The following is a 57671-nucleotide window of genomic DNA, read 5'->3' as shown; positions in this document are numbered from 1 at the left end:
GATCTGCGCCGTCGGCCACACCAGGTTGATGTCCGCGCCCAGGTTCTTCGAGCCCATTACGGCATAGCCACCGCCGAAGGCCTTTCGCACTACCACGGTTACCTTAGGAACCGTCGCCTCCACGGTGGCGAAGCCCAGCTTCGCTCCACGGTGAATCAGGCCGGCCTTCTCTTGCTCCACGCCGGGCATGTACCCGGGTGTGTCCACGACCCAGACGAGGGGGACATTGTAGGCGTCACAAATACGGATAAAACGCGCGGCCTTATCCGCAGCGTCGGCGTCCAGGCAACCGGCCAGCTCCATCGGCTGGTTGGCCACCACGCCCACCGCATGGCCGTCGATGCGTGCGAAGGCGGTGACGACGTTGGAGCCGTAGTCGCCCTGCACCTCCAGCACGTTGTCGTCGTCGAAGATACGGGTGAGCACCTCCATGATGTCGTAGCCCGCGTTCGGATCGTCCGGGATGATGTCGTTCAGCTCGAAGTCGCGTTCGGTGAGCTCGTCGTTCGGCGCCCAGAACTCCGGGGTCTCGTCGAAAGAGCTGGAAGGTAGGAAGTCCAGCAGGTCCTTGACGTAGTTGAAAGCGTCTTCCTCGCTGGTTGCGACGTAGGAGACGTTGCCGTTGCGGGCTTGCTGACGCGCCCCACCGAGCTCTTCCATCGAAATCTTCTCGCCCGTCACCGATTCGATAACCGCCGGGCCCGTCACGAACATCTGCGTGCGGCCTTCGACTGCCACCACAAAGTCGGTGGTCACGGGGGCGTACACGGCACCGCCGGCGGACGGGCCGAGCAGGATAGAGATCTGCGGGGACTGGCCGCTCAGCGGCAACTGACGGCGGGAGATCTCGGAATACATCGCCAGGGACATCACGGCATCCTGAATGCGGGCGCCGCCGGAATCGTTAATGCCGATGACCGGGCAGCCGATGCGGATGGCCATGTCCATGACCTCGCAGACCTTCTTACCGAAGGTCTCGCCCACCGAGCCGCCGTACACCGTCTTATCGTGGGCGTACACTGCCACGGTGCGGCCACCGACCCGACCGTAGCCGGTGACCACGCCGTCACCGTAGGGGGCATCCTCCTCGCCGGGGGTGCGCCCCAGCGCGCCGATCTCCACAAACGTGCCCTCGTCCAGCAGCGCGTCGATGCGCTGGCGGGGCGTGGTCAACCCAGCCTCGTCGCGCCTGGCCTTGGCCTTCTCGGAGCCCGGGTCCTGCGCCTGTTCCAACCTCCGGTGCAGCTCCGCCAGCTTCTCGGCGGTGGCGCCGGTGGCTTCGGTGCCGTTGGCGGCGGTTGCTCCCTCATCGGCAGCAGTCACAGTGAAAGTCCCTTCGTATTCGACAAACCCCTTCTACTAAGGGGCTATCTATTTAGTCGCCGTGTGTGTTTCAGCTAGGCGCCATCCGCAATGTGCTTGGCGATCACACGTCCCACTTTAGAGATCTCTGGCTCGTCCACAATAGCCAGGTGGTCGCCGCGCAGCTGGACGATCTCCAGATCCTTGACGATTTCGCCCCAACCACCGTCCGGAGCCACCTCGGCGTAGGCAGGTTCCAGCTCGATCGCGCCGTCGTGCATCCGCTCCGCGCGGAACAGCGTGACGGGTGCCTTCACGTCCGCCCAGGCCCGGAAGTCGAGGGATTCCAGGATGCGGTTGTCCACGAAACTGGCGCGCTGGTGTTCCAGCACGCCCGCGGGCAGCCCCATTCCCTTCGCCTCCGGGGAGGTCAAGAACTGCTGGAACATCTGCATCATCACGCCCTCGCCCTGCTGGTCCAGCAGCTCGTGCGGAACCTCTAGCGGCAGGCCGTAGGTCTTCTGCGCGAACGCCGCGTAGCGATCCCAGCGCGCGTGCATTTCCTCCTTCGTATCCGGGGCGGGGTTCTTCGGCTGCACGGTGTCCAGCAGTACGATGCGCTCGACCTCCGCGCTCGTTTCGCCAGCCGCGGCGCGCTTGCCCAGCTGGTGGGCAACTTCGTACGCCAGGGCGCCACCGAAGCTCCAGCCTCCCAGCAGAATCGGGCGGTCGTCGGCCAGCTCGATGATCTCCTCGAGGTAGGCCGAAGCGCGGTCAGCCAGCTCACCTTCCAGCCGCTCTACGCCGTAGACCGGCACGTCCTCCGGCAGGCGGCGCATGAGTGGCGCGTACACCACCGAGGAGCCACCTGCCGGGTGGAACAGGAACACCGCAGGCTGAGTGCTGCCCTCTGGGCGTGCCCGCAGCACGCGGATGTTGCCCTCCACTTCGCTTTCGAGGCTGCTGCGCACCTTCTCGCTCAGCGGCTCGAGGGTTTCGGCGGCCAGCACATCCTCGGCGCTGACCTCCGCCCCGGAGCGCTCGGACAGACGCTCCGCAATGCCCCGCGCCTGCTCCTCATCGATGCTCGGCAGCTGGCTCGTCACGCCCTGGGCGGCCTTGCCGGTAACCTTTGCCCAGGTCGCAAACACCAGGCGCTCGCTCGCGTCGCGTGGTGCCACGCCGCCGCCGGTCGCGGTGTAGTCGGTCGCAGCACCGTCTTCTGCGCCATCTTCTTCGCTACCGTCTTGTTTAGTGACGCCACCTTCTCCCCCGGCAGCGGCCTCAGCACCGTCGGCAGCATCGGCGCCGTCAGCGCTTGTGTGACGCTCTGCAATCATCTGCTCCACGAGCGCGATCACGTCATCCACCGAGCCATCGCGGAGTGCCTGAACCTGCAGCGGCGGCAGGTCGAAGTCGTACTCCACGCGGTTCTTGATGCGCATGCCCATCAAGGAATCCAGGCCCAAGTCGATCAGCGGCAACTCGCCCGGCAGATCCTCGATGTCGTAGCCCATGGATTCGGAGACGATGGCGCGCAAGCGATCCCCGGCGGACTCGCCGGAGTTCGGATCCCAGCGGTCAGCAGACTCGTCTACCTCGGGCAGTGCGTTGCCCGCGCTCTCCTTTGTGGAAGCGTCAGCGGCGGAGGCGTTCGGCGCCTCGCTGGCCTTCGCGGAGGCAGAGGCCGCGGCGGCGTCAGTACCCCCAGCGCCAAGAGCCCCAACCGCACCACCGAGAGTGGCGACGAAGGCCTCCGCGACCAGCGGCATCGACTGTGCACCGGGCGCATCGGCGGCGTAGACGGACAGGGACCAGCCGCCGAGGGAACCGGCGGCGATGGTCGTCAGCTGGCCCGCCGTCGGCAGCGGGGCGTGGTCGCGGGTGGCGGCCACCGTGGCGCCGTCGGCCAGCACCTCCGCCGCAGCTTCGGCCAGCAGCTCGATGCTCGGCACATCCTCGGCCGGCACGCTGAAGACAACGCGGCCGTCGGGCAGATCCACGCGCGTGCCCGGCAGATCCACGGCAGAGCCGGAAGACGGGCGGGCGCTCGTCCAGTGGCGCTGCAGGTTCCACTGCGTGCCCGGCACCTTCGGCAGGGTGGCGCGCTGGCCACCGGCCAGGGCCTTCAGATCCAGGTCCGCGCCCTGCACGTACAGCTCCGCGAGGGTGGACAGCAGGGTCTGGGCAACCGGCTCCTTGCGCTTGAGCAGGAACATCAGCTTGGAATCGCTGGCGTTGTGCGCGAAGGAGTTGTTCATCAGCGGCATCAAAGCCACCGGGTTCGGGGAGAACTCGATGAACGTGCGGTAACCATCGTCGAACTGCTTGCCCGTCGCCTCGGAGAACCAGACAGGCTGGCGGGTGCAGCGCAGGAAGTACTCGGCATCGTGAACGACCTCACCTGGCTGGTACACGCGGCCACGGTCCACGGTGGAGTACAGCGGGGTGTGGATCGGCTGCGGATCCAGGTCGCTGATCTCGTAGTGCAGCTCGCCCAGAATCGGATCCAGCATCGAGGTGTGGCCTGCGCCCTTGACCTTCAGCAGGCGGGCGAACTTGCCCTCGCCCTCCAGGTATTCCACCAGCTTCTGCACCGGCTCTGCCGGGCCGCCGACGGTGGTCATGCCCGGCGCGGCGTACACGGCGGGCTCCACCTGGGCGTATTCGGGGTGCTCGGAGGTGAAGGTAGCGAGCTCTTCCACACCGAACTCGACCACAGCCATGGCGCCCTGTTTGTCCTCTGGCAACAGGCGCTCGCCCTCGCCCATCAGGCGGGCGCGGTGGCAGGCGGTGCGCACGGCTTCCTCGGCGGTGATGCCGCCCACGGCGTAGGCCGCCGCGATCTCGCCCATGGACTGGCCGACGACGGCGGCGGGCTTGGCCCCCAGGGCACGCATGAGGTCGTTCAGCGCAATCTGCACGCAGGTGATGCCCACCTGGGCGCGCTCCGTGTCGTAGTTCTGCTCGTCGTCCAGCACCATGTCAACGAAGGACCAGCCGGATTCCGCCAGCACAACCTGGTCCAGTTCGTCCAGGCGGGCGGCGAAGAACTCGGAGAGCTCGTAAAGGTCCTTGGCCATCTTGCGGTGCTGCGAGCCGAAGCCGGAGAACACCCATACCGGACCATTTGCCGAGGGCGAGTCGGCAGTCTTCACCGTCGCGCCCTGCTTGCCAGCGGCGATGCGCTGCAACCCGGCGATGGCTTCGTCGAAGGTGGCGGCGGAAACCACGCCGCGGGAACGGCCGTGGTTGTGGCCAGCCAACGCGAGGGCTACACCGCGCAGTTGGTCGGCCTCATCGCCTGCCTTGGTGAAGGATTCCTTGTTCTGCTCCAGGTACGCGGCCAGTGTTTCCGCGGCCTGGCGGCGGCGGGAAGGCAGCAGCCCGCTGACGGGCAGCAGCACGCGCGGGGCCTCGCCCGCAGAGTCCTCGCGGTCCAGGCCGATGGGGGCTGCGGAGTTTGCGCCGGCCGCCCCGATGCCCGCCGCGGCTTCTTCTTCCAGGTCCGGCGCCGCGATGACCACGTGCGCGTTCGTGCCACCGATGCCGAAACCGGACACGCCGGCGATGGCGCGGCCGGAGTACTCCGGCCATTCGCGCGGATCCTCCACGACCTCCAGGTGCTCACGGTCGAAATCGATGTACGGGTTCGGACCGGTGTAGTTCAAGCTCGGCGGCAGCACGCCCTCGCGCATCGCCAGCACGACCTTCATCACGCCCGCGACACCTGCGGCAGCCTCGGTGTGGCCAAAGTTCGTCTTCGCGCTGCCCAGCAGCAGCGGCTCGGCCACGTCGCGCTGGCGGCCCAGAACAGTACCCAGCGCCGTAGCCTCAATCGGGTCACCCAGGATGGTGCCGGTGCCGTGCGCCTCCACGTAGTCCACGGCCTGCGGATCGATCCGCGCGTCGGCGTAGGCGCTGCGCAACACGTCCACCTGCGCATCCGGATTCGGGGCGGTCAGGCCGTTCGAACGGCCATCGGAGTTCACCGCCGAGCCCTTGATCACGGCCAGCACGTTGTCGCCGTCGCGGCGCGCATCCTCCAGGCGCTTCAACACAACCACGCCCGCGCCGTCGGAACGCACGATGCCGTCGGCATCATCGCTGAAGGCACGAATGCCGCCCGTCGGGCTGAGCACGCCGAGCTCGGAAAACGCCACGGCTGCAAAGGGGCTGCATAGGAGGTTGACGCCACCCGCCACAGCGACCTCAGAATCACCATCGCGCAAGGAGCGCACCGCCTGGTGAATTGCCACCAGCGACGAAGAGCAGGCCGTATCCATCGCCACGGACGGGCCGCGGAAGTCGAAGGCATAGGAAACGCGGTTAGCGATGATGGAGCTGGAGTTACCCGTCAGCGCGTAGGGGTGCGCCTCCGCCGGGTCGGCGGAGATCAACATGCCGTAGTCATTGTTGGTGTTGCCCATAAACACGCCAACGGGCTTGCCGCGCAGCTGGTTGGCGGGGATGTGCGCATCCTCCAGCGCCTCCCACGTCAGCTGCAGGATGATGCGCTGTTGCGGGTCCATGTTCGCAGCTTCCAGCGGGGAGAGTCCGAAGAATTCCGCGTCGAAAGAGGCGATGTCCTCGATGTAACCGCCCGTCAACTGGGCCTGCTCCATACGGCGGGTCATCTCCGGGTCGCGGGAGTACTCCGACCAGCGTCCCGCTGGCAGTTCACCCACGCCGGAGCGGTAGTTGGAGAACAGCTCCCACATCTCATCCGCATTGTCGGCCCCGGGGTAACGCCCCGCCATGCCGACCACAGCAATGTCGCGCTGGCCCAGTGGAAGCGGGCCACCTGCGCTGGACGCCGCTCCGGCGGAGGCGGTGGCGTCACTACCAAAAGCAGCACCGGAACCACGGCCCTGCATCAGGTGCTCGGCCAGGGCGGCGATGGTGTTGAACTCGTAGGCAATCGTCGCGTCGAGGGTGGTGCCCAGCAGGCGCTCCAGGTCGCCGGAAAGGACCACGACGTCGCGGGAAGACAGGCCGAAGTCCTGCATCGAGCGTTCGTCGGAGATCTCCGCGACATCCAAACCGGTGGTGTTCGCCACCCAGGTGCGTAACCACTCCCGCATCTGCTGAATCGTGGCGGGGCGGGATTGCTGGTCAGCCGTGGGGGCGCCCTGCTGGTTGTCTGCCATGGAAGGTCGCGTTTCCTTTCGTGCCGGGATGCCTTAGAGAAGGCGTGAGTGAGTCACCGTAGCGCTATATTTTAACGCGCCCAGGTCGCTTTATGGATTAAGCGCCCAGCGTGCCCTCCAGATACGCTTTCGCAGCCACGCGGCGGGCGATCTTGTTGGCGGAGGAACGCGGCAGGGTGCCCGGCGCGATGATGCGCACATCGGAAGGCTGCACACCATGGGTGGCGGTGACGGCCGCGCGCATGGCCTCGATGGCCTCCGCGTCTCCGTCCTCGCTGGCGTCCGGGTCGCGCTCGGCAACAATGATGAGCCCCTCGACGGACTCACCATCAGCGGCACCGTTTGCGGAACCACCGGCCTCCACAGCGAAGGCTGCGATGACGGCCGGGGCGGTCTGCTTAGTAGCCTCGTCGGCGGTGGCCTCGATGTCCTGCGGGTAGTGGTTACGACCAGCGACGATGATGAGGTCTTTCAGGCGGCCGGTAATGAACAGGTGGCCATCCACGATGACGGCCAGGTCGCCGGTGCGCATCCAATTGTCCTCCGGCGCGTCACCCGCGCGGCTGTCGGAATCCAGGCGGTTGGCAGCCGGCAGGGAGTTGCGGAACGTTTCCTGAGTCTCCTCCGGGCGGTTCAGGTAGCCCGCGGCCATGTTGTCGCCGTGGACCCAGATCTCGCCGACGTTGCCGTCGGTCAGTTCCTTGCTGGTCTCCGGGTCAACAATTGCGAGGGTCTGTGGGAGGCACACCTGACCCAGGGAGACCAGGGAGAGGCTGTCTGCGTCGTCCGCGCTGCCTTCCACGGCGGTGCCGTCGGAAAGCTCATCGCGCTTGAACCACTTCGTCAGCGGACGCTCATCGGTCTGCGGGGTGGTGACGATCAGCGTGGCCTCGGCCAGGCCGTAGGACGGGCGCATGGCTTCCTTCTTGAAGCCGTAGGGCTCGAAGGTATCCAGGAACTTCTGCACCGAACTGTGGTGCACCGGCTCAGAACCGTTGATGATTCCGTCGACGGCAGATAGGTCCAGTTCAGCCAGCTCCGCGACCTTCGCCGGGTCGGCGTAGCGCACGGCCAGCTCCAGGGCGAAGTTAGGCACGACGGTGTAGACGTTCTCGTCTTCGCTCTGGCGGTTCAGCTGACGGATCCAGCGAGTCGGGTCCTGGATGAAGTCACGCGGGGACATCAGGTCGAAAGGCAGGCCCAGGATGATCACAAAAGCGGACAGGATCACGCCCATGTCGTGGTGCAGTGGCAGCCAGGTGCTCAGACGCAGTGGGGACTGCAGGTTCGCCGCCTTGAAAATCTGCAGCACGTTGGTGACGATCGACTTGTGGGTGAGCACCACGCCCGCCGGGGTGCGGGTGGAGCCGGAGGTGTACTGCAGGAACGCCTCCTCGCTGGACTTCGGCGCCAGCGAAGGGTCCGCCATGATGGCGGCCATGGGGTTCTGCCAGTCATCAGCCAGCGCATCCGGCAGCGCGTCCACCGTCAGCACGCGGGGGCGCTCGGTGGTGGGAGTAGAGGCGAAGTGCTTGCGCACGGCCGTGGCGGAGCGCTTGTTCGTCAGCACAACCGTCGGCTCGGAGGAGCCCAGCACGGCGGTCAGGTGGCCGGTGTGGCCCGGCTCGTTCGGGTCATACAGCGGAACGGGCACCATGCGGGCGTACATCGCGCCCAGGAAGGCGTACATGTACTCCGGGGAGTTATTAGCCAGGATGGCCACGCGGTCGCCAGGCTTGGCGACCTGCTGCAGGCGGACGCACACGGCCTTGATGCGGGTGTTTACCTGCGCGCGGGTGATCTCGTGCACCGTACCCTCGCGGGACTCGCTGAAGTCCCAGTGGCGGATCAGCACGTTATCTACCGTGCCCTCCATCTGCGCCATGGTGTAAAGCATTTCGCACATGCCGGAAAGGGTGAGCTGATCGGGAACATTGATGTCGCCCTGCTCATCGTAAAACTGGCCCATTGCTGCAGTGATGTCCACGCAGGTCTCCTCTACTTATCCACTCGGTTCAAACGGTATCGGGTTAGCTACATAGCCCTAACGCCATAGCTCTAACGCCATAAACATTTAGTTTCACTTGTGAAACACATCGTACCGGGGAGCTCTGCTGTTACCCGGCAATTTCGCATTCCCGTGTGCCGTGTGCCCCCATCGCTCGAGCACACGGCACACAATAACCTCAATATGAGCCCGCCGAAGCGACTGCAGCTACTGCACGCGCTCGTTAATCAGATCCCGCGCCCATCCAACGATGTACTCCGGAACGGTCTGGCCCTCCACGACCTTCCCGTTTGTCGCATACTCCGCATGCACAGCGTTGGCGGCCACCAGGTCCTTGGCTCGCACAAGAGCGTTGCCCAGATCCGCTGGGGCGTCACAAATAAGATCCGCAGGGGCGCAGTAGTTATTCACTCGATCGTTCAGTTCGCCGAACCCATCCGGGCGCGGACCGCGCATCGTAGCGCCCGGCACGATCGTCTGAATCAGCCCACTGACCGGGTTTAGCGCGATCTCCGCTCCGGTGCCGCGGATGCCCTGCGCACCAACGAGCTTGCCCTTGTCCAGCTCCTGCCTACCGTCGGCGATCAGCGATACTCCCAGCACCCGGTCGGCGGGCACGGGGCCGCGCCCATTGCCGATCTCTCCCGCCAGGTCGCCGGTAATCACCGCGCCCTGGCTAAAGCCGGTCAGGATGAAGGACGTTGCTGGGCACTTCTCGTGCGTAGCCCGCAGCTCCTCCTTCATCCGCTCGAAGCCCTGGTTGCGGGAGTCGTCATAGCTCATCTCGTGCTTCGCGTTCATGTTGCGGAACTGCGCGGTGTACGGCAGGGTCCACACCTTCACCTTGTCCGGGGAAAACTCGTCGGCCAGCGGGCGGGTGACGTTCAACATCAGCGAGTGAGGGTTGGCGTGCGGCGCCAACGGATCGTCGTCGGCCTTGGATTCCCACGTGCCCGGCGCGGCCAGCACCTCCACGTCCACGCATCCGGGCGGGTTCTGCGCCTCCGGGGCGGGCGGAGGGGTGGGCTTGCCCGGCCCCGGACCATCAACGTCGCCGGTGAGCAGCCAATTGCCCACGCCCACCACAATGAGCGCAAGCAGTACCAGCACGGCCAGGATGGTCAAAACCTTCTTCATAGCTTCTTTCTAGACCTTCCTCTAGGGTTTCTAGAGCTTCTAAAGCAAAACCAGGCTGCCCTCGCCACCTATGGCGGACAACCTGGTTATTGGAAACGAGTGACCACTAACAATACGCGGATTTCGCAGCCTCGCGAATAGCGTCCTCGGCCTTCTTCGGATCGCCGTCGATCACACCGTTGGCCTCCAGCTGGCCTGCAGCCAACGGGGTGTACACATCGGCCTGCCCACCGCCCTCGGCGGTGCAGTGCGCGTGACCAGCCGCGATGAGCTGATCTTCCAAGCCACCGATCTCCGCTGCATCGTTGGCCTTCGCCAGGTCGATGCCGCCATCCTTCAGGCGCTTCAGGAAGTCCTTGTCCTGATCGCTGCGCTGCGCGCCAGAGGGAATGTCGTCGACCTCGTCCACAGTCCCATCGCTTGCCGGGACACCACCACGGTCGCCGGCGGGCTCTGGGGCGTCATTACCTTCCGAAGAACCAGACTCGCCGTCCTTGTCGTCGGCCCCGTCCTTGCCGTCCTTGTCGTCGGACTTCTCGGTCGCAGACTCCGTCACCGAAGGCACCGTCGTGGACTCCGCCGAATTGTCGACCGTCTCATCACCGCCGCATGCCGTCAGCGTGGCCAGCGAGAGCAGCGCCGCACACGCGGCACCGGCGGCCACACGAAACTGCCTATTCTTTGTGACGCCCACAGTTAGAGCACCTCAACGCGTCCGTTGACCTCGCGGATCTCGCCGTGCTGGAACTTGATCCGGGTTCCGCCCGCCGGGATGTCCTCGTGGTCGCTGGTCGGGTAGCCGAGCTTGCCCTGCTCCCAGCCGCGCTTACCCCACTCGTCGAACACGTTGCCGTAGTAGATCACGTGCGCGCCGGTGGACGGGGACCAGTAGATGTTGCCGTGCTCGAACTCGGAGAAGCGGCCGCCCTTGATGACCTTCTCGCCACTCTTCGGGTTGCCCAGCTTGGAGGTCACGCCGCCCAGCTGCAGGTACTTCTCAGCGATCTTGCCCTGGACGTAGTTGGTCTTGTTGTCCTTATCGCGGATGATCACGCCGTTCTGGTACTTCTGCACGTAGCTATCGCCGACCTTCTCCAGCTCAGAGATCGGGTAGCCCAGCGGGCCGTTCTCCCAGCCGGTCTTGCCCCACTCATCCATGAAGTCCTTAGGCACAGCGTGGGCGCCGGTCTCGTGGGTCCAGTAGATCGCACCGTTCTCGAAGGTGGTGTAGCGGCCGCGACCGTTGGAGATGACATTCTCCTCGGAGGTCGGGTAGCCCAGCCAGGAGTCCGGACCGTTCACGGAGGCGTAGTGGGCGCCGATGCGACCCCACACGTAGTGGGCGCCGGTCTTCGGGGACCAGTAGGCGCGGCCGCCACGGAAGTCCTGAACCTTGCCGCCGTCCTTGGCGTCGTACTCATTGGAGATGCAGGCGCCCAGGGTCTCCGGGGCGTTCTTCATGTTCTCCGCGATGGCACCGCCAATCTTGCACTTCGCACCGCGGTCAGCTTCCGGGACACCCAGGGCGTCCGCGATGTGCGGCCATGCCTGGATCATCTCGTACTGCCAGTACGGCCAGTCGTGGGTTCCGGAGGGGCGGAAGGCCGTGATCGGCTTCACGCCGGCCTTCTTCGCGTACTTGACGAAGGTCTCGGTGGTCATGCGGGACATAGCCTCCAGGCCGAAGCCGGCCATGTTGGAGGGCATGCCCGGAATGGTGCCCGGCTTGTCGTACTTGCCCGCGTTGCCGTTACCTGCGGAGACGTAGACGGTCATGTCCTTCAGCGCATCCACGCCCAGCTTCGGGTCGTGGTCGATCCAGTCCTGGGAGCCGAACTCGCCCCACATCTTCTTGGCGTCGTAGCCGTTGCCGTCGTTGGTGGCGTAGGCGATGGCTTCCGGCATGCCGTAGGAGGTCGTGTCCAGGTAGCCGGAGAAGGAGCCGACGAACTTCCACATCTCCGGGAAGCGCTCGGCCAGGTTCATTGCGGCGGTACCACCCATGGACAGGCCGGTGATCGCGCGATCCTCGTTGGCGCGCCAGCCCTCGCGCAGGACGGGCGGCAGCTCCTTGGTCAGGAAGGTCTCCCACTTGTAGTGCTTGCCGTTCTCCGGCTCGTTCCAGTCCGTGTAGAAGGAGGACTCGCCGCCGACGGGCAGAATCACGTTGACGTTGCGGTCTGCGTACTGGTTGGCGATGTTGGTGGACAGGGTCCAGCCGGACTCATCCTCGCGGGCGCGCAGGCCGTCCAGGGCCCATACGGTCGGGAACTTGCGGTCGGGCTGGGAGTACCAGTCGCGGGCCAGCAGGATCTGCACCTTGATGGGCTTGCCAGGCATGGCGGCGGAGTTGATGAAGACGTTGGCCCAGCGCTCGGTGATCCACTCGACGCGGTCCACGCTCACGCCCTCCGGCAGGCCGTCCAGGTGCTGCTCGGTCACCTCGCGCGGGGTGCGCTTCGGAACGCTGTCCGGGTCCAGGTAGCTGGTGCCGGAGCCTGGGCCCATGGAGCCACCGAGGGAGCTCTGCGCGGTGGCGGCCGGCATCATTGGCATTGCCAGCGCAACGGAAAGCGGCAGAGCCAGGATCGCCGCGCTCTTACGGCGGAGGCTGCTGGCGGAGCGAGTGCGACGGGAGAGGTTCGCTGCTAGGCGCATAGTCTTCATTCTTTCTGTTGCTCTTTGGTTGTATGTGTAGCTTTGTCTAGTGCGTGTCTAAGCGCCGGTTCTTGCGGCCGAAGCAGGTTCCCCTCCTGCTTCGAACACCACCGGGCGCTTCGTCAAGCCATTCACTATTCACGTTTACGTCTATCGCGACCTGGATCTTCTCAAGCTTTTCGCGCTTGTATCGCAGGTGCGCTTCTAGCACGTGAGCAATTATGGCAAGCAAAAGCGCTTTCACATGGACAACACGCGGAACATTTAAAGTTTTACTTGAGGGTTAGCCTACCATGTTGCCAGTGTTACTTATGTGATTCTTGATGTTCTTTCTTATTGACGCCCCTACACCCCGTTCGTAATAAGCCTCAATACCCCACCAGCGCCACCCGCACCCCAGCCCCTCACGCGCAGCGCCAACCCCAGGCAAGCAAAAGCCACCGCCCCAGGCAGCACCTAGGGCAGTGGCTTTAAGAGTTTAGGAAATCGCTAGAGCGTCCTAAGTTTAGGCACCCAGCGCGCGCAGGATGTGCGGGCGAGCCTTGCTCAGCTCCGCATCCCAGTACGGCCATGCGTGCAGGCCGTTGATTGGGTAGCTCACAACCGGTCGAGCGCCAGCTGCGCGGGCAGCCATCTCGAACTTCGCGGTGGAGGTACGCGCCATCCACTCCAGACCAATACCAGCAGCGACGCCCCTCGGATTCTCCAGGAACTTCTCGCCGCGGGAAGGAACGCCACCGGAGGCGGCCAGGTACAGCGGCATGCCACGGAAGCGGCCAGCCTGAACGGTCGGGTCATTACGGAAGCGGCGCGGATCGACCGGGCTGCCCCACATATCCCAGATGTTTGCACCCTGGTCAGCGTCAGACATCGCGTACTGGATTCCGGCATACATACCCGGCCAGGTCGGGTTCAGGTAACCAGACAGGGAGGTCGCCTGCTTGAACTGGTTGCGGTGCCATGCGGCCAGGTTCATTGCGGCAGTACCGCCCATGGAAAGACCGACGATGGAGTTGCGGGTCGGGCTCACGCCGAAGTTGCGCTGCAGGTAGCCCGGCAGCTCGCGGGTCAGGAAGGTCTCCCAACGCGGCTTCTTCGGGCCACCCTTACCGCCGTACGGGCCCATCCAGTCCGTGTAGAACTGAGCCTGCCCGCCAACCGGCATAACCAGGGTCACGTCGTCGTTGACGAACTTCTTCACAGCGTTGCCCGACCAAACCCAGGCGTTCCAGTCCTGGCGTGCACGCAGACCGTCCAGCATGTAGACGCCAGCGTTACCGCCGCGGGAAGAGGGCTTGATCTGCACCTGGATCTTCTGCCCCATCGCCGGGGAGTAAACCCAGCAGTTCTGCAGGTAGTACTTGTGCTTGCTCCAGTGGCAGCCCGGGCGCAGGTGGCCACGGTTGTCAGCAGCAGCGGTGGGTGCAGTGACAACGGCCATACCCAGCGCAGTGGCAATAGCTACCAGGAACGCAGTGAGCTTGGAGCCCAGACCCTTGGTCTTCTTAGTCGTGTTCATGTAGTCCTAAATGTCTTGAAACGTTCTGACGAGAGACGCGCCGAAGGCTCATCTCGAAACACAGGATGCGTGTACGTTACCAAATCTTTACGATCGCACTCAAAGTATTGATCGAATCTCTTTCACGAAACGCTACATCCCTAGAACCTTCTCAGCGAATCCTTAGAGGCGCCTAATCACACGCCTCCCTCGCTCCACTCACGCCACTGCAACCCCATCACTAGCAAGCTAGAAATCCAGCGCACCCCCGAAAGTGCAGAACGCCGACTCCCCCGCAAAGGAGAAGTCGGCGTCACAAAGAAAGAACAGAGAGTTAAACCTAGAACAGTGGCACGATGTACACCGCCATCGCCACACAGAACAGCCAGGCCAGAGCCAGCAGCTGCAGGGTGCGATCCTCGAGGGCGATCTCGTCGGGCGCGCCGCCCTCACCGCGGTCAACGTCCGCGGCGTAACGCAGAATCGCGATGGTAAACGGCACCATCGAGACCTGGTACCACACGGCGGCCACACCAGACTCGACCGTCTGCGCCAGGCCAAAGCCCCACAGTGCGTAGCTCAGCACCACGGCGGTGGCGGCCAGAGTCCAAACAAAGCGCAGGTAGGTCGGGGTGTAGCTCTCCAGGGACTTACGGATCTTCGCGCCCGAGCGCAGCGAAAGCTTCAGCTCCGCGTAGCGCTTACCTGCCGCCATGAACAGCGAGCCGAACGCCGCGACCAGCAGGAACCACTGCGAAAGCAGGATAGAGGCAGCCACACCGCCGGCCATCGCACGCAGCATGAAACCGGAGCTCACCAGCGCAATGTCGATCACCGGCTGGTGCTTCCAGCCGAAGCAGTAGCCCAGCTGCAGCGCGATATACACAGCCACAACAATCGCCAGGTTCGTGCCCGACGAGGCCAACAGCGAGCCACCGATCGCCGCAATGATCAGCACCACCGACATCGCATACGCCAGCCCCACCGGCAGCACACCCGCTGCGATCGGGCGGAAGCGCTTAGTCGGGTGCGCACGGTCGGCCTCCACATCGCGGGCATCGTTGATCAGGTAGATCGAGCTGGCCGCCAGGCAGAAGGCAACGAATGCGATCAGCACGTCCAGTAGTACGCGGCTGTGGAAGAGCAGCTCCCCGCCAGCAGCCGCAGGAGCCGCGATGACCAGCACGTTCTTGACCCACTGCTTCGGACGCAGCGCCTTGATCATCGCCTCCGGCAGGTTGCGCGGCGGGCGCAGCTTCTTCGTTTCGGTGGCGGTGCTGGTCGCCTGGTTGGGATCTTCCAGCCCGGACGTGTGCGGCTCCGTGCCGATCAACGGCTCCGGCCGGCCGTTGCTAGGCTGTTCGCTCACTGACTCTTCTCCTCACTGTTTTTCTTTGTGACGCCCCCACGTCCCCCATCGACAACCCTGCGCACGGCGATGGCCGTGGCAGCGCCGATGCAGCTTCCGAGGGCGACGTCAGAGGGATAGTGTACGCCCAACACCATGCGCGACAGCGCCATCGCCGGGATGCCCACGAGGGGCAGCGCCCCGGTGCGGTTGTTCGCCGACTGGGCAAAGGCCACGAGGGCGGCGGTGGAGCTGGTTGCGTGCGAAGACGGGAAGCTGAGCTTCGAGGGAGTACCGACGCCGATCTTAATGCGCGGATCGTGCGGACGGGGGCGGCGGATGATGCGCTTGAGCACCACACTGGCGGCGTGCGCCAGGAAGGCGCTGACGCCCACGGTCAGCCATCCGCGGCGTTCCGGCCCGTCGGCAGGCTTGCCTTGCGCGGCGGCCAGGCCGTAGCCCAGGGCGGCGGATCCCATCCAGCCGAGGGCATGCTCGCCGAAGTGGCTCATGCCCCGGGCGGTGGGCAGCACTCCCGGCTTGTCGGTCAGCTGCTTTTGCAGTGCGACCAGCAGGTCGGATTCGCCCAGCGGGTCGCCGCTTACGCTTGTGGCGCTCATTGTTTCTGCGTTGTCCTTAACTTCAGTAGCTTCGGTCTGGAACTTCAGTAGCTTCGGTCTGGCTCGGTTTCAGTATGGGGCGTTAGTTTTCAGCCGCGCGCTCGGGCTCGAAGATCTGCGCCCAGCCTTCCCGGCTGGTCAGGTACGGGTGAGCGGCCCGGTAGGCATCGCGGAGCTCGTCGAAGCGGTCCGCGACCTGCTTCTGCAGGCGCATGGACTCCTGCGCCAACGCGAGCATTTGGCCGCGGTCGCGCTTGCGGTACACCACTCCCTTGCCATCGGCGGTGGTCACGGTCGCCCCGTCCACGCGGGAGAGGCTGAACCAGCGGGCTTCGATGGGCGGGAGGTTCACCTGCGGGGCGTGGTGATGGCGGGCGTCGGCAGGCTTGGCGTTGTTCAGCAGACCCTTGGCAAGCGTGACAATCTTGGCCTTCTTGCTCAGCGGAATGCGCGTGAGGTCGGCCGGTCCGCCCGTCGCGGCGGGCACGTCGGTGGCCGACGGGATAACGACCGCGTCGGAGTAGTTCTTGCGCAGCTTCGCGATGCGCGGCAGAGAAGTCTCCAGGATGTCGAACAGCTGATCCGGACCAGCCAGGAAGTCCTTCATCGCCTCGTTCTGGATGGCAACGGTGGAATACTCCAGGCACAGCAGGTGCTTAGCGGTTGCCTTCGCCATCGAGGCAACGATGCCGCGCGGGCTGCCGTCGTGCTGGATCGCAGCAACAATCAGGCGGTTACGCAGGTGGAAGTATGCCTGCCAGTCGATGGCGTCGTCCTTATCGGACCAGGCCATGTGCCAGATCGCGATGCCCGGCCAGGAGGCCGTCGGGAAGCCAGCATCCTTCGCGCGCAGACCGAACTCGCCGTCGTCCCACTTGATGAACAGCGGGAGGGGCTGACCGATGGTTTTCGCGACAACGCGCGGGATCATGCACATCCACCAGCCGTTGTAGTCAACGTCGATGCGGCGGTGCAGATCCTTGGAGTTCTCCGAACTATTCGGGGTGCCGTAGCCCTTGCTCACCACGTCCCGGGCCACCGGCGCGATCGGCTGGCCTGCCGCGTTGTGGGCAGCACCATCACCCAGGTCACGCAGCGGGTGCTGGTAAAAGTCGTGGTCGTAGTGGGTGTGGGGCGCGGCGGTCCACATGAAGGAACCGCGGTCGATGACCTCGCCCATGGTGTGCAGGTGGCTGCGCTCCTGCAGGTTCAGCATCTGGCCACCGATCAGCATCGGGGACTTCGCGTAGCGGGCGGCCGCCAGGGCGCGCAGCACGCTATCGGGCTCGATGGCAATGTCATCGTCCATGTACAGGATGTACGGGCTGGTGGTGCCACGCTCCTCGTGGAGAGCCTCGTACATGATGCGGGAGTATCCGCCGGATCCGCCCAGGTTGCCCTGCTGCACGATGCGCAAACGGTCGCCGAAGTGCTCCGCAACCTCGTCGAAGTCCGGTTCGTCGGCGGGGTGCTTGTCGCCCTGGTCGGGCATGATGATGGCCTCAATGCGGCCGTCGACCTCGGGGTCGGAAGCGAGTGCGTGGAGCGCTGCGACCGCGTCGGCCGGACGGTTGAACGTCGGGATGCCGATGGTGACGCTCGGCTCAGCGGCCGGCAGCGTCTCGTCTTCGAAGGTCTGCTCGCCTGCCTCGACGGTGGCGTACCAACCCGCGGAGTGAAGGCGGGTTTCCTTCTCGCAGGTCAGATCGAACCAGATCCAGCCGCCGTCCTCGAACGGGGCCAGGGAGACAGTGAACTCAGCGACACCGTGGCCGTTTTCGTCAGTTTCGATCTGGGCGCCCTCGATGCCAATGCGGGAGCCGTCGTACTTGGAGCGGTACAGGTCTACGCGAGCCTCACCAGTGATTTCGATGCGCAGCTTGACCTCGTCCAGCTGAGACCAGCGGCGCCAGTAGGAGGCGGGGAAGGCGTTGAAGTAGGTCTCGAAGGAGGTCTCGCTGCCCGCGGGCAGGATCGCTTCGGTGCGGGAGACGGCGTTGACGCGGCCGGGGGTGGTGGCCTCGTTCTCTACGAAGTACAGGGAGCGCACGTTGCGTGGTTCGCCGCGCTTCGGCAGCAGGATGCGCGCTAGGCGGGTGGCGTCGAACCCATCGTTGGTATTGGCTTTCACTAGCTGAGCGTTCATTTGCTGAACACAGACCTCCGCATAGGCAATAAAAACATTGGAATATATCCGATTATCCATGAAAGCCCGTCACAAGAGCTTGTGCGACACAGCCCCAGTTCAGCCCGAGTTGGGCTCTTAGTCGAGGTACCCCCGCTTAGCAGCTGATAACTTCACACCTAACATAACACTGTGGGATGTTAGGCGGGAAGCTAGGTGTTATGCTGTTCCCGCACCCTCATCTAGCTGCAGTTTTCCACTCTTTTCCACTATCTACCAGGGTTCTTCCGATCTTCGAGCATTCGATAACGCTGCTTCGGGCTCCGCGCAGGTTCCGTTCGCTCTACCAAACCTTCACCAATCAGAGCATTGACTGCTTTTTGAACAGCTGTCCGGCTCAACTGGGTTTTTCCTACAATTTCGCTAGTCGAAGAAGAGGACCCCTCTTTTAGAATTGCCAGAACATGGTCCCTCGCCGTTGTATACCTCTCCTGGGTAGCAACCCGCCGACGGTGGAATATTATTGTGAAACTATCAAGCCGATTAATGTACTCAGGTTTTGGCATAAGAGCGTCTTCCAAGGACTGATTAATCGTTGCGATACCCGTACCACGATTTTCCGCCACGCGCCCCGCCTGATTCCCTTCACCCGGCAGGGAAACTTCCTCCAAGAAACTTGAAATCCGTTGGTTACGAGTGGAGCTAACCCCGGGTTCCCCCAGATGACGAACCGTTACACCACCATATAGGCCGCCTGGACTTGTAATCTCTAGCCGATCTATAAACATATTGATCTGCACCTGACTCCCTTGAGCTGATGGCGAGTAATCTCGGTGCATCAGCGCGTTCACTAAAGCCTCACGTACGGCAATTGGCGGATAGTCGGGAAGATCGGTCCGAAACTTTTCACTAATCATGGCCCCAGTGCGCATATTCCGCTTGACTATATCGACACCGGCGTCAACCAGTTCGGGGATAGTACCCGTCAGCCTTGCACTGTCGAGAAGCCTCAAACCAGTGGTTACGCTACCTTTACTTGTCCCTGGAAAGAGCGCAAATGTAACAGTCAAGCGTGGGAAGAACTCTTGAGGGTAGTCCCCCATGACCAACAAGGCAGCCAAAGTCGCACTCCCATCCTTGGTGATTCTGAGCCTTCTTAGCGCTACTTCACGACCTTCTTTGAAAGTCTTGGGGCGCTGCCGCTGCTGCACCTGCAGATATTCTCCGAGCACCTCTGGATCTAGATCCTCTACAGTGGCCTCGGGAACTGGCTTTTCGTCCCATTTTGGCTGGGTATGCTCTTCGAGAAGCTTGTCGATTTCGTAATTTGAAAGCTTGGTATCCCCCTCCCCCGTACGAATGTAGCTTCCTCCATATCGGCCTTGATCCGTTACGTAGCAAGGTTTGTCGAAGGGGCTGAATTCCTCCAGTTCCGCCACGACGATACGGCCTCCTTCAAAAGGAAGCACCGATATTTGCGGTCGCACTGGTGGCGTCACTTGCCTGCAGCGCGTCTCTAGCGCATCCTGCGCTTTGAGAGCATCGAAGTTGTCTACTGGAACAAATCCAGCACCTTCGTCAAGCCCGACAATGATGAGACCGCCACCAGCATTAGCAAAGGCACTCAGAGTTTCACGAATACTCTTGCCGACGTTGCCCTTAACTTCAACAGCTTGAGTGTCTGAACCTACCAGACGTAGATTCGCGACGATTTCCTTCAAAGAACCTTCGTCCATGGTGGCTCCACCTAAAACAACTTCCCACTCATCTTCCCACCTAACATAACACTGTGGGAAGTTAAGTGGGAAGCTAGGTGTTATGCTTCTATTCCCATTCAGTCCAAGAATGACAGACTCGCCGCAAGAAGCCTGCATGTTTCACATTGGTGAAGCTGTGGACAGATCCTGCGGAGGCAGAATGACCTTGTTTCAGTTCTGTGCATAAAGGGGCGGCGCCAGATCCCGAGATTCCTGGGCTCCGCGCCAGGTAATAACCGCGCCGGCTGTCGCGATCAGGACGATGCCCATCACCATGGACCAGGTGAGCTGGTCTCCGGAAAAAGCCCAGCCCAGGATTGCTCCGATCACAGGATCCAGCGCGAAGAGCGTGCCGACAACCGCCGCCGAGACAATTCCAGCGGCGATCGTATCCACTACATAGGGAACAACGGCACCGATGAAACCAGAGATGACGATGATGCCCCACATCGTGGCGTCAACATGAGGCACCGCGGGGACAGAGAACGGCGCGAGCACGAGCGCCGCGACGACCACGGACAGCGCCAGATCGGGCATTCCACCACCCTCGGTCTTTCCAACACGGGCTGCAAACAGCGTGTATGCACCGAAGAAGATTGCGCCGACTGCGCCGAATCCAATACCGACGATATCCAGGTCATTGGAGGGCTGCGCGATCAGAGCAACGCCGACGAAAGCGGCGATGGCCCACAGGCGGGAGCGCCACATGGTCAGTCCTAGAAAAGGCACGACACAGGGGCCAAGGAAGTCGATAGTGACGGCGACGCCTTGGGGCAGGCGGGCGATGGCTGCGTAAACCATCATGTTCATCATGGCAATTGCGATGCCGTAGACCACGATGTTGAGGGCGCGGGTGCGCGTCATGCCAGACAGCTTCGGACGGAAGATGACCACCATGATGATGGCGGCGGCAGTCATGCGCAGGCCCGATACGCCCGGCGCACCGACCGTAGAAAGCATGTCCGTGACCAGTACCGCCGCGGTTTGGGTGCCAATCGAGCCGATGAGAACCAGGAGGATCGGCGCCACTGGCAGGGTGAGAAACTTGCTCACTCGCCGCGGCGATGGCTTTTGCTTGGTTGCCTTTGTTTGGGTTTTCTCACGCGACACCCGTGCAACATTAGTGCAGCTTCCTCTAGTTGAAGCAATCGAGATCTAGCAACAAAATAGTAAAGATAGTAAAAATAGTAAAGATAGTAAGAGATAGTAAGGAGGCAAGATGCCGCCCACTCCAGCTCGACCTAAGAACCCCTTCACGGCAACAGTTGGGAAGACGCCGCTGGTGCTTGCGGGACGCAGTGAATACCTCCACGACTTCGACGCCGCCATCCAGGATGGCCCCGGAAGCCATGAACGTATCTCCATCATTACCGGCCCTAGGGGTATCGGCAAGACTGTTTTGTTGAATGAATTTGAAGCGGTCGCGAAGACGCACTCGTGGCACGTTATCTCCGAAACCACGACCCGTGGTTTCAACGATCGCATCCGCGACCGCGCCTTCAGACTCCTACAGGATCTTTCCGATGAGCCCACACGCCGCCTGTCGGGCATCAAGCTCCATTCCTTGGGCTTCGAGACCGAAGCTATTCCCTCCTTTTCGCCCACACCGACGTTGAGGTCGGTACTCGAAGAGCTTTTCGACCGACAGGCTGAGCTTGACACCCGACTCAACCAAGAACCAGTCGGCCTACTTATCACCCTGGACGAGCTGCACTACGCCCACATGGACGAAATCATTGAGTTCGGGACAACCATTCAACATCTCGTCCGCGAAGACCGGGAGATTGCGATTGCTATGGCTGGCATTCCTGGTGCTGTAAAACCACTTCTTGCCGCTGACGAAGGTCGTAACCCTGTGACCTTCTTGCGCCGCGCGAACAAGATTGAAACCGGAATGGTGCCGATCGAAGAAGTACACACAGCGCTTTATAAAACCACCGAACAAGTCGGGGTCTCGTGGACCCTTCAAGCACTCGACATTGCAACTAAGGCGACTGGCGGCTACCCCTTCATGATTCAGCTAGTTGGGCAACACGCTTTCCGTAACTACACCGGCAACGCGATCGACGAAGAAGCAGTATCTCGCGGAGTTGGTGCCGCCCGGAGAAAGCTCGGACAGCTCGTGCACGAGCCTTCGATTGCAGATCTCTCTGAGGTCGACCGGACTTTTCTCATCGCAATGTCGACCGACGACGGCCCCTCGCGCATGTCGGACATTGCAACCAGGATGGGTGTGGACGCGCAATACGCGGGAAAATACCGCAAACGCCTCATTGACGCAGAAATGATTCGCCCAACGGGTCACGGGTTCGTCGATTACGAACTGCCGTATATGCGCGAGTACCTACGCTCCCATCACGCGACCGATGCACTAGAGCAGTTCTCCATCTGGCCAGAGTAGGAACGCCCCGAGCCCAGGCCCTAGTGCCCGCGCTCCTGCTCCAGCGGCTCGCCCGACTCAAAGAATGGCGCCAACTTGTTGTCGTACATAGACAGCGCAGAACCGATCGCCATGTGCATGTCCAGGTACTGGTAGGTGCCCAGGCGACCGCCGAAGAGCACCTTGTTCTCCGCGGCCTCCGCCGCGGCCAGCTTGCGGTAGGCCTCCAGCTTCTCGCGGTCCTCCGGGGTGTTGATTGGGTAGTACGGCTCGTCGCCCTCCTCCGCGAAGCGGGAGAACTCCTTCATGATGACCGTCTTGTCCTTCGGGTACTTGTCGCCCCGCTCCGGGTGGAAGTGACGGAACTCGTGGATACGGGTGTACGGGAACTCGGCATCGTTGTAGTTCATCACCGGGGTGCCCTGGAAGTCACCGGTATTCAGCACCTCGGTCTCGAAGTCGAGGGTGCGCCAGCCCAGGTGGCCTTCGGCGTAGTCGAAGTAACGGTCCAGCGGGCCGGTGTAGACAACCGGCGCATCTGGGTTGGCCGCGCGGACCTCGTCACGGATCTCGAACCAGTCGGTATCCAGGCGCACCTCGATCTTCTCGTCGGCAGCCATGTTCTCCAGCCACGCGGTGTAGCCCTCCACCGGCAGGCCCTCGTAGGTGTCGTTGAAGTAGCGGTTGTTAAAGGTGTAGCGCACCGGCAGTCGGGAGATATTAGAGGCCGGCAGCTCCTTCGGGTCCGTCTGCCACTGCTTGGCGGTGTAGTCGCGCACGAAGGCCTCGTACAGCGGGCGACCAATCAGGGCGATGCCCTTTTCCTCGAGGTTCTTCGCGTCCTCGGGGTTCAGCCCATCGGTCTGCTCCTTGATCAGCTGGCGGGCCTCGTCCGGGCTGTAGTACTTCCCGAAGAACTGGTTGATCAACCCCAGGCCCATCGGGAACTGGTAGGCGGTGCCCTTGTGCATTGCAAACACGCGGTGCTGGTAGTCGGTGAAGTCCGTGAACTGGTTGACGTAATCCCACACGCGCTTGTTGGAGGTGTGGAACAGGTGCGCACCGTACTTGTGGATCTCGATGCCTGTCTCCGGCTCAGCCTCGGAGTATGCGTTGCCGCCGATGTGGGAACGCTTCTCCACCACCAGCACATTCTTGCCGGCCTGGGTTGCCGCACGCTCGGCCACGGTGAGGCCGAAGAAGCCGCTGCCGACAACGATGAGGTCATACTTGTTATCGCTCATGAAACCCAAGGGTACCGACAGGCGCGTTCACCAACATGGCGACGCGCTTGACTCTGTTAAATTCACCACTTTAGGTAAGGCTCCCCTATGCAAATAGGGGGAGTACCCCATATACTTCATTAATGAAGGCTCTGGCGCCCTCGCTGGAGCAAAACAGCAGATCAACGCACTTGGATTTTATCATGAACCTCTCTGCCCTCCCCATGCAAGACCGTCCAGATTCTGAAGTTGGTGGCCACTGGCTTCTTGCACGAGTGGGAAAGAAGGTGCTCCGCCCAGGTGGACTTGAGCTCACCAACCAGATGGTGCAGGCCGCAGATGTCCGAGGTAAGGACATCGTCGAGCTCGCCCCCGGCCTTGGCCTGACCGCGCAACTCCTGACCGAGCAGGGACCGAAGAGCTACACGGGTGTGGACGAGGATCCCGACGCCACCGCCTCCACCACCGAAGCCCTCACTGAGCTCACCGCGTCCATGACCGCCGAGAACAGCAGCGCAGTTTCGACCACCATCCCAGAAATTGCAATGGTCACCGCAAACGCCAAAAGCACGGGACTTCCCGATAGCAGCGTGGACGTTGTCTTCGGCGAGGCCATGCTGACCATGCACGGCGAAAAGGCGAAGTCCGCCATCATGGCCGAGGCGTTCCGTATCCTTCGTCCAGGTGGAAAATACGTCATCCACGAACTATGCCTGGAGCCAGACACTCTGGCCGATGAGGACAAGCTGGAAATCCGGCGCGCCCTAGCTAAGTCCATCCGCGTCAACGCACGCCCGCTCACCACTGAGGAATGGGATCAGTTGGGTAGGGACGCCGGCTTCACCGTCGCCGAGCACCACTACGCCGACATGGCTCTGCTCAAGCCCAAGCGCAACCTGCAGGACGAGGGCATCAAGGGAGTGCTCCGCATTGCCTTCAACCTGATCCGCATGCCGGACGCTCGCAAGCGCGTTCTCAACATGCGCAGTGTGTTCAACAAGTACTCCGACCACCTGCAGGCCATCGGAGTAGTCCTTGAGAAGGCCTAGTTCCCATGTCTGACAATGATCTGACAGGCCCATTTGGAGACTCGGGAAATGTCTCCGAAGGAATTCCGGAGAAGCCTCGGCAGAATGAACAATCCAGCACCAAGAGGATGACTGCCAGCGGCATCAATTGGCCAACCGTGGGAACAAGCGTACTGGCCAGCGCGGTCGTGGCTGCACTGTTCTTGGGATTTGGGCTGCAGGTGGGTCGCGACCGTATGGATAGTGCTGAGGCGCTGGCCAACACCCAGACTGCGCCCGAACAATCGCTCCAGTCTGGCTCAGAATCCCTTCAAGCAGATTCCACTCCGCGTCCTTCCGCAACCCCATCCGCGACTGCCACCCCCACCCCATCAGCAGCTGCGTCAGCGAATGGCGGCAGCAGTAACTCCGATACAGTGGCCGGAGCTGCAGGAACTGCGGGCGGTGCTGTCACTGTGGGAGCAGAGGACACGGGCGCAACAGGCAATGCTCAGCAAGCACAGTCTGGCGACAACACAGCCGACCCAAACACCGGCTGGTACCCAGCACAAGGCATCAGCGCGTCCTTCGCTGCAACCAACCCAATCCCTTCGCTGGACGACCTCAACGGCGTGATCCACGCACTAGTCGCCACCCCAGGCTCCGACGAAGAAAAAGCCAACAACCTAGAGGGCGGCATCTCCGCGGCCGTAGTCCCACGCACCGTGTACAACCTCGGCATCTTCCGCGAACCACTCGGCTGGAAGCGCGTCTCCGGACCGCTGAGCGTCAACGGCAACACCGCCTCCGCCACGCTGAACGCCAGCTCCGCGGGTAGACCGACCATCTCCATGCGCATCAACTTCATCTACCAGGACGGCCGATGGAAGCTAGCAACAAGCTCGCTGCGCAACGGTGTTCAGGCAGTCGGCCTGCCCGTGGCTGATGCCTTCTAGGTGGCATGATGATTGAAGTAGACAACCTCACCCATACGTTTCGCGCGCGGGGAGACCGCACCACCAGCCCACTCCAAGACGTCAGCTGCACGTTTGAGGACGGGACGATCAACTATCTGCTCGGCCTCAACGGAACGGGCAAGTCCACCCTGCTGGGCTGCATCGCCGGCATCCACCGGCCCACGCACGGATCTGTCCTTATTGATGGACGCGCACTGTCCGAGCTGCGCTATCCACTGCGGTCTGTCGGCAGCCACCTCAGCTCGAACAAATTCCAGAAAACCCACTCAGCGTTGACCCATCTTCGCTGGCTGTGCAAGCTAGCTAATGCTCCGGAGGAACGAGCCGCCGAGCTGCTGAATGCAGTGGAGCTCAACAGTGTGGGCAACACTCCCATTGCTAACTATTCCTTAGGCATGCGTCAACGTCTTGGCATCGCAAGCGTGCTAGTCGGCAATCCACGCAACATCATCTTGGATGAGCCACTCAACGGCCTCGATATCCAAGGCGTGATGTGGCTACGCTCGCTGATTCAAGGCTGGGCGGACGAGGGGCGCTGCGTGCTGATTGCCTCCCACCATCTCAAGGAGGTAGAGGCAACCGCTGGCACCGTCACCGTCCTGAGCCAGGGCAACATTGTGGCCTCTGGAACCACAACCGAGGTGATTCAACAGAATCAGGCCACCGACCTCGAACAGGCGATCGCTCAACTGATCCCGGAGCTAGGGTCATGAACCTTTTCAAGAATTCACTGAACAACCTTCGCACCATTATTTCTGCAGAACGCGTGCGCTTGTCTGGGTCACGTGGCCCACTCGTTCGAGTGGCACTTCCCTTGGGCTTCCTCCTGCCTCTGATCATCACCTTCGTGGTCGCCGCAGTGGCCGAATCCATCCAATCAGCTGGAGGCATCTTTCAGGCCCAAGCCGTCCACACAACTAATTCAGCATACTGGCCCATCCATTTGGGAAGCATCGTGTTTGCCGCCATGGCAGCGCACGCTCAAGCTTCAGCGAACAGCCCCTTTGTCCGCGCAGCGATTCCTTGGCAGAAGACCGATCAACTAGCTCGCTGGCTCTTCCTGAGTGCGCTCGCAGCTTTTTCTACCGTGATTAGCGTGGCCCTGTGTCTGCTCTTGTTGCCGTCTTTCTTCCCAGTGTTATACGGCCAGGTGAACTTCTTTTCTCCAAATGCCACGCGCATGCTCATCACCGCCCCCATCTATTCCTTTTTCGCCGTAGGAATAGGAATCGCAATCGGCAAGGTGCTCAACTCGTCGGCAGCAGCCATCGCCACGCTGACCATTTGGGCTCTGTTGGTGGAAAATGCCGTGTGGCTGGTGCCCGGCGGCGCAAAAATCACCAGTTGGTTGCCGTTCCTCAACGGAGTGTTCGCCACGGGGCAAGACCTGGCACTGTTCCCGCCATGGGGACGGACGGGCGCGATGGTCTACTTCGCCGTGGTTGCGCTTTTGCTCTTTGGGTTGTCGCTCATAAAAAGGTCACGCCCCTAATCACGCGTCCGGCAGTAGCCGGTTCGCGTGACTACAAGTCAAGCCGCACGAAGCTAACCAACCCCTCCGGCAGCTTCTCCAGCAACGGCTGCAGCCAACTCTTCGTCCAGTCCAGCACACCAGTGTTCCAGCCGAGCACAAACAGCGCGATCAGCGTCACCCAAATCAGGATCAGCAGCAGGAACCCCAGCGCTCCCTTGACCAGCTTGCTCTGCTTGTCCCACCACTCGTCGAACTTGTCGTACTGCCGGATACTCCACATCAGCAGGCGGTGCGGCCACTCCAGCTCCAGCGACAGCACACCAATGCCGATGAACACCATGAACCAGCCAGGTGCTGGGAACGGAATCATAATCAGACCAACCAGGAGCACCAGCCAGCCGGCCACCAGCGTCAGCGGGCGGACAAGGTAGCCGTGTTTCTTGTCCTTCAGCCGGCCATGATGCGCACGGATTCTCTCCACACGCTCGTGAACGGCGTTGCCCATCTTTGACATGGTTTACAAGATACGCGAGACCGCGCCCCTATGAAGAAAGACCCCAAGAAGAGAACATCCCAACGAATGAGTTGAACAGCGCACCCAGTGACCTGAACAGAGCGTCGAAGAAGCTCTGGATTCCGCTCAACGAACTTCCGGGCGCGCTGTTCCCACTACTGCCGCTCACTGGTTTGTCGGCAGGCTTCTCACTCGGCTTGTCGGTAGGCTCGTCCGCCGGATCATCCGCAGGCTCATCGGTTGGGAGGTCAGGAAGGTTCTCCTCGGCGTCTACCTTCGAAGGATCACGCAGCAGGTTCAGCTCCGCGTATTCGTTGTACGTCGCGGAACCCACGTAGACGGTCGTGGCCAGCACGTCGCCGTTGTCCTGTGCCACCAGAACTCGTCGGTCGCCGCTGGTTCCCTTGGCATTCGGGATCGTCACGGACCTCTGGATCTCCATCGTGGCCGGATCCACCCAATTCACGGTACCTGTCCCCTCCTCGGAGACTACCGCCGTGCCATCAGGCAGGAAGTCCACGCCCGAGACCTTATACAGGTTGCCCACCTGCTTCGCCTCTCCGTGCGGCACCAGCTGACCGTCCGCGTAAGTGAAGAACTGCACGCGCGAGTCCTGCTTGTAGGCGGCATTGTAGAACGCCACGTTCTCCCCTTAACAGTCATGCCGGACATCAGTCGGCCCAGATCCTCGCCGCCCTCAATCGCGCTGACCTTACCGTCGGTCGTGATCAGCAGCGGATCCACGCGCCAGGTTTTGTTGTCACCGGCGTAGACATTGTTGTTGGCAAAGTAGAGGTAGTTTCCGTCGGACAGCTGGGCGAAGTCGCGCATGGCGTCGAACGAATATCCATCGCCCCAGAATCCGGCCAGCGCGTATTCATCCTTGGCGGCACCGGCGACCTGTGGGATTGTTTCGTGCGGGTCGTCTATTTTCATAATCGACGACGCCCCCGTTGCCCCATCAACCGTCGTCAACTGGGCTTCGCCGCTTGCCTGCTTGGACAGCACCGTGGCACCAACATTTGCGGTGAGCGTGAGGCCGACCGAGGTGTGCTCGATGGCGGTTTCGTCCTTGATGTTCTCAAGGCCGTTAATGCTGACGGTGCCACTCTTGAGGGTGCTGGTGGTGGCATCCACCCACCACAGGCGGCCGTTGTCGGCCAGTGCGTAGAGCACATTCGGTGCGCCGACCTGCTCGATGATGGTCACTGGTCGCATGGTGCGCAGGTCCACAATGGTGAGGTTCTTGCTGCCAGCAACCACGCCGAATTCCTGGTTGATCAGGGTGCGGATGGCGCCGGGTTCCACCTCGGTGCGTGCGGTGCCGATCAACTTCACGCTGCCTTCGTGGACGGTCGGTTCGCCGCCGATTCCCTGGTAGGTGAAGTTCAGCGGCGCCAGTGGGGACTCCAGGTTGTAGAAGCCGGAGAAGGTGTCCACGCCGTCTTGGGTCAGGCGTGGAACCAGGTTCGACCAGGTCACAGTGTTGGAGCCTGCCGCATTCTTGTCAGCTGCGCCGTCGTCAACTGCCGTGCCTCCAGCCGTGAACGTGGCACTGGACGGGTCGATATCGGCGATTCGAGCGCGCTGCTTCTCGAAGATCGCGCCACCTGGATACTGCTTAGAGCGCACGTCCGCCTCTACGTAGGAGCCCTCGTCGGAGAGGACCACAGTCGGCTTGCTGATGGTCAGCTCCAGATCGCAGTTGCCGCGCTGGGCGGGCTGGCCGTTACAGTACCGGAAGTACTCCACGGTTCCCTTAAAGTCCGCCCGAGTGACGTGGCCGGTCTCCTCATAGGTGGCTTTGTCTAGTTGGAAGCGATAGGCCTGCTCCACCTCGCTGCCCGTGTTGCTGCCGTTGTTTCCGTTGCTGCCGTTGCTGTACATCTTGGTCGCGCCGTCGGAGACGTTAGTGGCGCCGCCGACGTAGCGCAGGAACGAGTCACGCAGAGCCCAGTCCATATACTCGGTCTGCGCTGCAGCATCGCTTGCGACAGTCTCGCTCGCGGCACTATCAGCCGCGGTCGACTCTGGACCTGTCGCGGCCACAGCAGCAGAGTCGTTCGCCTGGTCGGCATCAGTTGCGACGTGTGCTTCAGCGTTCACTGGTGCCGCACCTGCAGCCCCCATAATCAGTGACGTCGATACCCCCCCGGCACCGCCAACGCCACAGCAATCGCACCCGCAGCAACAGTTCGGGTTACACCCATAGAATTCCTCCTTGAAAGTCATACTCAAAAACAGATTCAAGAAGTTAAGTTAGCCTAACAAAGTTAGGTAATCCTAATTCAGGGTTAGCGTAAATATTTCAGAACCAGCGCGACAGCACCGCAGCCACGCCGTCCTCGTCATTCGTCAGGGTGACCTCGTCGGCGATTTCCTTCAGCGATTCCTCGGCATTGCCCATCGCCACGCCGTGCCCCGCCCAGGTAAGCATCTCCGTGTCATTCGGCATATCCCCAAAGGCGATGGTCTGCGCGGCCTCTACGCCGATCTGTGCGGCAATCCATTCCAGCGCGGAGCGCTTGGAGATCCCCGCCGCCGCAACCTCCACCAGGCCCCCTTCATAGCTGTAGGTGGCTTTCGCCTGGGTGGCGTCAATAAAAGGGCGCACTGCGGCAAAGAGCTCGGCCGAGGTTCGATTGGGGTCCCGAACCAGCAGCTTCACCACGGGCGTGGCGGCAAGCTCGGCGAGGGATTGAACCGCATGCTCGGTGGAGTCCCAGGCGTGGTCGTAGCCGGGAGAGACGGAAAATAGCTCGTCGGCGCGGTCGAAGGCGCTGGTCCCGGCACGCTCGACGGCGAAGCCCACTCCGGGGACGGACTCGCTGAGTTGTGCGATGAGAGCCTGGATGAGGTCGGGTTCGAGGGTCGCGGCGTGCACGATCTGATCCCGGTCGGCGTCATAAATAATTGCGCCGTTGGCGCAGGCGCAGACGGGCCGGACGGGCAGCTGCTCGAAGACGGGCATCAGCCAGCGCGGCGGGCGGCCGGTGGCGATGGTGAAAACAGTGCCTTGGCGCAGCATCGAACTCACCGCGCGGCGCATCCGCTGCGAGACCCGCTCCCTGCTGTTGAGCAGGGTGCCGTCAACGTCGCTGACCACCAGCAACGGGGAATCCTGCATCGCTCGAGCCTACTTTTTGCGCAGACGGTTAATGCGCTGGCGCAGCGGCACCAGGATCTTATTGATGCCCGTGGCCTGCTCGCGTTCGCGGGCCTCGGCGGCGGCGCGACACTCGGCCTCGGCCTTCTCCTGAGCGCGCTTTTCCTTACGGGCTGCGGCATCGGCGCGATCCTGGACGGTGGCTTCCTCCAGCGTCGGCGCGGTTCCGCCGAGGGCGGCCGGCACCCAGAATTCCCCCTTGGGCATGGGGCCGAAGCGCTCCTCCCAACGCTGGCGGGTCAGATCCATCTGCTCGACCATGGCCTGGTGCAGTCGCTCGGTGGTGGCCTGTGCATCCTCGGTGACCTCGACCGGCTTGCCGACGGTAATCACCAGCTGGGTTTCCTTCGGCCGCCAAATCGGCTTGCGGCCCTTCGTCCACACGCGCTGGGAACCCCAAATGGTCAGCGGGATCAGCGGCACGCCAGCCTCGTAGGCGATGCGTGCGGCGCCCTGGCGGAACTCCTTGATCTCGAAGGATCGTGAGATCGTGGCCTCCGGGAAGATGCCCACCAGGTCGCCGGCCTTCAGCTGCTTGATGGCCTGATCCACCGAGGCCTGGCCGTCCGCGCGGTCGACGGGGATGTGGTTGTAGGAGCTCATGAGCGCGCCCACGCCCTTGACGTCGAAGATCTCCTTCTTCGCCATGAAGCGCACCACGCGGCCGCCGCGCACGTGCGCCGGGATGCCGCCGTAGGTGAAGTCCCAGTAGCCAGTGTGGTTAACGGCGATCATCGCCGGCCCGTCGGCAGGGATGTTCTCCGCACCGTAGACTGCACAATCTAGGTGCTGCATGTAGCGGAACCACAGCTTGGCGATACCGATCGTCGGGAAGCCATAGGGGATCTCCTTGGCTTCCTTGTGGCCGGTGATCTTGGGCTGGTAGCCATCGGGGAAGCTGAAGCTATCGAGCAACGACATGGGTGGCGGTTACCTCTCCTGGGTGCTTGGAAACTGTGGCTCAGCCCGCGTACGGGGGCGCGCAGGGCCGAGTCGGCGCTGCAGGCATCGGATTCGCTGGGCTATTCGCTGGGCTTCAGAATATCTTTACCAACGAAAGGACGCAGCGCCTTCGGCACAACCACGGAGCCGTCGGCCTGCTGGTGATTCTCCAAAATGGCCACCAACCAGCGGGTTGTCGCCAGGGTGCCGTTCAGGGTGGCGGCGGTCTGCGCCTTGCCGTCGGCATCGCGGTAGCGGGTCTTCAGGCGGCGCCCCTGGAAGGTGGTGCAGTTGGAGGTACTGGTCAGCTCGCGGTACGTCTGCTGGGTGGGGACCCACGCCTCCGTATCGAACTTGCGGGCCGCCGAGGAGCCGAGGTCGCCGCCGGCGACGTCGATCACGCGGTAGGGCACCTCGATGGCCGCCAGCATTTCGCGCTCCATGGCCAGCAGCTCCTGGTGCAGCTCCGTGGCCTCCTCCGGCTTGCAGTAAACGAACATCTCCACCTTGTCGAACTGGTGGACGCGGATGATGCCACGGGTGTCCTTGCCATAAGAACCAGCCTCGCGACGGAAGCAGGAGGACCAGCCGGCGTAGCGCAGCGGACCGTTAGAGAGGTCGATGATCTCCTCGGAGTGGTAACCGGCCAGTGCGACCTCGGAGGTGCCGACCAGGTACATGTCGTCTTCCTCCAGGTGGTAAATCTCATCGGCGTGGGCACCCAGGAAACCGGTGCCGGACATAACCTCGGGGCGCACCAGCACAGGCGGGATCATGAGCTGAAAGCCGTGCTCCACGGCCTTCTGGGCAGCCAGCTGCAGCATGCCCAGCTGCAGCAGCGCACCGTCGCCGGTGAGGAAGTAGAAGCGGGCGCCGGAAACCTTCGTACCGCGCTTCATGTCGATTAGCCCCAGGGATTCGCCCAGCTCGAGGTGATCCTTCGGCTCGAAGTCGAACTGCGGCGGCTCGCCCACCACGTCGAGGGTGACGAAGTCCTCCTCGCCACCGGCCGGCGCGCCTTCCTCCACAATGTTGGAGATCTGCATCTGCAGGTCGTAAACGGCCTGCTCGGCGCTGGACTGGGCCTCCTCCAGCTTCTTGACTGCCTCGGCCTTCTGCTTGCCCTCCTCGCGCAGGGCCTGCTTCTCCTCGTCGGAGGCGGAGCGCATCTTCTGCCCCATCTCCTTGGAGAATGCCTTCTGTTCCGCACGGGCCGCGTCGGCGGCGCTGATGGCCTCGCGGCGCTGCGTGTCGGCCTCCAGCAGCTGGTCGATCAGCACTGGATCCTCCCCACGAGTGCGCTGGGATTCACGGGCTACATCGGGGTTATCGCGCAGAAACTTCAGATCAATCATGGTGCTTAGCTTAGCCGGTTCGCCCTCGTAGTTGTCTGCCCAGTTCCCCCCTATGGCACAACCCCTACTAGACTGGCCTCACAATTAGAGTCCAATACTGTCGTTTACAGTCAAAAACCCGAAGCAGATTTAGAGCGAGCCCATGACCACCAGCGAAGCGAAAACCCGCCGCAGAGCACGCAGCCTCACCATCGCATTGTTCTCCGCCCTGTGCGGTGGTGTCAGCGCTGCAGCGTTCGCCTTCGTCGCACCCGAGGGCAGCACCCCGCTGGTACCGGCTGATGAAAAGCAGGGGCAGCACGTGAATAACACCACGTTCACCGAAGCCAGCAACGGCGACTGCGTAAATTGGAAGCCCGGCAAAGACGGTGTGAACTCCGGCTTCGCCACCGTCGATTGCGAACAGCCCCACCGCTTCGAGGTCAGCTCCCGCGAAGACCTCGGCCAGTACCCCACCAGCGAGTTTGGCCCATCCGCAAAGCAGCCGGACTTGAAGCGTCAGGAAGAATTGACCAACGAGCTATGCACCGGACCGACGATGCAGTACCTCGAGGGCAAGCTCGACCCGGAGGGGCGCTACTCCATTTCTCCGATCCTGCCCCCGCAATCCGCGTGGAACGACGGCGATCGCACGATGCTGTGCGGCGTGATGGTTCCAGACGCCACCGGCCGCACCACCGAGACGACCGGTTTTGCGGCAAAGCAGGATCAGTCGCGCTACTTCGAAAAGGATCGTTGCGTACGGGTGGACGGCGACCTGACCAATGAGGTTCCGTGCGAAGAGAAGCACGCCTGGCAGGTGACCTCCGTGGTGAACCTCGGTGAGCAGTTCCCCGGCGCCTGGCCGGATACGAAGAAGCAGAACGAGTTCCTGAACAAGGTCTGCACCAAGGCGGCGCAGGATTACCTGGGCGGCGACGATGCGCTGTATAATTCCACGCTCACACCGTTCTGGACCACGCTGCAGCGCCAGTCCTGGGATGCTGGGTCGCGCACCGTGAACTGCGCTTTGACGTTCGGCCGCCCCGGCGGCGGGTTCGCCACCCTCGTCGGCGATGTGCGCAGCGAATTCACCATTGACGGCCACCCGCCGAAGACCCCGCCGAAGCGCAACCCGCTACGCCGGGATGCAGGCTCCGAAAATGCTGACAATGCTGGCGCTCCCGACAACGCTGGCAACCCCGGCGCAGATGCAGCACCGGACGGAGGCGCCCCGGCCGCAGAGGACCCGAACGCCAACCCAGCCCCGGCGCCGTAGGCGGGCACTTCCCATGGCCATCGACGTTTCCCCCGAGCGCTTCGAAGAGCTCGTTGACCTCGGCCTTCGGCGCATCCCCCGCGAACTGCTGGATAACGTCAGCAACGTCGCCATCGTCACCGAGGACTACAACCCCGAAAGCCCGCACATCCTGGGGCTCTACGAGGGCATCGCGCTGACAGAGCGCACCTCCGAGTACACATCTGCCCTGCCCGATAAGATCACGATCTACCGCCATGCCCTCGAGGACATCTGCGATACCGAGGAGGAGCTAGTCGAGCAAGTCGCCGTCACCGTCATCCACGAGCTCGGCCACCACTTCGGCATCGACGACGACCGCCTGCACGAGCTCGGCTGGGGCTAGAGCGTCGCCGCGCCCCACCCCAGCACTTCGAAGGAGTCCTCCAGGCTGTCGAGCACACCGGAGCGCGCCGCCGTTGTTTCGGCCCTGTTCGTTTCTGTCTTATTTTGTGACGCCCCAGGCCGGCCCACCGCAACATCAGCCAACTCGGCAATGTTGTCTGGCACGCGCAGGGTAATGACGTTTCCGTTGGCCAGGTAGTGCATGAAGGCCCACTCCGGATCCACCCCGCCCAGGAAGCGGGCGACCAGGCGGATCACGGCACCGTGGCTGACCAGCGCAATATCAGTGGGCTCGCCACCGTTCTGTACTGCCTCCCGGTTCGCCGCCTCATTGTCGGCCAGTGCGACCAGCAGCGTGGCCAGGTACTCGCGCAGCACCTCCGCGCCGGACAGGCCGCCGGGCACGGCCTTGTCCACCCGGCCGAGCATCCAGGCGCCCAGGATGGAGTGGTAGGCCTCGTGTGCGTCCTCGTCGTTCTTCATCTCGTACTGCCCGGCGGGAATCTCGGAGACCCGAGGCAGGCGCTGCAGCGCAGCTTTAATGTGATCCGTCGCGCGGGCGGAGGCGGTGGCGTCATCTAAAGACGCCCCACGGGAAAAGCCCGCAGGAACGATCTCCCCACCGAAGGCACCGGCTAGGCCCACGGCCGTTTGCTGCGCGCGGGCGGCGAACGAGGAGGCGATCTTCAGGCGCTGGGTGCGCTCGGAGAGCCAGTGGCCGGCCTCGGCGGCCTGCTCCCAACCCAGCTCGGTGAGGTCAGCGCCGGGCAGCGCGGTATCCAGGGCGTGAATGGCGTTGGAGGTCGTCTGGCCGTGCCTGACCAGGAAAAGACGTGTCGATTGTGCCATTGCCTAGCTACCCTTCTGACCGCTCTTGAGTTCCTCAATCCATCTACTGGATTCAGCGTAGTTCGGCGGGGCACTACCCGCATGGCGATGCAACGGATGGGTGGTAGAGGTCTCCGCGACCGGCAGTGATTCCGCCGAGGGCCAACTGCCCAGGAAGCGCACATCCTCCGCGCGGCGGTACAGGCCGGCCAGGGCTTCGGCCACGGCGGCATCCTCGACGTGGCCGACGATGCCGATGTGGAAGACGTAGTTGCCGTTGGCCGCACCCTCGCCCTTTTCCCCAGTACGGCGGGGGCGGGAGCCGATGCGAGCCATGTCCACCTGGCGGGTGGACAGCTCGGCGATCGCATCCAGCAGACTGGAGGGCACGTTCGGCAACCAGAGCACCATGCCACTGCGATCGTTGCCGGTGCGCTCGGTGGGCTTACCGGGGTTGCCGACCAGGATGAAGCGGGTCTGGGCGCCAGCGACGTCGGCTACGCCCTCGGCTACGGCGTCCAGCTGATGAATCTCCCCCGCCCGGGCCGGCGCTGCGGCGGCGTCCGCCTGCCCGGCCTTCACCGCGGCCGCAGCTGCACCATTGCTGGAGGCGGGGACGAAGGAAACGTCCGGCAGGTTCTCCGCCACCCAGTTACGCACCTGCGCCTCGGCGACGGGGTGGGTGGTCAGCGTCTTGATGTCCTCGAGCTTGGTGCCGGGGCGCACCAGGATAGAGAACACCACCGGGACGAGCACCTCGCGGTAGATCTGCAGCGGCTTGCCGTAGGTCAGTGCATCTTCCGTCTGCGAGACCGGCCCGTCCACGGAGCTTTCCAGTGCCACACACGCGAAGTCAGCTTCGCCGTCGCGCACCATGTCCAGCGCCACCCGTGGGGAGGTGACGGGAATCTCGGCGGCTTCCTGCGGCACCGCGCCGAGCTGCTTAAACTGTTTCAGCGCCTCTTCGGTGAAGGTCCCTTCGGGGCCGAGGAATGCTACGCGCACAGAAGAATCACTCGTCGAAACGTTCTTGCAACCACTCATGCAACGCAGTCTAGTGGAGAACCCCACCAGGGATTCCCGAGGATTCCCGAAGTTGGATTCCCTGTGATTCCCGGAGACGAAGCTTCCCAGGCCATACCCCGGGTATATCCTTGGGAAGCAATGAACCGCACGCCCGACCAGCCCAGCACTTTTGCCGCCCGCCTCGCCCGCGCCCGGCGCGATACTGGGCTCAGCAACGCACAATTGGGCGTGGCCCGCGTCTACGACAACCCCCACAGCTACGACTTCCTGCGCAGTCACCCGGATCTCCCCCTCGGCGGCGAAGAGGTGCTGATCAAAGACCTGCAGCAGGTGGCGGGCGAGGTCACAACCATGGGGTCGGTCCACCACAGCTTCGTGGCCAACTACCACGACACGGCCGCCCACCGCCTGCTGGTGGGCGGGGCCACGCTGGTCGGCGCGTCTTCCTCTGCGGAGTACGGCACCACCGCCTATACCGAGCCCGTCGGCATGCCTCAGCCCGTCAACCCGTTGAACTCCGCGATGATGGTCGGCGGTTCCTCCGGCGGGGCGGCCACCGCCGTCGCCCGTGGATTGGTGAACATCGCCCACGCCACCGACGGCGGCGGTTCCATCCGCATCCCCGCGGCCTGCTGCGGGCTCGCCGCGTTGAAGCCCGCCCACAACCACCGGTTCGGCTCGTTCACGCCGGTCGCGCAGGGGTTTATCGCCTCCGACCTGCCCGCTACCGCCCGCGCCTACGGCTTGCCCGCGCCGGATATGGACACGCTGCACCTCGAGCCCGCCCAATCGCCACAGCCTCTGCGCATCGGCTATACCAACCAGCCCTTCCACACTCGCAGCGTTGTCTCCCCGGAGATCGCCGCCGCCACCGCCGCGGCCACAGCTCTGGCCACCACGCATCCGCGCGTCGAGTCCGTAACCCAGGCGCCCGCACCCTATCCCCCGGCCACCTTTCAACTCTTCCGCGACCTCATCGCCGCCCGCTGCGCGGATCTGCCGGGCACACTATCGCCCATTACTACCTGGCTGCGCGACGAAGGCCGCCAGGTGCCGAAATGGCGGCGTCAACAGTTAGAAGAACAGATAGTCGGGCTAGACCCACAACGGGCGTGGCCACACTTCGATGTGATCGCGACCCCGACCCTCGCCTGCGCCCCGCCACCTCCCGGGGCGTTTTCGCAGCTCACGCCCGCCGATAACTTCTGGGCGCAGACCGCCTGGACCCCGTGGGGCACCCTGTGGAACCTGACGGGATGGGCGGCCGTCACGCTGCCGCTCGTCGCCCCCGAGCGCGTGCCCGGCCGCTGGCCGATCGCCCTGATGCTGGGTGCGGTCGGCAATCGCACGAACGCCGCGACGCTGCTTTCCCTCGCTGCTTTCCTTATGGACGCCGCCTCGCGCCTGCCCGCCGAAAGCCTCAGCGTTGCGGTTCCGGGCGATATAGAGGCCCTGGATTTCCGCGTCAAGCCCGACAACAGCCACAGCCATGAGCATGAGCACTAGCACCAGCGACCGCACGGCACTGCGGTGGGAACTGCTGCTTGTCCTGGGCATCACCTTCGGCACCTCGGGGCTGCGCGCCATCGCCCGGCTGGTGGAGGCAACCGTCAGCCCGGAGGCGCTCAACGAGCAAAAAGCCACCCTCAACCAGGCACAATCGGTGCTGCCCTGGCTGGATCCGATTCTGCAGCTGCTCTCCAGTGGCGTGCTCTTCGCCTGGGGTGGGTTGGCGATATTCCTGCTGCTACGGCACCTGCCCACCCCGGCGCTGGTGCGCAGCTGGCGGCTGCGGGGCCGCGACTGGCTGCACGGGGCGGGGCTGGCCGCGATCATCGGACTACCGGGGCTGGCGTTTTATCTCGGCGCGGTGCACCTGGGGCTATCGAAACAAGTCGTGCCCACGGGCCTGGACGAATCCTGGTGGCGGATTCCGTTGCTAATTCTGAACTCCTGGGCCAATGGATTCGCCGAGGAACTGGTGGTCGTGGCCTGGCTCAGCACGCGACTGCGGCAGCTGCGCATCAGCTGGGCGTGGGTGTTCGCCGCCAGCGCGCTGCTGCGGGGCAGCTACCACCTCTACCAGGGGTATTCCGCCGGTCTGGGCAACATCATTATGGGGGTCATCTACCTCTGGTACTTCAAGCGAACCGGGCGGATCTGGCCCCTCGTCATCGGCCACGGGCTGATCGATACCGTCGCATTCGTCGGCTACGCTGTGCTGTTTTAGTGCACAGTTGGGCCCTTCGAGCGCCGCTGTACCACTGCATTGACGCCAGCTATGTCCCCGGAACCCGTTATTATTGTCCCCATGAATTCTCGCGATAATTTCGGCCCCCGCCGCCCCGCCAACAATTCCGGCGGCGCGGACGGTGCCGGGGGTATGGAGATCGCCCGGGATCGTCACGGCAAGCCCATCCTGGATCGCTACGGGCGGCCGGTACGTAAGGGCGTCATCCCTCCGAGCAGCAACGAGCCCAACGGACCCACCGAGTCCACCGGGCGCAAGGAGCCCCAGCGCCGCGAGATCCCGAATCAGCCCGAAGGGCCGCGCTACCGCCGTGCCGAGCCGCTTCCGCCGCGCGATGCCACCCTCGATGCTAACCGGGGCTACCAGCCACAGCCGGGCCAATATCAGAGCCAGTATCCGGGCCAACAGCCCCAACAGGGTCAACCTTTCGGCGAGCCGCAATTCGGCGGCTACCCCGACCGCTCCGGCAGGGGCCGTGATGGCAGGGGCGAGCCCCCGCGCCCCACTCGGCGCCCCCGCGGGCGGGCTGCTCAGCGGCCGAGGAAGCGCAAGCGCTTCGGCTTCTTCAAGGCGCTAGGTCTGCTGCTGGCCATCGTGCTGGCGTTCAGCATCGGCGCGGCCGTGTGGATCGATACGAAGCTCCAGCGCATCGACGCCCTACAGGATTACGACGGTCGCCTGGGGAACACCTCCGGAACCAACTGGCTGCTAGTTGGCTCGGATTCCCGTGCCGGGCTGAGCCAGGAGGACGCCGACCGTCTGATGGCCGGGGAGCTGGATGAATCGGTGGGGCGCACAGACACGATCATGGTGGTGCACATCCCCCGCTTTGGCGGAGACGCGACCATGCTCTCCCTGCCGCGCGATAGCTGGGTGGACATCCCGGGCTACGGGCAGAACAAGCTCAACCAGGCGTTTTCCCTCGGCGGCCCGGCACTGCTGCAGCAGACCGTGGAACAGGCGACGGGCATCCACCTGGACCACTACGCAGAGATCGGCTTCGGCGGATTCGCCAATGTTGTCGACGCGGTCGGCGGCGTGGAAATGTGCCTGGACGAGCCGCTGGATGACCCGATGGCGGGCATCAACCTGCAGGCCGGCTGCCAGGAACTCGATGGGCCGACCGCGCTGGGGTACGTGCGCTCCCGCTACGCCTCGGCGCAGGGAGACCTGGACCGCGTGGAGCGCCAGCGCAAGTTCCTGGCCGCGCTGTCCAATAAGATCAAGTCCCCCGGCACCCTGCTGAATCCGTTCAAGAACTTGAAGGTCGCGGACGCCCTCAGCGCGAACATGAAGGTCAACGAGGGCGACCACGTGTGGAACCTCGCCTCGCTAGGCCTGGCAATGGCCGGCGGCGCGAAGCAGGAGACCGTGCCGATCGCTGGCTACGAAAACACTTACGCCGGCAACGTCGCACTGTGGGACGAAGCCGGCGCAGAGGAGATGTTCGCGGAGCTGCGTTAACCAGCTGCTAACCAGCCGCTACTAGCGGATGGTTACCTCGCGGGACTGGATGGTCTGCTTGGCCTTCTGCTCGTCGGCAGTCAGCGGAGCATCCTTGGCCAGGGCTTCTGCGATCTTCGGATCCAGCGCCTCCAGGCCTTCCTTCCAGGAAGCGGACTCGCGGCTGCGGTCCAGGTCCCACACCGGAACCAGGATGCCGTGGGTGCGGAACACTCCGGCGAACTTGGAGCCCTCGCCCAGGTGCAGTTCACCAGCGGCGTGCAGGCGGGCCAGAGCGTTCAGCAGTTCCTCCTCGCCCTCCTGGCGAACCCAGCGGATGTGCGCCTTGTCGGACGGATCAATCCACCATGCGGCGCCCTTGATGTCCGCCTCCACGCGCTCAGACGGCAGCACGGACTCGTTGGCGCGCTGCAGGGTAGCGGCGATCTGCGGGTTGTTGCGGTTATCCTCGGTCAGCCACCAGGCGAAGTCCTGGGCGACGGTGATCTCCGAGGCAGCGTCCTTGTTCAGGATGTCCGCCAGGGCGGGCTCGGTGCCGTCGGCCACGCCGACCTCCAGGGACTGGCCCGGCTCGGCCTGCTTTACCCAGTTCAGGGCGAATGCCAAGTCACGGTTCGGGTTGTCACCGCGGCGCTGGGTCTGCAGTGCGACGAAGGCCTCGCCGCCGTCTTCCTCCGAGCGGCGCAGTGCTGCGACCGCACCCGGCAGGACGGTAACGATGGAGATCTTGTGCTCCGCGTCCTTCACGTCGGCAACGAAGTGCGCCGAGGGGACGAATTCCTGCAGGGCGATCAGGTCGGCCTCCATGGCGAAACCATCGAAGGGGCGCGGGTCCTTCTGCAGCTTCGCGCGTTCCGCGGCGCGGGCAGCGAGCTTCGCCTGGCGGCGGCTCATGCCCTCGGGCAGGTTCTCTTGATTCTTTTTCTTCTTAGCCACGGTCGTTAATTGTACCTGGCTGCACCAAGGAAAATGCAGCAGCACTGGTTTCGCTGGCTGGCCTCGGCTTGTCTGCCGTTAGCTTGGCAGACTCCGGCCTGTCCAGCCCCAGCTCGCTGTCGCGCCACATCCGCGCCCGCCCGGGGTAGTTCGTCGCCAGCCAGGTCACGCCCTGCCGCGCAGCCCACCGCACTTCGTCCTCCTTGTCGGCGGTCCACACGTAGGTTCCATCGCCAAAGCGGCCGATGATGTCGGGGCGAATCCGACCGCGCGCGACCGACAGGCCGTGGGCGTCCACCACATGCAGTGCTTCGAGACCTGGGTTGAGCATGCGCTGGTACTCGCGCCGCAGCAGAATGCGGTGAACCGCCGGGTTGATCATCTTGAAGCGCACCAGCGATTGCGGGCTGAAGCTGATCAGATGCACGTGCGCGCTCTCCGCCAGGTGCGCCCGCTGCAGTTCGTAGTGCAGGGCGTGCTCGACCTTGGGCCCGTAGCGGTTCGGGTGCTTGGTCTCGATAAAGATGTCTTTTTTTAGTGACGCCCCCTCTCCAGCGCCTGCCGCCCCAGCCCTCTGGCTATGCTCCTGCCCGGCGTCGATGCGCGAGGAATTCACGTCGTTAAAGAAGGTCAGAAGCTCGCGCAGAGTAAGCACCTGCGCGGGCTCCTCGGGAGTGCCGACGTTCAGCTCCCGCAGCTGCGCCAACGTCATCTCACTGACCACGCCGTTGGATTTCGCGGGCTTGTCCACCGCCACTCGGTCGATGGTGCGGTCGTGCAGGCAGACGAGTTCCCCGTCGCGAGTCAGGCGGATGTCGCATTCGAAGCCGTCCGCTCCCCTTTGCTCGGCCAGTTCATAGGCTGCCAGGGTGTGTTCTGGGCGTTCCTTGGAGGCTCCGCGGTGGGCGACAATTTTCATACCCTCTATTTTTAGTGCGCCGGCGTGCAACCGGCATCCGCTCACGCCCGACAGCCTCCAAGTTTCACTTATTGTTTACTTAAATCAGCCCCGCTTCGCCCATCACCTTGCGCAGCACGTTCGCGGAGTGGTCGAACCTCTCCTTTTCTTCGGCGTCCAGCTGCAGCTCCACGGCGTGGCGCACGCCCTGGCGATTAATCACCGCGGGAGTACCGATGTAGATGTCCTCGAATCCGTACTCGCCCTGCAACAGGGTGGAGATCGGCAGCACGACATCCTGGTTGCTGAACACCGCCTGGGTGATGCGCGCCAGCCCCATGCCGATGCCGAAGCTGGTGGAGCCCTTGGCCTGGATGATCTCGTAGGCCGCGTCGCGGGTCTTCACGAAGATCTCGTCGACGTCCTCGTCGGCGGATTCGCCGATCAACTCCAGCCGGTGATGGATGGAGGTGCCCGCCACCGAACCGGCGGAAAGCACCGGCAGCTCGGTATCGCCGTGTTCGCCGATCACGTACGCGTGCACGGAGGTCGGCGCGAGGTCGAAGTAGCGGCCCAGTGCATAGCGGAAGCGCGCGGTATCCAGAATCGTGCCGGAGCCGATCACGCGGCTGGAGTCCATACCGGAGAACTTCCACGTCGCGTAGCTCAGGATGTCCACCGGGTTGCTGGCGACCAGGAAGATGCCGTTGAAACCGTGTTCCATCACGTCGCCGACGATCGTCTTGAAGATTGCGGTGTTCTTGGCAACGAGGTCCAGTCGGGTCTCCCCCGGCTTCTGCGCCGCGCCCGCGCAGATGCAGACCATCGCGGCGTCGCGGCAGTCCTCGTAGGTGCCAACCGAAACGCGGGTGTTGTGGTGCGACCACGGCACTGCGTGGTTGAGGTCCTGTACGTGGCCCCAGGTCTTGCGCTCGTCCAGGTCGATGATGGCCAGGTGGTCGGTCAAACCCTGGTTAACCAGGGTGTATGCGTAGGCGATGCCGACGTCGCCCGCTCCGATGAGCACGATCTTGGAGCCGGGGGTCGGTGGCGTAGTGGTGGTGCCGTTGGTGTCGCCGTTGGTGTCATTGTGCGGTTGTGGAGCAGTCATTGTGGCCTTCTTCCTTCTGGTTGCCCTGTAGGTGCCTTCGTTCTTTATTGACGCCCACGGCCAGCATAGCGCTGTGTCCAGACACGCTCACCACAAGATTTTCTGCACGTTGAACTTTTGATACGTGGTAGCCAAAACTAATAAGTTCCTAAGAGAAAACCTTGCAGGAACCATATTTTCGCGCCACACTTGTTGTCATAAGCACTTCCGACGTGTGAAAGGAACTTTAAAAACTATGGCTAAGTACGAACTTCCCGAGCTGGACTACGCATACGACGCTCTGGAGCCCCACATCTCCGGCGAGATCATGGAGCTGCACCACACCAAGCACCACCAGAATTACGTTAACGGCGCTAACGCTGCCCTCGAGAAGCTGGAGGCTGCCCGCAAGGATGGCTCCATCGCTGGCGTAGTTACCGCACTGTCCAAGGACCTTGCTTTCAACCTGGGTGGCCACACCAACCACTCCCTGTTCTGGAAGAACCTCTCCCCGAACGGTGGCGGCGAGCCGACCGGCGAGCTGGCTGAGGCTATCAACCGCGACTTCGGTTCCTTCGAGGCATTCCAGGAGCACTTCAACGGTGCTGCACTGGGCCTACAGGGCTCCGGCTGGGCTGTTCTGGGCTACGACCACATCGCTGGCCGCCTGGTTGTCGAGCAGATGACCGACCAGCAGGGCAACCTGTCCATCAACCTGACCCCGCTGCTGCTGCTGGATATGTGGGAGCACGCCTTCTACCTGCAGTACAAGAACGTTAAGGCAGACTACGTGAAGGCTGTCTGGAACGTCTTCAACTGGGACGAGGTTGCAAAGCGCTACGAGGCTGCCCAGAAGTAGCCCAGAATTAAAGCTGTCTCAAGGGAGCGCCCGCGTAGGCGCTTCCCCAGCACTGAAAACTAAATAGAGCTGGCCCTGTATCCGCCGGAAGCTTTTCCGGCGATTTGATACAGGGCCTTTTGCGTACCTGGAAACGCAGCCCTAGAAACGCAACGGGCCCAGCGAACGGTTACTTAAACGAGCACTCACTCACTTCACGCGCTCGATTGGACTTTCGCAGCTGGCCCACAAGTCACCTACACACCCACCTGAGATTGGAGAAGAACAATGAAGGCTCACGCACGAACCATCCGTTCCAACCACTCCCCCGATTCCCACCACACGCGCGGCGCACGCCGCACCCGTCAGTTTGGTGCCGTGGTCGCCCTGACCGGCCTGTTGCTGGGAACTGCAGCCTGCGGCGACGACGGCAACGATGAAGGCGCTCCTGCTGCATCTGCAACCTCCAACGCGGAAGCCGCGGACGCTGGCTCCGCCGACAAGGGCGAAGCGCCCAAGGAAGGCAAGGACCAGAACGCAGAAGGGGCAAACACCGAAAACGCCGCAGCGCCGAACCCCGCCGAAGGTGAGGATGCCGAGGGCGGCGATGGTAACGCCGGCTCTGACGGCGGCAACCAGGACTGCTCCGAACAGCCAGACTCCCCGGAGATCACGAACAACATCAGCAAGCTGCCGCCGAACCAGTTCGGCTGGAAGCCCACGGGCGAGTCGAACTACAACCCCTGCAATGACCTCAGCTACGCGCTGATCACCCAGGCGCAACAGGGCAATAGTCAGTTCCGGACCCAGCTGATGCTCTTCCACAAGGGCAAGTACATCGGCGTTGGCTCCGACACAATCCAGCAGACCGAGATTCTCTCCGACACGGATTCTTCCGTAACCGTGCGCATGCGCGACTGGGAGGCGCTGCAGGAATCTGGTGATGCCAATGTGAATGCTGGTAAGTACTACTCGGACGTCACCTTCCGCTGGGACGGCAGCAAGGTCGTGCCCGAGGGGCGCATTCCGAACCAGAACCTCCCCAAGTAGAGTCCGCAGTCGCTGGCTCGCTAGTCCCCTAGTACCCCGACGGGGCAACTCACGCCGTTAGGCCCGTGGTTGCAGTACCCGTCGGGGTGCTTGTGTAGGTACTGCTGGTGCTCGTCCTCGGCCAGGTAGTACTGCCCGTCGCCAATCTCCGCCAGCTCGGCAACCTCCGTGGTGATCTCCCCGAAGCCCGCGTCGCTAAAGCGCTGCTGCCAGCCTGTGATGGCCTGCCGCACGCGCCCCAACTGCTCGGCATCCTGCGTGTACACACACGAACGGTACTGTGTGCCCACGTCATTGCCCTGCCGGTCGCCCTGCGTCGGGTCGTGGTTCTCGAAGGCGATCTGCAGCAGTTGCTCCAAGCTCACCGCGGCGGCGTCGAAAACAACCCGCACCACCTCGGCGTAGCCGGTCCGCCCGGTGCATACCTCGCGGTAGGTGGGGTTCGGAGTGTATCCGCCCGCGTAGCCCACGGAGGTGCCCCACACTCCGTCCACGCCCCAGAACATGCGCTCCACACCCCAGAAGCAGCCCAGACCCAGGACGATCTGCGCGGGTTGCTCCAGCCCGTCGGCCTCGGCCCAGTAGCTATCCTCCAGGCCGGTCAGCGGCGTGCCCAGAACCACGTTCGGCTGCGGGTTCTCTAGCACTGGCGTGCGTCCGCCCTTCAGCGCGTCCTCCGGCCCGACCCTTTCGGCCCGGTACGGCCCCTGGCTGTTGAGCGCCATGATGCGTTCGAAGAAGTTCGTCATGTCTTGTCCCTTTTTCTTCTTGACTGCTTAGTGACGCCGCAGCTCCCGCAAGCCCGGCGCGCCCCTGCGCAGCCACGCGCGAACCGCCGAGGTCGCCACGCAGTCGTCGGCGTTGTAGCGCTCCAGCTTACGCCTGGCCGCCTGCGCCGTACTGCGGGATCCGCCGATGGCCTGCTCAAACAGCTCCACCGCCGCCTTGCCGTTGATGCCCGCCTGGCTGAACTCGAACCCCGCCAGCGGCGCCACCGTCTTTAGCCCCAGCGAATCCGTGGGCGCCAGCGCCTTTTTCACCAGGCCGAAGCAGTCGCACCAGTGCTCGGAGGCGATGAAGGCATTCACCTCCTCCAGCGTGGGCATGGTCACCTTCACGTTGGTGCCCGCGACAGCGTAGCGGCGCCCGCCATAGCGCTCGGCGGCGTGGCGCAGCCAGTAGTTTTCCCCTTGCGCGGCATACACCCACACCTGGAAGTTCTTTCCGTTCTCCAGGGCGCGGTCCTTCTGCGATTGCATCCAGTGCCAGAACTCGGCTACGTGTTGGCCTTCGTCGCCTTCCCGGCTGAAGTCTCCGAACCCGATGTAGCGCGAGCCGTCGAAGGTACCCCAGAGGAACGTGCCGCGGTTGGGGTGGGCCTCCATGTCCACGTCGATCTCCACCCAGTCACGCAAGCCCCCGACGGCGTTGCGCGCGCTACCGCCCCAGAGTTCCGGCTGCTCTTGCCAGTTCTTCTTCGGGCGGCGCAAAGCCACCTGCCCGTCCATCCAGGCCTGTGCCAGCTCTGACTGTTCCCCGTTCCCGGAGGCCGCCAGCTGCGGCAGGGTCTCGACCCCCTTCTCCCGCCACTTGCGGGCCTTGTCCCCCGGCAGCAGCAGGCTGATCTCCTGGCTCTGCAGCAATTGGGCCCGGCAGTGATTATGAAACTCGCAGGTCTGGCATTCCTTGATTCTGCGTGGCTTGGTCGGGATCGGTTCCTCCAACGCGGCCTGCAGGCCGGGGAGGACGGAGGGGGCGTCAAAAAAGAAACAACGTGGCCTGCCCGGCCCGGCGCGACCGATCAGTGCGACGGTGCTGGCGGCGAAGCCCCATTGCCGCAGTACGACGTGGGCGATGGCCACCTTTTGGGCGTCCCCGGCGGCGGCGCGATGGCGGAAGTCAATCGGCGCCGGCACCGCCAAACCCAGGGCGCTAATGTCCGTCACCCGACAATCCGCGAGCTGTGTGGCCCGCGCGCGGCGCGCCACGGAGTGCGAGGAGATCGCGACGGGCGTGTACTGCATAAACTCGTCGACCCCCTTGCCCCGGTCCGCGCGGACGAGCAGATCCAACTCCACCCGGAAAGGCCCTTCGGCCAGCACGGGGCGGGTGATCAGCCGAGCACCGGAAGCCAGCGCCTCCAGGGTCTGTTCGACGGCGGTGCCGGGCTCGCTAGGGTCGATATCCACCCTGGTGGGGAACACTTTGTCGCCGATCCGCGGCTTCGTCGGCAGGCGCCGAAACACCTGTTCCCGCCGGAGCGCCGCGTTGGCCTTGCGCTGGACGGACTCCACGTAGGACTCGAGATCCTGTGCGATGTGGATACGCGGGGTGGCCGATGCTTCCTGCTGTTCCTTGTGACGCCGCAATACCGCACGGTGGCGGCAGCCCACGAGGTCGCTAGGGCCGAGCGGCGGAAGATCTTCAGGCAGGCTCACAATAGTTTCTAAGCCTAGCGCGTCCCCCGGACAGGCAGCGCGCCTCCCCAGAAGGTTGAGCGCCCAAATAGTTAAGCCTCCGCCCCGGGGTGTCGGAGTACAGTGAAGCAAGTACAGTAAAGATGTTTCTTAAGTAATCTGGTTGAACAGTAAGACAGATCAAGACAGATCAATTCGCATCGGAGTGACATGGGACTGCTCAGCGGTATGCGCAAGCGCCGTCAGGAAAAGAAGGCCATCGAGAAGGCAGCGAAGGTTCGCGCCAAGGCACAGGTAAAGGCCGACTCGAAGCTGGAGAAGCGCAAGGAGGCCTACCTGCGCAAGACGGCCAAGCAGGTGCGCAAGATGGATGCCAAGGAACTCAAGGCGCAGCGCAAGCACAACGAGAAGATGGCGAAGGCCTCGCTGGAGCAGATCAAGGCCGGTCGTTTCAACGCCAAGAAGGTGCTGAAGATCGCCGGTGCTGCCCGCGTAGCCGCCCCCTTTGCAATCCCGCTGTTCTACCGTGGCGCCACCGCCCTGCAGGAGGCCTCCAACAGCTCCGCAGCTCGCCGCAGTGGCCTGGCTACCAAGGCAACCGCCCAGTTCCCGGGCGATGGCGGCCTGCAGCAGGCGCGCATCAAGAAGATCCGCAAGTCCCTGGACGATGGCGTGCCGACCGGCTTTGCCAAGGACATCTCCGAGCGTATGGACGACCTGGATACGGCCGTCGAGAACTCCCGCTCCATGAACGACGGCCAGGCGAAGCGTGTGCTGCGTTCCGTATCCAACGAGCTGGATCTGGTGGAAGCCCAGATTAAGGCCAAGCGCAAGTAGAGCTTGGGGGGGGATCTCACCCAGCGAAACCCGTTTGCGCGTGGTTTTATTAGGCTATGACGAACAAGCCTCAGGAAAACTCCACCCCTGCCCAGTCCGGCCAGTTCACCCGCCGCCAGGTTCTACAGACCAGCGCGGCCGGCGCAGCTGCCGTCGGCATCGGCACCGTTGCCGCCAACTCCACCGCCTCTGCCGCGCCGCTGGGCTCCGCCAAGCAGCCGAACCCGCCCATCAACAAGAAGATGGGCAAGGATGCCTTCCAGCATGGCGTTGCCTCCGGTGACCCCTACCCGGATAGCGTGCTGCTGTGGACCCGCGTGACCTCCAACGAAAACGACTACCCGGGTGACGGCAAGGGCCAGACCACCAACGTGAAGTGGGAAGTCGCCAGCGACGAAAAGTTCACCCAGATCGTCACCTCCGGCACCGCGAAGGCGGAGCCCGCCGGCGACATGACCGTGAAGGTAGAGGCCCGCGGCCTGAAGCCCTACACCGGCTACTTCTACCGCTTCACCGCCGTCGACGGCCCCCGCAAGGGTCAGACCTCCCCGGTCGGCAAGACCCGCACCGCACCGGCCAAGGGCGCCGACGTCTCCGAACTGCGCTTCGCGCTGTTTAGCTGCTCCAACTGGGAGGCCGGCTTCTTCAGCGCCTACCGCGATATGGCGAACCGCGGCGACATCGACTACGCGCTGCACGTCGGCGACTACATCTACGAGTACCCGCGCGGCGAGTACACCGGTAAGACCGGCTCCGTCCGCCTGCACGAGCCGGCCAACGAGATCGTCTCCCTGGCCGACTACCGCCAGCGCTACGCGCAGCACCACACCGATCCGGACATGCAGGCCGCGCACGCTGCGTGCCCGTGGATCGTCACCTGGGATGACCACGAGGTCGCCAACGATAACTGGTCCAACGGCGCGGAGAACCACCAGGCAGACAAGGAGGGCGACTTCATCGCCCGCCGCAATGCCGCCATGCAGGCCTACCTGGAGTGGCTGCCGATCCGCGCCACCCCGCTGTCCGAGAAGGGCCACATCTACCGCAACCTGTCCTTCGGCAACCTGGTCGAGCTGAACATGCTGGATCTGCGCACCTACCGCAACGAAAAGCCCGGCTTCACCGCTGCCCGCAAGACCGACGACGAGTCCCGCACCATGCTGGGCTCCGAGCAGTTCGGCTGGCTGACCAAGAAGCTGTCCACCTCGACTGCCCGCTGGAACTTCATCGGCAACTCCGTGATGTTCAGCCCGGTTCTAATCCCGCCGCTGGATCCAGAGGCCACCAAAGCCGTCACCCAGCTGCTGGGGCTGCCGGAAGAGGGCATGCCCTACAACTTCGACCAGTGGGATGGCTACGCCGCCGAACGTCGCCGAGTGATCAAGTACCTGGTGGACAACAAGATCCGCAACACGGTCTGGCTGACCGGAGACATTCACTCCTCCTGGGCCAACGACATTCCGGCCAAGCCGGGCACCTACCCGAACGGCGGCACCGCCGGCGTGGAGATCGTCTGCACCTCCGTTACCTCCTCCAACATCGACGACATTCTGAAGCTGCCGGAGGATAACGCGCTGTCCCACACAGTCGAGTACGCCTTCACCAACATGAACCGCCACGTGAAGTACCTGGACTTCGACTCCCACGGCTACACCGTCGTGCGCGTGACGAAGGATGCCGTAGACGCGAACTGGATCTTCCTGGCTCCGGACGGCAAGCTGAAGCCGAACCAGCCGCTGCACTTCGGCAAGGCCGCCACCACCAAGTGGGGCGAGGGCATCCACACCTCCAACGTGCGCATCGAACCGGCTAAGCACTCCGCCCGCTAAAAGCCTTAAAGCGCTTTATTACCCTCAGGTACACACCTGGGGGTATTTTTTATTTATTCTTTTCTTAATGACGCCACCCTTTCCAGCGCCTTTACAGTTCATTTAGCTTTAAACAAAGCTCATCATTGATACTTGCCTTTAATGGGTTAGACTAGTGTTTGAAAATCTATTAACTAAGTAGCGCAGGTAGCAGCCCGAAAGCTATATGCAACAAACACTTGGAAGAAAGGAATGCCCCGATGGCACGCCGCGAAATTACCCAGTTCTTTGACGATCTGGACAATGCCCCACTTTCCGAGGAGGAGGTCAATGTCGTTGATTTCAGCGTCAACGGAATTGATTACACCCTGGATTTGTCCGCCAAGAACCGTGCGGCTTTTGAAAAGGCTTTGGCTCCTTACATTCAGGTTGCCCGCCGCAAGACCCGCGGTGGTGCCGGGCGCCGCACCGCCGGCCGCAGCACCAACCCGGAGCGCAACCGCATGATCCGCGAATGGGCACGCGAGAACAACGTTGCGGTTTCCGAGCGCGGCCGCATTTCCGCCGACGTTATTGAAAAGTTTGAGAAGGCTCAGGGCAAGTAAACGCTTTTCGTTTTAGGAGATTCGAGGTTTTTCGAAGTTGGGGCGTCACAAGATAAAAAGAGCATCCCTAGCGCTGGTGGCAGGCACCGCGCTGGCCTTTAGCATCAGCGCCTGTGGGGGCGCGGAGGACGACGAGCCGACCTCGGAAACCTCCGCAGAACGCACCGTCGACCCGGTCAAGGGCACGGAGCTGCCGATTGACGCCACCCCGGAGCCAGTGGGGCAGGGTGGCCAGGAGGTTTGCCCCTACCTGGACGGCGAGTGGTTGCAGAACACCAACGGCCAGCGCCTCACCGGCACCGGCACGGACGGGCGCTTCGACCCTCCCGCCTGTGTTTTCTGGTCTTACGAGGACTACCCGCAGGCCACGGTGATGGTGCGTCACATGCGCACCAACTCCGATGCGATCGCGGTGGTCGACCATGCCGCGCCGATCGATTCCACGCTCAAGGCTCTTGACCCAGAAGGGTGGAGCGGCGGGCGCCGTGGCGGCGACGGGGAATCCGGCGCAGTGTACGCGGTGTGGAAGGACGAAACGGCCGTGGTGGTCACCACTGCGCAGGAGCAGTCCGTGAAGGCTCAGAAGATCGCCGAGGAAACGATCAAGAACCTGAAGCTCTAAGCAGTCCCTCCGAGACCCCCACATCGGTCCAGGGCATCATAGGCCCGACCCAAGGGAACACGACCTCCATGAGCAGGAAGAAGATGCCCACCAGCAGCACCAGGACGATCAGTAGCTTGACCCACCAGGGCCCGGGCAGGTTACGCCACAGCAGCGCGTACATTTAAGCTCCCTCCGTCAATTCCTCGGGCACCTCGCCGCCCTTCTTCGGCTCCGAACGGACGAGCGCCGCGTGGACGATCATGCGCTCCTTGTTGGAAAACTGCGGGTGGCAGGTCGTCATCGTCAGCAACGCCGCATCGTCCTTGGGGTGCACCTCGACGCGCTCCTGGCCGGGGACGGGGTTGATCACGTTGATGTCGTTCGGGGTGGTGATGTAGCGCCCATTGACGCCCGCGTATTCACCGCTAGAGATCTTCTGCGCCAGCTCTGGGGGCATGCACTTCTCGGCCTCCGCCAGGCGATCGGCCGGAGCTACGTCGATCGGCAGCACACGGTAGATATTCCAGCTGCCGGCGGTTTCCACCACGACGGAATCGCAGGTTTTCAGCAGGCCCAGGTCGTTGAAGGGGGAGCCACGGCCCACGCGGTGACCGGCCATGGCGAAGTTACCGGGCTTACCTGGGGCTTGGGTTTCCTGGTAGTGGCCCGGCCCCTTGCTTAGGTCCTCGTCGGCCACGCCCTTGACCACAGAGAAGTTAAAGTCCGAGCCGAAAGAAGGGATATACAGGCGAGCAAAGGCAGCGCCTTCGGCCGGCTCGGTCAGCGGGCGGGGGTTCTTCTCGTCCCACTGATCATCCAGCTCTTGGGCGACTGCGGCCTGTTCGCGTCCGGATTGAACATCCGTCCAAAAAACATCCCAGAAACCGAAAAGCAGGGCGAGGACACCAAAGGTGATGAGGACTTCGCCGAAAACACTAATCGGGTCGAGCCGTGTTTTCGTCTGCCGTCGGTGTCGCGCCATGCGTCACATGGTACTACGTCTTGGGGCGTTTCCCCACCGTATCCCGCAGCTATCTCTTTTGGCGGGTAAGCTCTCCCCCATGAAGATTGTCGAGTATCCCGTTGCCCTATTCCTGAAGGCATGGCATTACCTTTTTGCCGATATTTTTGGCTGGGATGCAGCGCAATCTTGGTTGCTGGCACTTGTGCTTCTGATCGTCACCGTTCGGTCGCTGCTTTTGCCTTTCGTCTACCGGCAGTCCTATTCCAGCCGTATTTTGATTAACATCCGTCCAAAGGTTTATCGGCTGGAGCAGGAATACAGCGATGATAAAACGGCGGAAGGGCGCAAAGAGCTGGGAAAGAGGCGACGCGAGCTACAGAAGGAGCACGAATATCGCTTCTCCGATGGTTGCATTCCCGCGCTAATTCAAATTCCGGTCCTGATTGGCCTGTACCGCATGCTCATCCACGTCACCAGTCCGGATCCGGAAATCAACGCTTCCGTCAACGGCTTTGGCCCTCTGAATGCCGAGGAAGTCCAGTCACTGCTTTCCGCAAAGCTCTTCGGGGTGCCCATGGCCGCCTACGTGCAGATGTCGGATTCGCAGTTCGCGGAAATCCACACCACGCAGGAGCAGGTCTTTTGGGTGGTGTTCCCCATGGCCATTCTGGCGGCGATTTTCACCACTTCTAACTGGGGCTATTCCATGTACCGGAATTACCTCACGGTGGATCACAACTCAGGCCTGGCCCGCGGAATGCTGAAGCTGATGTGGCTAATCGGCCCGATCGTGTTGATTGCCCCATTCACTATTGCCCTGGGCGCGGTCGGCCCGGTTGCGTTGATGATCTACTGGGTGGGTAACAACCTGTGGACCACCACCCAGACGATCACCATTCAGCGGATCCTGGACCGCAAAATCCCTTACTCGGAGGAGTTCTTGGAGCACCACAAGCTGATGAAGGATCAGCTGGTGGAGCGGAAGAAGGAAAAGAAGGAAAAGAAGCAGGCTCGTAAGGCCAAGCGAAATAGCTAGATGTTGTAGCTCATCGGTGCCGTTAGCAGCAGCTGCTTCGCCAGGCCGCGGGCGGTTTCCAGCGGCACGGTGTTGCGGGACATCTTCGCCCCGTTAAGCCCGCCGTCCATGAATACCATGAGCTGGTCGGCCAGCGTCTGCGAGGCATAGCCGAAGCGTTCCGTAAGCAGCTCGGCCATCGTGTCGCGGCACCAGCGGCGGTACTCCATCGCCGCGTCGCGGATGCGCTGCTCCGAGTCGGTCTCGGGCCGCGGGTATTCGCTGGCCGCGTTCTGGAAGTGCGAACCGCGGAAGTTATTCTCTGGCTCCTGCTGAATACACAGGTCGAAGAACGCAATGATGCGATCCTCCGGCTTTTCGCGCTCATCCGCCAGCGCGTGCCAGTCCTCGCGCCACTTCTGATCTAGCTCCTGCAGGTAGGCAACTACTAGGTTGTCCTTCGATCCAAACAGGGAGTACAGGCTGGCCTTCGCCACATCTGCATCGCGCAGAATTCGGTCGATTCCGATCACGCGGATGCCCTGCGTGGTAAACAGATTCGTCGCGCTGGCCAGCAGGCGCTGGCGCGGCCCGGGCCGGTTGCGACGGCTGGAGCGAGCAGTCTGCTTGGTGGCCTTTCCGGTTTTCTTGGCAGTCTTCTTTACGGTCTTCTTGGCTACCTTTGCACCGTCTGCCTTGGCCGAGGAGTCAGTAGAGGCCGCGGAGCCCGCCGTGCGGGATTTATCCTCTGCCGTTGCCATCTACTTCTCTCCTTATCCTTGTCATCCTTGTCATCTCTGACTGTCGGCCTTTAGCGCGCTTACTCGCATAAGTCTACAAAATCCTGCAGAGCCCATTGGACTCTACAGGATCTGTATTATCTTGCGCTATTGTTTTGCGCGTGCTTACTTGCGCTTCTTGTCCTTCGGGCGGACAACCATCATCGGGCACGGTGCGTACTGCAGCAGGGTGCGGGAGGTGGAGCCCAGCAGCATGCCCTTGAAGCCGCCACGACCGTGGGAGCCAACGATCAGCAGCTGTGCATCCTTGGCTGCCTCGGTGAGGGACTGTACCGGACGCTCGCGCTCGACGATCTCCTCGACCTGTACGCTCGGGTACTCCTTGATGAGCTCCTTCAGCTCGTCCTCCATCATGTTCTGACGCTCGACGATCATGCGATCCATCTGGTTCTGCGCATCCACCAGGCCAACGTAGGTGGTGTGGATCTGGGTGTCGGTCCAGGAGTGCACGGCGCGCAGCAGGGCGCCACGTGCCTCGGCCTCGCGGAAGGCGATCTTCAGTGCCTGGCGGGAAATCTCGGAGCCATCCACACCGACCACAACGGGGCCGTACTTGTTATCGACGGTAACGTCGTTGTCCTTGCGCACAACCACCACCGGGCATTCGGCGTGGGCGACAACAGCGCTGGAGACGGAGCCCATGACCAGGCCGGAGAGGCCGCCCAGGCCGCGGGAGCCCATGACGATCATCTCCGCAGTCTCGGAGAGATCCAGGAGAGTATCGATCGGGGCGCCTTCCTTGACGAGGTAGCTGACCTCGACGTCGGCGCTGAAGTCGGTGACGATCTTGCGGGCGTTCTCGATCTTGTCGCCGGCCTCGCTCTCGAGCTCGTCGTACAGCTCCTGCGGCGGAACCATGCCGTCGGCGTACATGAACTGCGGCATGGTGTAAGCGCTGACCAGCTTCAGTGGCTGCTTGCGCTTCAGGGCGGCGTTCGCAGCCCACCTAACGGCTTCGTTGCTGGCGTCAGAGCCATCAACTGCGACGATGATTTCTTTATCGCTCGTGGTAGCCATGGGAAACGATCCTTCCTTGCAAGGGCATTATTTGATTGATCCTCTACCACTTCCCATTATCCTCAAAAGCGCTAATCAATGCAGAAAGGGTGCCCATTTGCCCCCTATTCTCGGGACAAATCGGGCACCCTTGGGTGGGAATTTAGGTTTCAGATTGAGGTACTAGCCCTGGGTGTTGGGCAGCGGAACGTCATCCGCAGCGGGAGCGTTGGACGGGGAGAAGAACTCAAGCAGCGTGCGGAAGATGTTCAGCAGAACAGCGCCGAGGTCGCTCTTGAGCAGGTTAGACAGGGAACCGGTAATTGCAGCAATATCCATGCCGGGTAGCATAACGGATTGATGGGACCTTTACCAGTAAAAAGGGGCTTAAATCCTACGCGGATTCTTGTTCCCCCAGCTACCGACACGCCGTGGGTGGCAAAAGATTTTTTGTGGCACCTTATTTCCTCCCAGCGCCACCGCGCAGAAGATGATAATTTTAGTGCCGTTTTGGAGCGCTTCGCCGCAGGTGAAGTGTGTCTGGATTCCGGTGAAGCGCTCGCCCCGGATGACGTCCTGCGCCCCGGCAGCTTCATCAACTTTTATCGGCGCCCCGCCCCGGAACGCCCCGTCCCCGGCGAGATTACGGTGCTGCACCAGGATGCGGATATCGTCGTGGTGGATAAGCCCCCTTTCCTGGCCACCCTCCCCCGCGGCCAGCATATTACCGAGACCGCGCTGGTCAAGGCTCGTGTGCAGCTCGGCATTCCGGAGCTTTCCCCCTCGCACCGCCTCGACCGCCTGACCCGCGGGGTGCTGCTGATGACCGCCCGCCCGGAGGTCCGCGGCGCCTACCAGACGATGTTCGAGCGGCGCATCCCCCACAAGGTCTACGAGGCCTTGACTCCCCTGCCCGCGGAAGCCCCCTTCGCCCCCATCTCCCCGCTTGCCGATTGGCGTTCGTGGGATCCCCCTACGCCGGAGCGCCCGTGGCGCCTGGAGCACAGCATGTCCAAGACACGCGGGCACCTCAGCACCATCCTCACCGACGGCCCGCCCAATGCACTTACCCTGGTCACGGGGCTGCGCACCGAGTATCGCGACGGCCGCGAGGTTCTGGTTTGGCGCCTGGAGCCCCGCACCGGCAAGACCCACCAGCTGCGCGTCGTCCTGCGCTCACTGGGGCTGCCGATCCTGAACGATCCTCTGTACACCGAGCTCACGGACGCGGCGCTCTTTTCTATTGACGCCCCTACGCCCCGGCCGGTCTATGTGGAGGACGAGGACTTTGCCGCCCCCATGGGCCTAATCGCCAAGGAGCTCCGCTTCCCTGACCCACTGAGCGGCGAGGAGCGGGAGTTCATCAGCCGGTTCTAACTGGCGCTGGATCAATCCTGCAGCTCCACGGTGACGCCGCGCAAGATTCGCGCCGTGTAGAGGCATCCAGCCGCCAGCACCACCACGACCAGGGCAGTGATCATTGCGAAGGCATGGGAGTAAGCCGTATCTGCGGCAGCTAGCAGCGGTTCGGCCCAGCTGGCGTCCGACAAATGGGCGATGTGCACCGCGGCATGCAGGCTCTCCGTCGCTTCTGCTGGGGCCCCGGCCGGCAGGGTGATCAGCGCAGAATAGAAGGCCGTGACCAGGCTGCCGAGGACCGCGATGGAGGTCAAAGATCCGAACTCGTAGCTGACTTCCTCCACCGAGGAAGCCATGCCTGCGCGATGGCTCGGCACGCCTGAGATCATGGCGATGGAGGCTACCGCCATCACCGCGCCTAGCCCCATGCCCTTAATAAATAGGCCGCTGAGAAGAAGGGGCGTCGAATCCAAATAGCCATAAAGGCACACGCATAGAGCACCGATCGTGGCTAGGCCGAACCCGCCGGCGATCAGGCGTCGGATGCCGAAGCGAGTGAGGCGGGCACCGGCGTAGATGGAGGTAAATAGGGCGCCCACGGCTGCGAAGGTCACGTACACGCCGGAGTGCAGCGGGGATAGGCCGTCGGCGAGTTGCAGCTTCTGAGTGATGACGTACTGCAGTCCAGCGAGGGCGAACATGGACAGGGCGGCTCCCAGGGCGCCGGCACGGAACGCGGGGAAGCGGAAGATGTCAAAGGTGATCAGGGGTTGCTCGAGCCCGTTCTGACGCCGCGTAAAGGCCCAGCCGCCCAGGAGGAGCAGCACGGCTGCCACGCCGATGACTGGCCAGTTCTGCGGGGAGTGGCTGCCCTCCTTGATGAGCAGGACTGCGCTGACCAGGGTGATCATCGCGTAGAAGGAGGAGATGAAGTCCCAGTGCTTGTCGGGTCGTGGCTGATCCTTCGGGGCGACAAAGGGCACGGCTATGAGCGCTGCGATAACAAGCGGGACGTTAATCAGGAAGCAGGATCCCCACCAGTACAGTTCCAGAAGCAGACCGCCGGCGATTGGGCCAAGGGCGGCCGAGACGGTTGAGAGGCTGCCCCAGATTCCGATGGCGAGATTCAGCTCAGCCGGGTTTGTAAAGGTAAGGCGGATGAGCGATAGCGTGGACGGCATCATCGTGGCGCCGCCTACGGCAAGTAGGGCACGGCCAAGGATAAGAACCCCGGGGTTGGGGGCGAACGCCGCGACTAGTGAGGCGAGGCCAAAGATGATGAGGCCGGCGACGAACATGCGACGATGGCCGATTTTGTCCCCGAGGGTACCGGTGCCGAGCAGTAGGCCGGCGATGACGATGGCGTAGATGTTGACGATCCAGAGCTGTTGCGTGCTGGATGCGCCGAGGTCCTCTACGAGGCTGGGGAGCGCTGTGTAGAGGATGGTGTTGTCGATCGTAATGATGGTGATGCCTACGCCGACTGTGGCTAGTAGCAGCCAGCGTTGTAGGGGCGTGGCGGAGGCTGGCTGTGTATTCATGAATCAGACTTTAGCATTGAGGATTTGGGCATGGAAAAAGGGAGCACGTACGCCATAGACGTACATACTCCCTTAATCAATT

The 57671-nt window shown here is 62.9% G+C and carries 50 protein-coding genes (1 of these 50 running past the window's edge); 18 read left to right on the top strand and 32 right to left on the bottom strand.

The window, feature by feature from the left end; all coding sequences use genetic code 11:
* From L8V00_RS09345 to L8V00_RS09290, 12 genes are all read right to left on the bottom strand, one after another.
* Window positions 1-1323 carry the 5' portion of an acyl-CoA carboxylase subunit beta gene (locus tag L8V00_RS09345; RefSeq protein ID WP_034984417.1) on the bottom strand. 270 nt of this gene lie to the left of the window's left edge, so only the first 1323 of its 1593 coding nucleotides appear in the window; its start codon is at window positions 1321-1323; its stop codon lies off the left edge, out of view.
* A gap of 74 nt (window positions 1324-1397) precedes the next feature.
* On the bottom strand, window positions 1398-6452 hold the full coding sequence (pks13, locus tag L8V00_RS09340; RefSeq protein WP_269944856.1) for a polyketide synthase Pks13: 5055 nt from the start codon (window positions 6450-6452) through the stop codon (window positions 1398-1400).
* Between the two features lie 97 nt (window positions 6453-6549).
* Window positions 6550-8439 (bottom strand): FadD32-like long-chain-fatty-acid--AMP ligase, encoded by a 1890-nt coding sequence (locus L8V00_RS09335; protein ID WP_049049318.1) that lies wholly within the window; start codon window positions 8437-8439, stop codon window positions 6550-6552.
* Between the two features lie 228 nt (window positions 8440-8667).
* The gene (locus L8V00_RS09330) at window positions 8668-9597 is read right to left on the bottom strand and encodes a cutinase family protein (RefSeq protein WP_049049316.1); all 930 of its coding nucleotides are present in this window, start codon (window positions 9595-9597) and stop codon (window positions 8668-8670) included.
* Window positions 9598-9703: 106 nt separating this feature from the next.
* A complete protein-coding gene (locus L8V00_RS09325) occupies window positions 9704-10291 on the bottom strand; it encodes a DUF732 domain-containing protein (RefSeq protein ID WP_269944855.1) in 588 nt (195 codons plus the stop codon).
* A 2-nt stretch (window positions 10292-10293) separates the two neighbouring features.
* On the bottom strand, window positions 10294-12255 hold the full coding sequence (locus L8V00_RS09320; RefSeq protein WP_420840060.1) for an alpha/beta hydrolase-fold protein: 1962 nt from the start codon (window positions 12253-12255) through the stop codon (window positions 10294-10296).
* A 505-nt stretch (window positions 12256-12760) separates the two neighbouring features.
* Window positions 12761-13774, bottom strand: coding sequence for an alpha/beta hydrolase (locus L8V00_RS09315; protein ID WP_035005855.1), 1014 nt, complete (start codon window positions 13772-13774; stop codon window positions 12761-12763).
* 319 nt (window positions 13775-14093) lie between these two features.
* Window positions 14094-15122 (bottom strand): decaprenyl-phosphate phosphoribosyltransferase, encoded by a 1029-nt coding sequence (locus tag L8V00_RS09310; RefSeq protein ID WP_239388129.1) that lies wholly within the window; start codon window positions 15120-15122, stop codon window positions 14094-14096.
* Complete coding sequence (locus L8V00_RS09305; RefSeq protein ID WP_051901726.1) at window positions 15119-15721, bottom strand: phosphatase PAP2 family protein; 603 nt, start codon at window positions 15719-15721, stop codon at window positions 15119-15121. The genes L8V00_RS09310 and L8V00_RS09305 overlap by 4 nt, the downstream gene beginning before the upstream one ends.
* Window positions 15722-15803: 82 nt before the next feature.
* The gene (locus L8V00_RS09300; RefSeq protein ID WP_269944853.1) at window positions 15804-17867 is read right to left on the bottom strand and encodes a glycosyltransferase; all 2064 of its coding nucleotides are present in this window, start codon (window positions 17865-17867) and stop codon (window positions 15804-15806) included.
* A gap of 248 nt (window positions 17868-18115) precedes the next feature.
* The gene (locus L8V00_RS09295; protein ID WP_269944852.1) at window positions 18116-19582 is read right to left on the bottom strand and encodes an ATP-binding protein; all 1467 of its coding nucleotides are present in this window, start codon (window positions 19580-19582) and stop codon (window positions 18116-18118) included.
* Between the two features lie 192 nt (window positions 19583-19774).
* Window positions 19775-20656, bottom strand: coding sequence for an EamA family transporter (locus tag L8V00_RS09290; protein ID WP_269944851.1), 882 nt, complete (start codon window positions 20654-20656; stop codon window positions 19775-19777).
* 166 nt (window positions 20657-20822) lie between these two features.
* Here L8V00_RS09290 and L8V00_RS09285 point away from each other — a divergent pair, with 166 nt between their 5' ends.
* On the top strand, window positions 20823-22004 hold the full coding sequence (locus tag L8V00_RS09285) for an ATP-binding protein (protein WP_269944850.1): 1182 nt from the start codon (window positions 20823-20825) through the stop codon (window positions 22002-22004).
* Window positions 22005-22024: 20 nt separating this feature from the next.
* Here L8V00_RS09285 and glf read toward each other — a convergent pair whose 3' ends face one another.
* A complete protein-coding gene (gene glf / locus L8V00_RS09280; protein WP_269944849.1) occupies window positions 22025-23227 on the bottom strand; it encodes a UDP-galactopyranose mutase in 1203 nt (400 codons plus the stop codon).
* 266 nt (window positions 23228-23493) lie between these two features.
* Here glf and L8V00_RS09275 point away from each other — a divergent pair, with 266 nt between their 5' ends.
* The 4 genes from L8V00_RS09275 to L8V00_RS09260 are packed head-to-tail and all read left to right on the top strand — an operon-like array spanning window position 23494 to window position 26682.
* The gene (locus L8V00_RS09275; RefSeq protein WP_338027551.1) at window positions 23494-24255 is read left to right on the top strand and encodes a methyltransferase domain-containing protein; all 762 of its coding nucleotides are present in this window, start codon (window positions 23494-23496) and stop codon (window positions 24253-24255) included.
* Window positions 24256-24260: 5 nt separating this feature from the next.
* Window positions 24261-25169 carry an MTB12 C-terminal domain-containing protein gene (locus tag L8V00_RS09270; RefSeq protein ID WP_269944848.1) on the top strand — a complete coding sequence of 303 codons (909 nt, stop codon included), beginning with the start codon at window positions 24261-24263 and terminating at the stop codon, window positions 25167-25169.
* Window positions 25170-25174: 5 nt separating this feature from the next.
* Window positions 25175-25903 (top strand): ABC transporter ATP-binding protein, encoded by a 729-nt coding sequence (locus tag L8V00_RS09265; RefSeq protein WP_239317373.1) that lies wholly within the window; start codon window positions 25175-25177, stop codon window positions 25901-25903.
* Window positions 25900-26682 carry a hypothetical protein gene (locus L8V00_RS09260; protein WP_239317370.1) on the top strand — a complete coding sequence of 261 codons (783 nt, stop codon included), beginning with the start codon at window positions 25900-25902 and terminating at the stop codon, window positions 26680-26682. Before L8V00_RS09265 ends, L8V00_RS09260 begins: the two co-directional genes overlap by 4 nt.
* Window positions 26683-26713: 31 nt before the next feature.
* Here L8V00_RS09260 and L8V00_RS09255 read toward each other — a convergent pair whose 3' ends face one another.
* The 6 genes from L8V00_RS09255 to serS form a co-directional block, all read right to left on the bottom strand.
* Entirely contained in the window at window positions 26714-27169 is a 456-nt protein-coding gene (locus L8V00_RS09255) for a TIGR02611 family protein (RefSeq protein ID WP_269944847.1), read from the bottom strand.
* 37 nt (window positions 27170-27206) lie between these two features.
* On the bottom strand, window positions 27207-27725 hold the full coding sequence (locus L8V00_RS09250) for a hypothetical protein (RefSeq protein WP_269944846.1): 519 nt from the start codon (window positions 27723-27725) through the stop codon (window positions 27207-27209).
* Window positions 27668-29284 (bottom strand): HtaA domain-containing protein, encoded by a 1617-nt coding sequence (locus L8V00_RS09245; RefSeq protein WP_269944845.1) that lies wholly within the window; start codon window positions 29282-29284, stop codon window positions 27668-27670. The genes L8V00_RS09250 and L8V00_RS09245 overlap by 58 nt, the downstream gene beginning before the upstream one ends.
* Before the next feature lie 202 nt (window positions 29285-29486).
* A complete protein-coding gene (locus L8V00_RS09240) occupies window positions 29487-30305 on the bottom strand; it encodes an HAD family hydrolase (RefSeq protein ID WP_269944844.1) in 819 nt (272 codons plus the stop codon).
* A 9-nt stretch (window positions 30306-30314) separates the two neighbouring features.
* Window positions 30315-31265 (bottom strand): lysophospholipid acyltransferase family protein, encoded by a 951-nt coding sequence (locus tag L8V00_RS09235; RefSeq protein WP_269944843.1) that lies wholly within the window; start codon window positions 31263-31265, stop codon window positions 30315-30317.
* A gap of 101 nt (window positions 31266-31366) precedes the next feature.
* Window positions 31367-32641, bottom strand: coding sequence for a serine--tRNA ligase (gene serS / locus L8V00_RS09230; RefSeq protein WP_269944842.1), 1275 nt, complete (start codon window positions 32639-32641; stop codon window positions 31367-31369).
* 142 nt (window positions 32642-32783) lie between these two features.
* Between serS and L8V00_RS09225 the strand changes: the two genes are divergently transcribed.
* Both L8V00_RS09225 and L8V00_RS09220 read left to right on the top strand, forming a co-directional pair.
* Entirely contained in the window at window positions 32784-33899 is a 1116-nt protein-coding gene (locus L8V00_RS09225; RefSeq protein ID WP_269944841.1) for a septum formation family protein, read from the top strand.
* A 13-nt stretch (window positions 33900-33912) separates the two neighbouring features.
* Entirely contained in the window at window positions 33913-34263 is a 351-nt protein-coding gene (locus L8V00_RS09220; RefSeq protein ID WP_269944840.1) for a metallopeptidase family protein, read from the top strand.
* Here L8V00_RS09220 and L8V00_RS09215 read toward each other — a convergent pair.
* Both L8V00_RS09215 and pheA read right to left on the bottom strand, forming a co-directional pair.
* The gene (locus tag L8V00_RS09215) at window positions 34260-35111 is read right to left on the bottom strand and encodes a histidine phosphatase family protein (RefSeq protein ID WP_269944839.1); all 852 of its coding nucleotides are present in this window, start codon (window positions 35109-35111) and stop codon (window positions 34260-34262) included. The two genes, L8V00_RS09220 and L8V00_RS09215, sit on opposite strands and share 4 nt — an antisense overlap.
* Window positions 35112-35114: 3 nt before the next feature.
* Window positions 35115-36134, bottom strand: a complete 1020-nt coding sequence (gene pheA / locus L8V00_RS09210; RefSeq protein ID WP_269944838.1) for a prephenate dehydratase — start codon at window positions 36132-36134, stop codon at window positions 35115-35117.
* 120 nt (window positions 36135-36254) lie between these two features.
* Between pheA and L8V00_RS09205 the strand changes: the two genes are divergently transcribed.
* The 3 genes from L8V00_RS09205 to L8V00_RS09195 all read left to right on the top strand — a co-directional run bounded on the left by L8V00_RS09205 (window position 36255) and on the right by L8V00_RS09195 (window position 39831).
* Complete coding sequence (locus tag L8V00_RS09205) at window positions 36255-37622, top strand: amidase family protein (protein WP_269944837.1); 1368 nt, start codon at window positions 36255-36257, stop codon at window positions 37620-37622.
* A complete protein-coding gene (locus tag L8V00_RS09200; protein WP_070488434.1) occupies window positions 37612-38346 on the top strand; it encodes a CPBP family intramembrane glutamic endopeptidase in 735 nt (244 codons plus the stop codon). Before L8V00_RS09205 ends, L8V00_RS09200 begins: the two co-directional genes overlap by 11 nt.
* Before the next feature lie 81 nt (window positions 38347-38427).
* Window positions 38428-39831, top strand: coding sequence for an LCP family protein (locus L8V00_RS09195; RefSeq protein WP_269944836.1), 1404 nt, complete (start codon window positions 38428-38430; stop codon window positions 39829-39831).
* Window positions 39832-39852: 21 nt separating this feature from the next.
* On the opposite strand, the gene L8V00_RS09190 is transcribed toward L8V00_RS09195, so the two are convergent.
* From L8V00_RS09190 to L8V00_RS09180, 3 genes are all read right to left on the bottom strand, one after another.
* Window positions 39853-40725 (bottom strand): DUF5926 family protein, encoded by an 873-nt coding sequence (locus L8V00_RS09190; protein WP_274707189.1) that lies wholly within the window; start codon window positions 40723-40725, stop codon window positions 39853-39855.
* Between the two features lie 34 nt (window positions 40726-40759).
* Window positions 40760-41686, bottom strand: coding sequence for a glycerophosphodiester phosphodiesterase family protein (locus tag L8V00_RS09185; RefSeq protein WP_269944835.1), 927 nt, complete (start codon window positions 41684-41686; stop codon window positions 40760-40762).
* Between the two features lie 79 nt (window positions 41687-41765).
* Window positions 41766-42776: an L-lactate dehydrogenase gene (locus tag L8V00_RS09180; protein WP_269944834.1), complete on the bottom strand. Its 1011-nt coding sequence runs from the start codon at window positions 42774-42776 to the stop codon at window positions 41766-41768.
* Between the two features lie 235 nt (window positions 42777-43011).
* On the opposite strand from L8V00_RS09180, the gene L8V00_RS09175 reads away from it, so the two are divergent.
* Both L8V00_RS09175 and L8V00_RS09170 read left to right on the top strand, forming a co-directional pair.
* Window positions 43012-43614 (top strand): superoxide dismutase, encoded by a 603-nt coding sequence (locus L8V00_RS09175; protein WP_239202015.1) that lies wholly within the window; start codon window positions 43012-43014, stop codon window positions 43612-43614.
* A 267-nt stretch (window positions 43615-43881) separates the two neighbouring features.
* Window positions 43882-44643, top strand: a complete 762-nt coding sequence (locus tag L8V00_RS09170; protein ID WP_269944833.1) for an LppP/LprE family lipoprotein — start codon at window positions 43882-43884, stop codon at window positions 44641-44643.
* A 20-nt stretch (window positions 44644-44663) separates the two neighbouring features.
* Here the strand turns inward: L8V00_RS09170 and msrA are convergent, their stop codons facing one another.
* On the bottom strand, window positions 44664-45368 hold the full coding sequence (gene msrA / locus L8V00_RS09165) for a peptide-methionine (S)-S-oxide reductase MsrA (RefSeq protein ID WP_269944864.1): 705 nt from the start codon (window positions 45366-45368) through the stop codon (window positions 44664-44666).
* Window positions 45369-45419: 51 nt separating this feature from the next.
* Window positions 45420-46889 (bottom strand): TM0106 family RecB-like putative nuclease, encoded by a 1470-nt coding sequence (locus L8V00_RS09160; RefSeq protein ID WP_269944863.1) that lies wholly within the window; start codon window positions 46887-46889, stop codon window positions 45420-45422.
* A 381-nt stretch (window positions 46890-47270) separates the two neighbouring features.
* On the opposite strand from L8V00_RS09160, the gene L8V00_RS09155 reads away from it, so the two are divergent.
* From L8V00_RS09155 to L8V00_RS09140, 4 genes are all read left to right on the top strand, one after another.
* Window positions 47271-47897 carry a DUF6474 family protein gene (locus L8V00_RS09155; protein ID WP_035005910.1) on the top strand — a complete coding sequence of 209 codons (627 nt, stop codon included), beginning with the start codon at window positions 47271-47273 and terminating at the stop codon, window positions 47895-47897.
* A 56-nt stretch (window positions 47898-47953) separates the two neighbouring features.
* Window positions 47954-49726 (top strand): alkaline phosphatase D family protein, encoded by a 1773-nt coding sequence (locus L8V00_RS09150; RefSeq protein ID WP_269944832.1) that lies wholly within the window; start codon window positions 47954-47956, stop codon window positions 49724-49726.
* A gap of 239 nt (window positions 49727-49965) precedes the next feature.
* On the top strand, window positions 49966-50310 hold the full coding sequence (locus L8V00_RS09145; RefSeq protein WP_070488437.1) for a histone-like nucleoid-structuring protein Lsr2: 345 nt from the start codon (window positions 49966-49968) through the stop codon (window positions 50308-50310).
* Between the two features lie 76 nt (window positions 50311-50386).
* Window positions 50387-50932, top strand: coding sequence for a DUF2020 domain-containing protein (locus tag L8V00_RS09140; RefSeq protein ID WP_269944831.1), 546 nt, complete (start codon window positions 50387-50389; stop codon window positions 50930-50932).
* On the opposite strand, the gene L8V00_RS09135 is transcribed toward L8V00_RS09140, so the two are convergent.
* Entirely contained in the window at window positions 50913-51095 is a 183-nt protein-coding gene (locus L8V00_RS09135; protein ID WP_035005919.1) for a hypothetical protein, read from the bottom strand. The two genes, L8V00_RS09140 and L8V00_RS09135, sit on opposite strands and share 20 nt — an antisense overlap.
* Window positions 51096-51896, bottom strand: a complete 801-nt coding sequence (locus tag L8V00_RS09130; protein WP_269944830.1) for a class E sortase — start codon at window positions 51894-51896, stop codon at window positions 51096-51098. It abuts the gene before it with no gap.
* A gap of 79 nt (window positions 51897-51975) precedes the next feature.
* Between L8V00_RS09130 and yidC the strand changes: the two genes are divergently transcribed.
* A complete protein-coding gene (yidC, locus tag L8V00_RS09125; protein ID WP_035005953.1) occupies window positions 51976-52914 on the top strand; it encodes a membrane protein insertase YidC in 939 nt (312 codons plus the stop codon).
* Here the strand turns inward: yidC and L8V00_RS09120 are convergent.
* The 3 genes from L8V00_RS09120 to L8V00_RS09110 form a co-directional block, all read right to left on the bottom strand.
* Window positions 52911-53654: a TetR/AcrR family transcriptional regulator gene (locus L8V00_RS09120; RefSeq protein WP_035005925.1), complete on the bottom strand. Its 744-nt coding sequence runs from the start codon at window positions 53652-53654 to the stop codon at window positions 52911-52913. The genes yidC and L8V00_RS09120 overlap by 4 nt on opposite strands.
* Window positions 53655-53798: 144 nt before the next feature.
* Window positions 53799-54710, bottom strand: coding sequence for a universal stress protein (locus L8V00_RS09115; protein WP_035005928.1), 912 nt, complete (start codon window positions 54708-54710; stop codon window positions 53799-53801).
* Between the two features lie 162 nt (window positions 54711-54872).
* Window positions 54873-55028 carry a hypothetical protein gene (locus L8V00_RS09110; RefSeq protein ID WP_239317324.1) on the bottom strand — a complete coding sequence of 52 codons (156 nt, stop codon included), beginning with the start codon at window positions 55026-55028 and terminating at the stop codon, window positions 54873-54875.
* A gap of 21 nt (window positions 55029-55049) precedes the next feature.
* Here L8V00_RS09110 and L8V00_RS09105 point away from each other — a divergent pair, with 21 nt between their 5' ends.
* Complete coding sequence (locus tag L8V00_RS09105; protein WP_080971906.1) at window positions 55050-56066, top strand: pseudouridine synthase; 1017 nt, start codon at window positions 55050-55052, stop codon at window positions 56064-56066.
* Window positions 56067-56077: 11 nt separating this feature from the next.
* On the opposite strand, the gene L8V00_RS09100 is transcribed toward L8V00_RS09105, so the two are convergent.
* Window positions 56078-57589: an MFS transporter gene (locus L8V00_RS09100; RefSeq protein WP_269944829.1), complete on the bottom strand. Its 1512-nt coding sequence runs from the start codon at window positions 57587-57589 to the stop codon at window positions 56078-56080.
* Window positions 57590-57671: the final 82 nt, after the last annotated feature.

The sequence above is a fragment of the Corynebacterium evansiae genome (assembly GCF_027570065.1).
Taxonomy (GTDB): domain Bacteria; phylum Actinomycetota; class Actinomycetes; order Mycobacteriales; family Mycobacteriaceae; genus Corynebacterium; species Corynebacterium evansiae.
Note: the sequence above shows the minus strand (reverse complement) of the source record. Positions and strands in the feature narration are given on the sequence as shown.

Excerpts from the sequence above, each read along its gene's own strand:
- pks13 (WP_269944856.1), bottom strand. The coding sequence starts at position 6,452 with ATGGCAGACAACCAGCAGGGCGCCCCCACGGCTGACCAGCAATCCCGC.
- L8V00_RS09330 (WP_049049316.1), bottom strand. The coding sequence starts at position 9,597 with ATGAAGAAGGTTTTGACCATCCTGGCCGTGCTGGTACTGCTTGCGCTC.
- L8V00_RS09320 (WP_420840060.1), bottom strand. The coding sequence starts at position 12,255 with ATGCGCCTAGCAGCGAACCTCTCCCGTCGCACTCGCTCCGCCAGCAGC.
- L8V00_RS09315 (WP_035005855.1), bottom strand. The coding sequence starts at position 13,774 with ATGAACACGACTAAGAAGACCAAGGGTCTGGGCTCCAAGCTCACTGCG.
- L8V00_RS09305 (WP_051901726.1), bottom strand. The coding sequence starts at position 15,721 with ATGAGCGCCACAAGCGTAAGCGGCGACCCGCTGGGCGAATCCGACCTG.
- L8V00_RS09300 (WP_269944853.1), bottom strand. The coding sequence starts at position 17,867 with ATGAACGCTCAGCTAGTGAAAGCCAATACCAACGATGGGTTCGACGCC.
- L8V00_RS09295 (WP_269944852.1), bottom strand. The coding sequence starts at position 19,582 with ATGGACGAAGGTTCTTTGAAGGAAATCGTCGCGAATCTACGTCTGGTA.
- L8V00_RS09285 (WP_269944850.1), top strand. The coding sequence starts at position 20,823 with ATGCCGCCCACTCCAGCTCGACCTAAGAACCCCTTCACGGCAACAGTT.
- glf (WP_269944849.1), bottom strand. The coding sequence starts at position 23,227 with ATGAGCGATAACAAGTATGACCTCATCGTTGTCGGCAGCGGCTTCTTC.
- L8V00_RS09270 (WP_269944848.1), top strand. The coding sequence starts at position 24,261 with ATGTCTGACAATGATCTGACAGGCCCATTTGGAGACTCGGGAAATGTC.
- L8V00_RS09265 (WP_239317373.1), top strand. The coding sequence starts at position 25,175 with ATGATGATTGAAGTAGACAACCTCACCCATACGTTTCGCGCGCGGGGA.
- L8V00_RS09260 (WP_239317370.1), top strand. The coding sequence starts at position 25,900 with ATGAACCTTTTCAAGAATTCACTGAACAACCTTCGCACCATTATTTCT.
- L8V00_RS09255 (WP_269944847.1), bottom strand. The coding sequence starts at position 27,169 with ATGGGCAACGCCGTTCACGAGCGTGTGGAGAGAATCCGTGCGCATCAT.
- L8V00_RS09240 (WP_269944844.1), bottom strand. The coding sequence starts at position 30,305 with ATGCAGGATTCCCCGTTGCTGGTGGTCAGCGACGTTGACGGCACCCTG.
- L8V00_RS09235 (WP_269944843.1), bottom strand. The coding sequence starts at position 31,265 with ATGTCGTTGCTCGATAGCTTCAGCTTCCCCGATGGCTACCAGCCCAAG.
- serS (WP_269944842.1), bottom strand. The coding sequence starts at position 32,641 with ATGATTGATCTGAAGTTTCTGCGCGATAACCCCGATGTAGCCCGTGAA.
- L8V00_RS09225 (WP_269944841.1), top strand. The coding sequence starts at position 32,784 with ATGACCACCAGCGAAGCGAAAACCCGCCGCAGAGCACGCAGCCTCACC.
- L8V00_RS09220 (WP_269944840.1), top strand. The coding sequence starts at position 33,913 with ATGGCCATCGACGTTTCCCCCGAGCGCTTCGAAGAGCTCGTTGACCTC.
- L8V00_RS09215 (WP_269944839.1), bottom strand. The coding sequence starts at position 35,111 with ATGGCACAATCGACACGTCTTTTCCTGGTCAGGCACGGCCAGACGACC.
- pheA (WP_269944838.1), bottom strand. The coding sequence starts at position 36,134 with ATGAGTGGTTGCAAGAACGTTTCGACGAGTGATTCTTCTGTGCGCGTA.
- L8V00_RS09205 (WP_269944837.1), top strand. The coding sequence starts at position 36,255 with ATGAACCGCACGCCCGACCAGCCCAGCACTTTTGCCGCCCGCCTCGCC.
- L8V00_RS09200 (WP_070488434.1), top strand. The coding sequence starts at position 37,612 with ATGAGCACTAGCACCAGCGACCGCACGGCACTGCGGTGGGAACTGCTG.
- L8V00_RS09195 (WP_269944836.1), top strand. The coding sequence starts at position 38,428 with ATGAATTCTCGCGATAATTTCGGCCCCCGCCGCCCCGCCAACAATTCC.
- L8V00_RS09190 (WP_274707189.1), bottom strand. The coding sequence starts at position 40,725 with ATGAGCCGCCGCCAGGCGAAGCTCGCTGCCCGCGCCGCGGAACGCGCG.
- L8V00_RS09185 (WP_269944835.1), bottom strand. The coding sequence starts at position 41,686 with ATGAAAATTGTCGCCCACCGCGGAGCCTCCAAGGAACGCCCAGAACAC.
- L8V00_RS09180 (WP_269944834.1), bottom strand. The coding sequence starts at position 42,776 with ATGACTGCTCCACAACCGCACAATGACACCAACGGCGACACCAACGGC.
- L8V00_RS09175 (WP_239202015.1), top strand. The coding sequence starts at position 43,012 with ATGGCTAAGTACGAACTTCCCGAGCTGGACTACGCATACGACGCTCTG.
- L8V00_RS09170 (WP_269944833.1), top strand. The coding sequence starts at position 43,882 with ATGAAGGCTCACGCACGAACCATCCGTTCCAACCACTCCCCCGATTCC.
- msrA (WP_269944864.1), bottom strand. The coding sequence starts at position 45,368 with ATGGCGCTCAACAGCCAGGGGCCGTACCGGGCCGAAAGGGTCGGGCCG.
- L8V00_RS09155 (WP_035005910.1), top strand. The coding sequence starts at position 47,271 with ATGGGACTGCTCAGCGGTATGCGCAAGCGCCGTCAGGAAAAGAAGGCC.
- L8V00_RS09150 (WP_269944832.1), top strand. The coding sequence starts at position 47,954 with ATGACGAACAAGCCTCAGGAAAACTCCACCCCTGCCCAGTCCGGCCAG.
- L8V00_RS09145 (WP_070488437.1), top strand. The coding sequence starts at position 49,966 with ATGGCACGCCGCGAAATTACCCAGTTCTTTGACGATCTGGACAATGCC.
- L8V00_RS09135 (WP_035005919.1), bottom strand. The coding sequence starts at position 51,095 with ATGTACGCGCTGCTGTGGCGTAACCTGCCCGGGCCCTGGTGGGTCAAG.
- L8V00_RS09130 (WP_269944830.1), bottom strand. The coding sequence starts at position 51,896 with ATGGCGCGACACCGACGGCAGACGAAAACACGGCTCGACCCGATTAGT.
- yidC (WP_035005953.1), top strand. The coding sequence starts at position 51,976 with ATGAAGATTGTCGAGTATCCCGTTGCCCTATTCCTGAAGGCATGGCAT.
- L8V00_RS09120 (WP_035005925.1), bottom strand. The coding sequence starts at position 53,654 with ATGGCAACGGCAGAGGATAAATCCCGCACGGCGGGCTCCGCGGCCTCT.
- L8V00_RS09115 (WP_035005928.1), bottom strand. The coding sequence starts at position 54,710 with ATGGCTACCACGAGCGATAAAGAAATCATCGTCGCAGTTGATGGCTCT.
- L8V00_RS09110 (WP_239317324.1), bottom strand. The coding sequence starts at position 55,028 with ATGGATATTGCTGCAATTACCGGTTCCCTGTCTAACCTGCTCAAGAGC.
- L8V00_RS09105 (WP_080971906.1), top strand. The coding sequence starts at position 55,050 with ATGGGACCTTTACCAGTAAAAAGGGGCTTAAATCCTACGCGGATTCTT.
- L8V00_RS09100 (WP_269944829.1), bottom strand. The coding sequence starts at position 57,589 with ATGAATACACAGCCAGCCTCCGCCACGCCCCTACAACGCTGGCTGCTA.